The following is a 56,335-nucleotide window of genomic DNA, read 5'->3' on the forward strand; positions in this document are numbered from 1 at the left end:
CCTCTGTTGCACAGGCTCGGACAGTCGCCTTCGATGTGGGGTATGTTGTCTCGCACCCCGCGCCTGCGAAAATACAGCTCGTTTCGGAATCTCTTGCAGCGCTTCATGACGCGCCGGGCAAATCGCTTGCCCTTCGCGAACAGGGAATCGTCTTTCATATGCGGTTTGGATGGTTGTTGTAGAGAGCGTTTATGATATAAGTATATCAAATATATATCCAAATGTCAATGGCATTTTGGAATGTCTTAGAAAAGTCCGGTTTCTTTGTGCGAATAGGGTCTCTTTGCTAGTATGGATTTCGCGATGAAGACCTATATTCCTACGATCGGTCTCGAGATCCACGCGGAGCTCAAGACCGCGACCAAGATGTTCTGCGACTCCAAGAACGACCCGTTCAACAGCGCCCCGAATGCGAACGTCTGTCCGATCTGTATGGGACATCCGGGCACGCTTCCGGTCATAAACAAGAAGGCGGTCGAGCACGTCCTCCGTGTCGGAGTCGCATTGGGCGCAGAGCTCGCGGACTTCACCGAATTCGACCGCAAGAACTATTTCTATCCCGATATCCCGAAGGGCTATCAGCTTTCCCAATATAAATATCCGCTCGTGAAGGGCGGCAGGCTCGGCGACGTAGAGATAACCCGCGTGCACCTGGAAGAAGACACCGCGTCGTCGGTCCATGACAGCGAGAACGGGCAGAGCGACTACTCGCTCGTGGATTTCAATCGCGCGGGCGTGCCTTTGATGGAGCTTGTCACCGAGCCGGTCATCCATTCTGCTGAAGAGGCGGGAGATTTCGGCCGCGAGCTCCAGCTTTTGCTTCGCACGCTCGGCGTATCCGAAGCGAACATGGAAAAAGGAGAGATGCGCGTCGAGGCGAACATCTCTATCGCCACGGAAGAAGACACCGCCGCGCGAAAATTCGGCACGAAAGTTGAAGTGAAGAACCTCAATTCGTTCAAAGCCGCCGAAAAAGCGATCGCGTACGAAGTCGCGCGACACATCGAGGTCATCGAATCGGGAGGCAAGATCGAGCAGGAGACCCGCGGCTGGGACGACAATAAAGGCAAGACGTTCAGCCAGCGCAAGAAAGAGGACTCTCACGACTATCGCTATTTCCCGGATCCTGACCTGCCGAAGCTCAAGATATCGGAGATACCTGAATTTTCCCTGAAGAATCTCCGCGACACTATGCCCGAGCTGCCGTGGGAGAAGCGCGAGCGCTATGCGGCGATCGGTCTGAAGCCTACTGATATACATATATATGTGTCGTCGCCTCTCGTCGGGTCTTTCTTCGAAGCCTCTACCGTCGGTTTCGGTAAGAAAGAGGCCATTTTGACGGCCTCCAACTATATTTCCACCGATATCCTGGGCCTTATAAAGAAGAAATACGGCGAAGGTCGGGAAGAGCGAATCTCTACACTGCCGTTCGGCCCTAAAGAGTTCGCGAAACTCGTAGCTATGATCGATTCCAAGTCCGTTTCCTCGCGCGGAGCGAAAGACATCCTCGCCATCATGTTCGAAAAGGGCGGAGAGCCCGAGGCGATCGCCGCCGAAAATAATCTCGGCCAGAAATCCGACGAAGGCGCGGTAAAAAAGATCGCCGAGGAAGTGATCGCTGAAAATCCGGCTGTGGCGGAAGATTTCAAGAAGGGCAAGCAGGCATCGCTGCAGTTCCTCATCGGACAGGGTATGAAAAAATCGAAAGGATCCGCGAATCCGGAAGTCTTGAAGAGCGCTCTCGCGTCGCTTCTCTCGTAATATCGTCTTCAAATCTCATGACAAGCTTTTTCATCACCATAGCGGTCGCCGTCGCGGCGATCGTCGGAGGTGTCGCACTGCGCGGGCATCCGTCGGAAAAGATCTCTTCGGCTACGACGACCGCAACGAGCACGCATGCAACCGCGCTCTCCGACGAAAGATATCCCCATGCAGAAGTGACGATAGGAGGGAAAGCGTTCGATGCTCTCGTCGCGGACACGGAGGAGCTCAAGGATCTCGGTCTCGGCGACCGAAAAGGCCTCGAAAAAGACCAGGCAATGCTGTTTCCGTTCGACGAGCCTTCGTATCTCGGATTTTGGATGAAAGACATGCTCTTTTCGATAGACATGTTGTGGCTCGATGCCGATCTTCGCGTCGTCTCGTTCGAGTCGAACGTCTCTCCGAAGACGTATCCGAAAGCTTTCTTTCCTCCGAAGCCTGCGCAGTATGTGATCGAGCTCTCTGCCGGCGCTTTGTCAGAGCTTGGTGTAAAAGCCGGAGATAAAATAAATCTCTCGGCGCATCGGTAATCTGTTTCCCGTCGGGAAATGCCGAAAGTCTCTTCATTTTTTCTTGATTTTTATTTTTCTCGTTCGGCTCCCTTCCGGATTTCAAAAAGACGCCCGAGGACGGATCTTAAAATCGCACATATTTAAGCGCTTTTACGAGCGTCCTTAAAATCTTGTTTTGACAGAGGGCGCCTGCCGTTCTCTAAGTTCTATTCCACAACTTTTCGCCTATCGGCTCGTGTAAAATAAATCAGCGTTAAATTTTTTATCAGCCATCCCTCAACCATTATCAACTTCCGCGTCATGAACATCTTCATCACCAAGAGAGACGGCACGAAGCATCTCTTCAACGCAGACAAGATCAACCGTTCGATCGAGCGCGCCGCTACAGGTCTCTCCGATCCGATATCGATGGTGACCCAGATCGCGACTGATACGCGCCTCACCATGTATGATGGCATGACTACCGAGGAATTGGACAAAGCCACTATCAACGCGGCCATCCAGAACATCCAGTACGACACCGATTTCGACAAAGTAGCGACTCGTCTCTTGCTCAAGACCGTATATAAGAAGGTCTTAGGCGACTATGACACCGAAAACGCATCTGAATTGATGGAAAAGCACCGCTCCGGCTTTCCGGAGTACGTGAAAAAAGGCGTGGCGGAGAATCGCCTCCACCCTGACATGATCGCGAAGTACGATCTCGAGAAGCTTGCCGCCGCTCTCGACATGTCGCGCGACGATCTCTTCCTCTATTCGGGCCTCGACGGTCTCATGAACCGCTACTCGATCAGGAATCTCAAGCAGGAGCCGACCGAGACCCCGCAGTATCTCTTCATGCGCATCGGCATGGGTCTTGCTTATAACGAGGAGAACCCGACCGAATGGGCGATCAAGTTCTATGACAAGATGTCGAAGCACGAATTCATCGCCGGCGGTTCGACGAACGTTGCCGCGGGCACGAATCGCCCTTCGCTCGCGAATTGCTTCCTCCTCGAGATCCACGACGATATGTCGCATATCGCGAAGTCGGTCGCCGATGTCATGCTCCTCTCGAAAGGCTCCGGCGGCATCGGCGCGTCGATCACCAAGCTCCGCGCGTCGGGCTCGCCGCTCAAATCCAATTTCGGCGGAGCGTCTACCGGCCCGACGCCGTTCGCCAAGATCATTGATACCGCCATCCGCGCTATCCAGCGCGGCGGTAAGAAAAAGGGCGCTCTCTGTTTCTATATGGAGAACTGGCACCTCGATTTCCCTGATTTCATAGACTGGAAGCACAATGCCGGCGACGACTATCTCCGTATGAGGACGGCCAATACGGCGGCTTTCTTGAGCGACGAATTCATGAAGCGCGTCATTTCGGGCCAGGACTGGTATATGTTTGACCCTGCCGACGCCCCTGAATTGAACGAGCTCTACGGCGCGGCTTTCTCGGCTAAATATAAAGAATATTGCGCAAAAGCCGAGAGGGGAGAGCTCCGCATCTGGAAGAAGGTTCCTGCATCCGAGCAGTGGCGCCAGATACTGACATCTCTTCAGTCTACGTCGCACCCATGGATCACGTGGAAGGACCCTATCAACCTCCGCGCTTTGAATAACAACACCGGCACGATCCATATGTCGAACCTCTGCACGGAGATCTGCCTCCCGCAGGACAAAGACAACGTCGCCGTCTGTAACCTCATCTCCGTCAACCTCGCCGTTCACGTATCGAATAAGGAAGTCAATTGGGCGAAGCTCGAAGACTCTGTCCGCCTCGCCGTTCGCCAGCTCGACAACCTCATAGACATCAACAAGCTTCCGATCCCTGAAGCCGTCCGATCGGACAAAGAGAACCGCGCCATCGGCCTCGGCGTCATGGGTCTCGCCGACGTATTCGAGAAGCTTGGCCTCTCGTACGATTCCGAGCACGCATGGGATTTCGCCGACCGCATATTCGAATTCGTCTCATACATGGCTATAGACGAATCGACGAACCTTGCCCAAACGCGCGGCGCGTACAACAATTTCGCCGGCTCGCGATGGGCGCAGGGCATGGTGCCCGTGGACACTATTAGGGCTCTCGAAGAGGACCGCGGCCGACCGGTGACCGTGTCGAAAGAATCTCGACACAAGGGCCTCAACTGGGACCTCCTCCGACAGAAAGTTAAGCGCGGTATGCGAAACGCGACCCTCATGGCCGTCGCTCCGAATGCGAACATCGGCCTCGTCGCTGGCACGACGCCCGGCATGGACCCTCGCTTCGCGCAGGTATTCTCGCGCAATAAGATATCGGGCAAGTACATGGATATCAACCATAACCTCGTGAAGGACCTCAAGAACATGGGCATATGGGAGAAGGTCCGCAGCCAGATCATCGAAAGCCAGGGCGACATCGCCAACATCGACGGCATCCCGCAGCACATCAAAGACGTATATAAGACTTCGTTCACCACGTCGCCGCTCGCATTCATCGAAGTCGCCGCTCGCGCGCAGAAGTGGATAGACCAGGCTATCTCGCGAAACATGTATCTCGAGACCCGCGACGTTGAAGAGACGATGAAGATATATACCGCCGCATGGGAGAAGGGAGTGAAGACCACCTATTATCTCCATATGAAGCCGCGCCATACGGCAGAGCAATCCACGGTCCGCGTGAATAAGGCCGAAGTCATGGGCAAGAAAGGCTTTGCCGCCGTCGCCTCGACGCTCTCGTCTACCGTTGCCGACAAGAAAGCCCCGTTCGAGGCCCCTCTCCAGAAATCTCTCGAAATAGTCGAGCCGGCCCCCCTTCGCACGGCAGAGCCTGTCGTCGTCATGGCTCCGCCTGCCCCGAAGGCGGCGGTGTCGTGGAGCCTTCCGAAGGCAGAGCCAGCTGCTCCGATGGCCGCTCCGGTATCGTTCGCCGCTCCGAAGCAGGTCTCGTTCGCGGCCGCTCCCGTAGCTCCGGCTCCGGCCGCCAGGGCCGAGAAGGCGGCAGAGGCCGTTTCTGCGCCCGAAACGCCCCGCGCCGCGGCCCAAGGCTACCGATCTCTCTCCGACCTTGCGGCTGCCATGCCGGCCGCTCAAGGCGAGGAGGGCTCTTCCGCAAAGGCCGCGCTGTCCTTCAAGATCGTGAATGGCCGCAGAATCTTTGCTCCTTCCGATCCTTCGGAAGAGAATCTCTGCGACAGCTGCCAGTAGCCGGTCCGTAAAAGCCCTTTTCCAAACGCACGCGGTTTCTTTGCTAAGAAATTGCTCGTGTTCGTGCCAGTCGCGCTCGCATGGCGTTTGGAAAAGGGCTTTTGCTTCCCTTACGAGGAGTCCTGGTTTATTATTAGGCCCGTCAATTAGATTCCCTTAATCACTTACCATCATGGCACTTATCGGAAAAGCATCGCCGGAGGACGTGAACCTGCATCCGCTCCGCTACAAATGGGCGTACGACCTCTATAACCAGGCAGTCCGTAACACCTGGTTCCCGCACGAGATAGCTCTTAAGGAAGACCTCGACGACTGGGCGAAGATGACCGAAGACGAGAGGCATGCAGTCAAATTCCTCATGGCGTTCTTCAACCCTGCGGAACTGATCGTGAATCGCTCGATCGCTCTCGGCATCTATCCCTACCTCAAGTCTCCTGAATGCCATCTTTATCTGGCAAAGCAGATGTGGGAGGAGGCGAACCACTGCGTGGCGTTCGAGTACGTGCTCGAAACGTTCCCGTTCGATAGGGAGAAAATCTACAACGTCCATCTCGAAGTGCCTTCGATGCAGGCGAAAGAAGCCTTCATCACCAAGTATATGAAGCGTATGATGGACGAGACGCTCGATATCTCGACGCCTGACGGCAAGAAAGACTTCATCAGGAACCTCGTCGCGACGAATATCGTGATGGAAGGCATCTGGTTCTATTCAGGCTTTATGGTGGCACTGTCATTTAGGCAGAGAAACCAGCTCCGAAACTTCGGCTCTATGATCAACTGGGTCATCCGCGACGAATCGCTGCACCTCAAGTTCGGCATGAACCTCGTGCATCATATCCTCGAAGAGAACGCCGAGCTTTTGACCGAGGAATTCGCGACCGAGATCCGCGACATCATCATCGAAGGCGTGAACCTCGAAGTCAATTACAACAAGGATCTCTTCCCGAACGGCATCCTCGGCCTCAACGCCGACTACGTGAACCAGTACGTCATGTACGTCTGCGACCGGCGCCTCGAAGAGCTCGGCTTGCCGAAGTATTACAACGCTACGAACCCTGCCAAGTGGATGGCGACGTCGACCGACGTATTCGAGCTCGTGAACTTCTTCGAAGCTCAGAACACGAACTACGAAGTGGACTCGGGGCACAAGAAATAGGGCGGAGCTCGATACGAGCAAAAGAAAAATCCCGCCTGTAGGCGGGATTTTCCATGCTGCTGTACCTATAAGCCGAATTCTGTTGTCGACGGCCATTTATCTGGGACCGATGTCGCCATCGGCCTCAAGCGGCTCTCCGGTCTTGCGACCGGCGCGGCCTTGCACATAGGTAAGAATTTTGCCGTTTCACCCCGGCCAGTCTATTCGACCGGCCGGACTCGTCTCTGTTCGCATCTCTAGGATTACTCCCGGCGGGCGTTACCCGCTACCGTGCTCCGCCTTGCGACGGATGTGTTCGGACTTTCCTCTAGGATGCCTAAGCCCCCTAGCGGCCGTCCGGTACAGGCCAACAAATTATACACTGATTATGCCCAAAAGCCAAGCCCTGTAAGCGTTGTAGGGCAGAAAGCGATTTTATATAATGAACCTCGCATCAAAGGCTTTTCGGCCGTTTTGCCGGCATTATCCGATCATTTTCATTGAGACAAAGACTATGACACCGACCGCTTCATCGAAGCTCGACAGGGTAGCGTTCTACGCGCTTCAGGCGACGCTTTTCTTCGCTCCGCTCTTCTTTATCCCCTCGATCTCCGTCCCTCTCCAAACTGGCAAATCGGCGGTCATCCTTTTCGGCATAACGGCGGCGCTCGTCGTCTGGCTCATCGCTCGATTGAAAGACGGATCGTTCTCGTGGCCGAAGACCTGGCTCTATGCCGGCGCGGGCATCCTCGGCCTCGTCTACACGGTCTCGGCTCTCGCATCGGCTAATCAGGCGTCGTCGCTTGCCGGCACATCGTTCGAGCTCGGCACTCTCGCATTCTTCCTGCCGTCCCTTTTCCTCTTCGTCCTCATCTCTCTGGTCACGAAGTCGGAAAAGCAGGTCTTCTATTCGTATATGACGCTCTTCGTAGCGTTTCTCGTCGCCGGGCTGTTCCATGCCGTCCGCTTCATCGGCGGCGCCGATGTTCTCTCGTTCGGTGTCTTCACCGACGTTACGGCGAACTTCATAGGCAAGTGGAACGATGTCGGCATATTCTTCGGCCTCGGCGCCGTCCTTTCGCTCATAACGCTTGAAAGGACGGCGCTCTCGCGCCTGCTTAAGATCCTGGTCTATGCCGTCTTCGTGCTCTCGCTCGTCATGCTCGTCGTGGTCAACTTCTCGCCGGTCTGGGTCGCTCTCGCGGCGCTCTCACTCGTGTTCTTCATATACGAGCTTTCTTACGGTAAGCGATCTGACGGCGCCTCGCGGGGCAATATCGGCGCGCGCATCCCGTATCACGCTCTTATCACGCTCGTCATCGCGGTCATATTCATCTTCTTCGGCGGCAGGATAAGTTCGCTCATCGCGAATACCCTCGGCACGTCGCAGGTAGAAGTGCGTCCGTCGTGGTCGGCGACCTTGGATATCACCGAATCTGCTCTCAAAGATAATCCCGTCCTCGGCACCGGCCCCAATCGATTCGCTTCGGAATGGCTCATGAACAAGCCTGTCGGCATCAACGGCACGCTCTTCTGGAACACCGATTTCAACTACGGCATCGGATTCATACCGAGCCTGGCGACGACGACCGGCATACTCGGCATCCTCGCAGCGCTCTTCTTCGTCGGCCTCTTCGTCTGGACGGCGATAAAAGCGCTCCTCAAAGAAGGAACCTCTCCGTTCTCGCGCTATCTCGTCCTCTCGTCCTTGTTCGCGAGCGCGTATCTTTGGGTCTTCTCGGTCACGTACGTGCCTTCGAACGCCCTCTGGATATTGACCCTCGGCATGTCGGGCCTCTTCGTCGCGGCGCTCCGGGAAGACAAGGCTCTCGCGTCGAGCCACTTCTCGATCATCGGCAGGCCGGCCGCATCCTTTGTATCAGTGCTCGTCTCGGTACTCGCCCTCATCGGCGCCGTGTCGTTCGGCTACTTCGTCGCCGTCAAGAGCCTCTCGAGCGTTTATTACCAGAAGGGGGTCGTCGCCCTTAACGCCTCGGGCGACCTCGACAAAGGCGAGGCTGATATATTGAACGCGATCTCGCTCTCTCCGGCGCCTCTTTATTACCAGTCCGTCTCCGAGATCTATCTTGCCCGGCTCAACAACCTCTTCAACGATACCAAGATAAGCCAGACCGAAGCGCAGTCGAAATTCCAGAGCCTCCTCGGCACCGCTATCCAGGCGGCGCAGGCGGCGGTCGCGGCTGATCCTACGGATTATAGGAATTATATGACGCTCGGCCGCGTATTCGAGGCGGTCGTACCGCTCAACATCGAAGGCGCGTACGACAATGCTAAAAAGGCATATGAGCAGGCGCTCGCTCTCAATCCGCAGAGTCCCGAGGTGTATCTCGTTATGGCCCGCCTCGAAGTCGCTAAGAAAGACAACGACGCTGCAAAAGCGGATATCGACGAGGCGCTGAAGCTCAAGAACGACTACGCCGACGCGATATACCTCCTCTCGCAGATCCAGATCTCGGAGAACGACGTGGACGAAGCGATCAAGTCCGTTTCAGCGGTCGCCACGCTCTCGCCGTCGGATCCGGGCATATTCTTCCAGCTCGGCCTTCTCTACTACAGCAAGAGGGATTATCAGAACTCGACCCTCGCGCTCGAGCGCGCGGTGGCCTTGAATCCGCAGTACGCGAATGCGAAGTACTTCCTCGGTCTCTCTTACTATCTGACCGGCGCCAAAGACAAGTCGCTCCAAGAGTTCCAGGACCTCGCCGCATCGAATCCTGACAGCCAGGAAGTGAAGAGCGCGATCGCCGCCCTTGAAGCGGGCAAGTCGCCGGTTCCTGCGTCGAACGCGGTCAATCAGCCGAATCTGCCGGTTAAGCAGTAGGGAATAATAGGCCGGTATGGTCAAAAGGATACTTTCATTCGTCGGTCGCGAGATAAGCGGTCTCCATGAGGCCGCTTATCTGCTTGCCATATCGTCTGCCGCGTCCCTGGTATTCGCGCTCGTCCGCGACAGGCTCCTGGCACATATACTCGGCGCTTCGCCCGCGCTTGATGTGTACTATGCGGCGTTCCGCGTGCCGGATTTCATCTTCGTCGCCGTCGCCTCGCTCGTCTCGACGTCCATATTGGTGCCGTTCCTGATCGAAAGCAGGGAAAAGGAAGCGGGAGGCGCGGCAGGGGAATTGAAGACATCTATCCAGAGCCTTTTCTCGGCGTTCTTCGTCCTGATCTTTGCGGTATGTGCCGCGGCGTTCTTCCTGATGCCGTGGCTCGATCGGATGCTTTTCCCGAAGCTCTTCGGCGAAGGGCTGGGGGATACGCTCGTGACGACGTCGAGGCTCTTGCTCCTCTCGCCCGTGCTCCTGGGCTTCTCCTCGTTCTTCGCGTCGATCACCCAGATGCAGAACAGGTTCATGGTCTATGCGGTCTCGTATCCGCTCTATAACATAGGCATCATCGCCGGCATCGTATTCTTTTTACCGCATATGGGCGTCGCGGGGCTCGCATTGGGCGTCATCCTGGGCGCATTGTTCCTGTCTTTGACACAGATACCGCTTGTCATCAAAGACGGGCTTTTCCCGCGATTGTCGGTGCGATTCGACTGGTCCAAAGTCCGCCGCGTGGCCGCACTGTCCGTGCCGAGAACGATAACGCTCTCGTCCCAGCAGCTTACGAACCTCGGTTTAGTCTCGCTCGCGTCGTTTCTGGGAGCCGGTTCGATCTCTATCTTTAACCTGGCATTGAACCTGCAGTCGGTGCCTCTTTCCATCATCGGGGCGAGCTATTCATCCGCCGCATTCCCGGTATTGGCGAAACTAATGGCGCAGAAAGAGAGGGAGGCGTTCTTGGGCAAGATGATATCGGCGGCCAAGCACGTCATATTCTGGTCCATGCCGATCACGGTATTGTTCGTCGTCCTGCGCGCGCAGATCGTCCGTGTGGTTCTTGGATCGGGCGAATTCAGTTGGTCGGATACGAGGCTCACCGCCGCAGCATTGGCATTGTTCGTCATATCATCGTTCGGGCAGAGCCTCATGCTCCTGTTCGTGAGGTCGTTCTATGCCGAAGGCAAGACCGCTAAGCCGCTTCTGATCAATATGATAGCGACTGCGGCGACCATAGGCATGGCATTCGGCTTGATAAAGCTGTATCATGCGGCGCCGTCGTTCGCGCTCTTCGTCCAAGCCCTCCTCCGTACCGACGGCGCCGCCGACTCCGCTGTCCTGATGCTTCCGCTCGCGTTCACGCTCGGCGCACTCCTCAATCTCTGGCTCCACTGGCGATCATTTGCGCGGGAATTCCCCGGCTTCACGCGGCCCGTCATGACGACCGCCTGGCATTCCGTCGGCGCGTCCGTCGTCGGCGGATATGCGGCATACCTGTCGCTCGGTCTCTTTGACGATATATTCGGGCTCACCACGCTCTTCGGCGTATTCATGCAGGGTTTCTGCGCCGGGCTCATCGGCATCGTCGCTATCGTCATCGTCCTCAAAGCCATGAAGTCGCCCGAAATGAAAGACATCCACGAAGCGATCGCGCACAAAGTGTGGAAAGTAGACAAGGCGAGCCTGGATCAGTTGCCGTCATAGTATTCCACATACCTCGTCGGGGTCGCTGTCTGGCCCTGCTGGGCCAGCGCTCCCGCTCGGCCCGTCGGCCTGTGCGAGACCCCTCCAAGGCATGTGGAATACCATGAAGCCAAAAAAACCCGCAGAGCGCTTGCGCGATGCGGGTTTGGAGGGTCTCGGGACCTAAATGATCCCGTCTTTCTCTGCGCGAGCCTTATCCCTCGACGTGACTTTCACCATCGCGAGGTAGAAGGGGATCATCGCAAAGAGCGAGAGGCTGAACGAGAGGTTTTCAGGGAGGACAAGGCTTAGAAACGTGTGAGCCGCCATTGACGCACCGTAACCAGTAAGCATTGCCGTGAAAACCGCCATTGCCTGACGCTTGATGTAGATGTTCTTTTTGTAAGAGTTCATGAGTATCTGTCTATATTATACACCTAAAATAGCCATATTGTCAAGTCCAGGAACGGCCTCAAATAAGGATAAAATTGGTCAAAACCCGCGAACTATGATATTTTGGCCTCACTGGGCCGCAGGCCTCTATCGACACTCTCGCTATGGACATCTCCCGCATCCGAAATTTCTCCATAATCGCGCATATAGACCACGGCAAATCCACGCTTGCCGACCGTCTGCTTGAGATCACAGGCACCATCGAGAAGCGTAAGATGCAGGAGCAGGTGCTCGATTCGATGGAGCTCGAGCGCGAGCGCGGCATCACCATCAAGATGCAGCCGGTGCGCATGCGCCACGTCGTAGACGGTGTCGAATACGTCATGAACCTCATCGATACGCCGGGGCATATCGACTTTTCATATGAAGTCTCTCGCGCTCTGAAGGCTGTCGAGGGTTCGATCCTCCTTGTCGACGCGACACAAGGCGTTCAGGCGCAGACGCTCACGACCCTGAACATGGCGCGCGAATCAGGTCTCGTCATCGTGCCTGTAGTGTCCAAGATCGATTCGCCGCTCGCGCGCGCGGACGACGTGAAGCTCGAGATCGCGCAGCTTTTGGACATACCTCTCGATTCCATCCTCGGCGTGTCAGGAAAGACGGGCGAAGGCGTACCGGAGCTTTTAAAGGAGCTTATAAAGCGCGTTCCTGCCCCGAAGACGGAGATCGGCGCGCGCGGCGGAGAGACGGGCGCTGAAAACGCCCCGAAAGATTTTCGCTCCCTCGTCTTCGATTTTCAGTATTCGAACCATCGCGGCGTGACGGTCTATACCCGTGTCATGGACGGCTCGGTGAAGAAGGGCGATACCCTTCGCTTCCGCATCGCGAACGAGACGTTCATAGCGAACGAAGTGGGCATCTTCTCGCCTGACGAGACTCCGCGCGACTCGCTTTCCGCGGGAGAGATCGGATATATCGTCACGGGCGTCAAAGAGCCGGGCATCGCATCGGTCGGCGACACGATTACGCTCGATAAAAGCGCATTGCCGCCGCTCGCGGGATATATGAGGCCATCGCCGGTCGTATGGGCGTCTATATATCCTGAAAGCCAGGACGATCTGACGCTCCTGCGCCAATCGCTTGGCAGGCTGTCGCTGTCGGATTCGGCATTCACGTACGAAGAAGAGTCGTCGGGCACGCTCGGCCGCGGCTTCAGGTGCGGATTCCTCGGCATGTTGCATCTCGAGATCATCACCGAGCGATTGCGCCGCGAATTCAACTTGACCCTTGTCGTCACGACGCCGTCGATCACGTATGAAGTGACGCTCAAGAGCGGCAAAAAGACCATTATATATTCGCCGCCGCTCTTCCCGGATGAAGGCGAGATCGCGCGCATAGAGGAGCCATGGGTGGAGCTCAAGATCATAACGCCGAACCAATACATCGGCGCCTTGACGCAGATCATATTCGAGCATGAAGGCACTGCCGACAGCATGGATACATGGGGCGGAGCATCGATGGAAAGGACCGCGATCACGGTTTCTATGCCTTTGCGCGAGCTCATGCGCAATTTCTTTGACACCGTTAAATCGGTGACTGCGGGATATGCGTCTATTTCATACGAGCAAAAGGGAATGAAAGTCGCCGATGTTCAGCGTCTCGATATTTTGATCGGCGAGGAGGTCATCCCAGCATTCACGCGCATCGTCGCGGCGAATAAGGCATACGAGCAGGCCGAAATGGCCGTCGAGAAGCTCGAGCAGATCCTGCCGAAGCAGATGTTCGTGACCAAGATCCAAGGCAAGGCCGGCGGACGCATCCTCGCGTCGCGCCAGAAGGCGGCTTTGAAGAAGACTGTTACCGCGCATCTGTCGGGCGGCGACATCTCGCGAAAGAAGAAGCTTTGGAACATCCAGAAAGAGGGTAAAAAGCGCATGCTCGAGCGCGGCCAAGGCGACATAAACATCCCGCAGGAGGTGTTCGTGAAGATGATGCGGATGGGGGAATAGGTTTGACGGGTTTTCAAATAAGGGTAGTATCAGGTTCGAAACTAAACCTGTTCTTACTATGGAAACTAATATGCACCACACGCTCGCGGCGCTCGAAGCGCGCCGGCAGTATCATGAAAAGCGCATCAACCTCATCAGTGCCGCGCTCTTGTTTTTGACGGAGCGGGGCTCGATCTCGCAGGACGGCAGGATCGTCTTTCAACTGTACCGTCAGCAGTCGAGCCCCGAAGGCGCGGCAAGGAGATGGGAAGGCAACGACTTCCTTGAGACGCTCAGGCGCGCTCTCGCCGAAGTGGAATCGGAGAGGCGGGGTCCGAGCAGAATCTTCCGCTTTGAGCTCTTCATCCAGGTCGACGACTTCCGGGTCGCCATCGATCCGAAAGACGCTCGGGCCCTTATTCGGGAGATCGCTCCGGAAATGCCCGTTGAGAAGCGGTTCGACTTCACTCTCGATTCCCGCATCTCCGACGAGGTCGGTCCGATGGTGTTCGGTCCCGGCGACCATCCGCCGTCGGTGTGGTACGACTGGGAAGAGATCCCTCATCCCGCGGCTGCCAGTCATTGGAAGAGCTGATCTAATAAATATGCCCCGCGCACGTACGTGCGCGGGGCATTTCATTCCTCGCTAACGGTATAGAGAAGGGATGTAGAGGAGGATCATCGATACGACGATGAGGACCGCGATGGCCCCCCAGACGATGTTCAGGATCTTCCTATGCTTCGGGTTAAGTAACATGCTATAAAGTATACCATGAGGGAATTCCAGGAACGCCGCCGGATAAAAAGGCTCCTCCATTCGCGCTATGCGATCGCCGCTCTCGCGATCATGTGCCTCTTTCTGGGTCGAGGGGTCTGGAACGTGTATGCCAAATATGAAAAAAGTCGCGACATATCGGCGCGCATGGAGACCGAGCTCTCGGCTCTCCAGACCCGCGAGGACAGCCTGAACGGCCAGATAGTCGCATTGGGCACTCCTGAAGGCAAAGAACGGGAGATACGCGACCGATTCGGCGTCGTGAGGGCGGGGGAAAAGATGGTCGTGCTCGTGGACGAGGCTTCGAATACGGATCAGACGGCGGCCGTGGCGGAGATAAGCTGGTGGGAGAAGCTCCTAAGCCTTTTCAGATAGTTTTAATGGTATAATGGGCATTATGAAAAAAGTAGAGATATATTCGACCCCGGTCTGCACGTACTGCGCCGCCGCAAAAGATTTCTTCAAGAAGAACAACGTAGAGTATACGGAATATAACGTGGCATCCGACCAGGCCAAGAGGGCAGAGATGCTCGAAAAGTCAGGCCAGATGGGCGTGCCGGTCATCGACGTAGGCGGCGACATCGTCGTCGGATATGACGAGAAAGTGCTCAAAGAGCTTCTCTCGATAGCGTAAGACGGATCGGCCGCGCGACCTTTGGTCGCGCGGCTTTTCGTATGCTATAGTCATTTTTGCCGCCTTCGTAGTTCAATGGATAGAATAGCTCACTCCTAACGAGTAGATCCAGGTTCGATTCCTGGCGAGGGCACAATAGCCTTGTTTTCGAGCCTTTTTTCAGTATACTAGTCCCATGACCCCTGAAGAGCGAGACCTCCTCCAAAAGACCTACGAGCTTGCACGGGAGAGCTCCGAAATACTTCGAAAGATACAGCGTTCGCAGAGGACCGCCGCGATAGCCAAGTTCATGTACTGGGCGGCCATCATCGCATTGTCTTTCGGAGCGTATTACCTCATACAGCCGTATGTCGAGACGCTCAAGGGTTCATTGAACGATATCACGGGAAACAGCGAAGTCGTATCCAGTTTCGGTCAGTTCTAAAAGTCGGTCAAATAAGCTTGGATAGCTCAGTTGGTAGAGCACTTCCCTGAAGAGGAAGGGGTCCCCAGTTCGAACCTGGGTCCAAGCACCAAAAGCACCCTATGTTTATCGAGCGCAACATCTGCAATCCCGAAGCACGAACCGGATGGATCGAGGTCATCGCAGGCTGCATGTTCTCGGGAAAGACCGAAGAGCTCATCAGGAGGCTCAATAGGAGCGCTATCGCTCGCCAGAAGGTGGCCATATTCAAGCCCAAGGTAGACAACAGATATCATGCGGACAACGTCGTATCCCACGACAGGCGCGTCATCGAATCGGTTGCCGTCGCATCCGCCCGCGATATACCGCCGCTCGTCGAAGGCATCGAAGTCGTCGGCATAGACGAAGCGCAATTCTTCAACGAATCGATCATAGACGTCGCGAACGAGCTTGCCAATTCGGGGAAGCGCGTCGTCATCGCCGGTCTCGATATGGATTACACTGGCAAGCCGTTCGGCCCCATGCCGTATCTTCTCGCCATCGCCGAATTCGTGACCAAGGTGAACGCTATTTGCGCGAGGACGGGCGAGATCGCTTCGTATACGTTCCGCCATCCCGGCGAAGACACGGCCCAGGTGCTCTTAGGCGAGAAGGACGTATACGAAGCCCGCGGCCGCCGCGCCTTCTACGAAGGCATGGAGAGCAGAGACACATATGCCGCGGCTCCAAAAAAGAAAGCCGCGATCAAAGGCAAGAAGGCTGCCAAGGCGAAGAAAAGATAGGATAAAGAGCATAAATATATACAAAAATCACCCCGCCAGGCCTTGGGGTGATTTTTGTATATATTTATGTTCGCTATACTGACTTCACTCGCAACTTATTCTGCTTCGATTTGTCTACTTTTGGTAACTTAATCGTGAGCAACCCGTGGCGCTCGATGGCTTCCGCTTCTTCCACCTCGATCTCCTCCGGAAGCATGATCGTTCGCGAGAAAGAGCCCCAATAGAGCTCTTTATGGAAATAGTCATGATCATGGACTTCCGCCGATTCCTCGCGCTTGCCTTTGATGGTAACCATATCGCGGGTGATGTTGATGTCGAGGTCTTCGGGGCGGACGCCCGCGACCATCGTCTTCAAAACGATCTCCTCGGGGGTTTGATACACGTCGACCGTGAGCTGGCCTTCTTCTTCGGACTCATCCAAAATGCCGCGGGCGTCGGCATCCGCTTCTTCAATAGCCTCGTCTTCCTCTAGTTTGACGGTGCCGGTGAGCCTTTCGAAGAACGATTTTTTTGATGGTTGCATGCTATTTAATTATGGAGCTTCTTCGCTTTTTCAAAGAGGAGGAGTATGCCGAGAGCGGCCGCCCATACGCATCCGAAAACGAAGAATGTCTTGCTTCCGTTGTCGTATATTATAAACAGGTTGAAGACCGCGTGCAATCCGATGGCGAGCGCCAGGCCGAGCATCCGCCATATATTCTGCGCGGCGCGGCTCTTATAGAATTCGCGGGCCATGGAATAGCCCAGGATCGCCGAGCAGACGACGTGGAGGAGGCTCGCTCCCACAAAGCGCATATTGCCCGTGACGAGGCTGCGCATCGTATCGCCGTCCACGAGCGGATTCAGTATGAAGAGCGCGTTCTCGAGCGCCGCGAAGCCGAGCGCGACCGTGATCATGTATTCCAGCGCGTCTATCGGCTCGTCGAAATCGCGGGTGCGAAGGGCGAAAAGCCACGCTGCGGAGAGCTTGAGGCACTCTTCGACGACGGCCCAGAGGAAGAAGGTCTGCGGCGCGAAGCCGTAGTGTTCGGCGATAGCCTTTTCAGGGAAATAGGCGAAGGGAACCATGGCCATGCCGCCGAGGAAGGCCGTCAGGATGCGGCTTCGAGGCTCGGGGTGGAGCTTGTCTTCCTGGGCCCAGAACCACAGCCATACCAGAGCGGGCAATATGCCGCCCAAAGCGGCATACGAGAAGCTCGGCAATGTGTTCATTATATCGGCCATGTTTCGATGATGAGGGGCTTCTTGTTGGCGATCGGCATGTCGGACCAGATCTCTTCGGTCACGAACGGCGTGAACGGATGGAGCGCGCGGAGCGAGCCGGCGAGGATATGGAGCAAGAGCTGCTTGCGCGACGCCTTGTCCGCGTCCGAGCCTTCAGCGAGGATCTTCTTCGAAGTCTCGATGATTATGTCCGCGAATTCATGCCAGATATAGGCATAGAGCTTCTCTGCGACGAGATAGAATTTGAGCTCGTCCATCTCTTTCGTCGCTTCCTTCAATATCTCGCGGAACTCCTCGACGATCTTCTTGTCATCGGCGCTCCACGCGGAGAATCCGGCGTCGAGCCTTTCGTCCCCGGTCGACGAGAGCACGAAGCGGGCGATATTCCAGAGCTTGTTGGCGAAGTTCTTGTAGGCGCGGATCTTGTCTTCGGACATCTTGGTATCGCTGCCCGGGCCGATGCCGACGATAAGCGACATGCGCACGGCGTCGGTGCCGTATTTTGCTCCCATATCGAGAGGGTCGATGATGTTGCCGAGGGATTTCGACATCTTCTGGCCCTTCGCATCGCGCACGAGGCCGTGAAGGTAGACGGTCTTGAACGGAATATCTCCCACGAGATATGTAGACATCAATATCATGCGCGCTACCCAGAAGAATATGATGTCGTAGCCGGTCTCGAGGACGTCGGTCGGATGGTATGCCTTCAGGTCAGGGGTGTTTTCAGGCCAGCCGAGGGCCGAGAAAGTCCACAGGCCCGACGAGAACCAGGTATCGAGCGTGTCCTCGTCCTGTTTCCAGCCTTCGCCCGGCGAAGCGAGCGATACCTGCATCGCGCCGTCCTTGTACCAGACGGGGATGCGGTGGCCGAACCATATCTGGCGCGATATGCACCAGTCGCGGAGATTCGATATCCAGTTCACGTATACTTTCTGGAATCGATCGGGGACAAAGGCGATATTCTTGTCAGCCTCGAGCATGAGCTCCTTGAGCGACTTGTTACCCCTGGCAGGGATCTTCTTGTTCACGTCGACGAACCATTGCAATTTCGGCAATGGCTCGATGATACCGCCCGTTCGTTCGGCGGTCGCCATATTCTGAGGGATCGTCTCCGTCTTTTCGAGCAAGCCTTGCGTCGCGAGCCATTCGACGACCGCCGCGCGGGCATCGAGGACTTTCTTGTCCTTCAAGAGCGCCGAATCGGCGGTCATCTTCGCGAATTCGTTTATGACCGGTATGACGGGGAGCTTGTGCCTCTGGGCGATCTCCCAGTCTATGTGGCTATGCGCAGGAGTGACGCCGACGGCGCCGGTACCGAATTGCGGATCGACCGCATCGTCGCCGACGATCTTGATATGGATCTTCGCTCCGGCGAATTCGGCGTCGTATTCCTTGCCTATGAACTGCTTGTACCGCGCGTCTTCAGGATGGACGGCGACGCCCGTATCGCCGACCTTGGTCTCCGGGCGGGTCGTGGCGATGGAGATAGGGAAGTCTTTGGAGTATTTGAACGTATAGAGCTGTCCGGCGCCTTCTTTGTAGTCGATCTCGTCGTCGGAGATCGTCGTCTGGCCCTTCGGATCCCAGTTCACGATGCGATAGCCCTGATATATCAGGGCGTCTCCGTGCATGCGCTTGAACGCCTCAAAGACCGCCTCGCCGCGCTTTTCGTCGAGCGTGTATGCTTCGCGCGACCAGTCTACGGAAGCGCCCATCTTCTTGATCTGGTTCGTAATGGTGTCATGGCTTTCCTGCGCGAACTGATTTACGCGCTTGACAAGCTCTTCGCGGCCGAGGTCCTGGCGGCGCTTGCCTTCTTTTTTATATATCTCGGTCTCGACTTTGGATTGAGTGGCGATCGCTGCGTGGTCGGTGCCCGGAAGCCAGAGCGTCTTGAATCCCTTCATGCGCTTGTAGCGGACGAGGATGTCCTGTATGACGAGCATCTCGGCGTGGCCGATATGGAGCGTGCCGGTCACGTTCGGCGGCGGCAGGACGATGGAGAAAGGCGTCGCGTGGCGCGGAGGAAGCTTGTCGGGATTGAAGTAGCCTGAATCTACCCAGGCCTTGTATACGGCATCTTCCGTAGCTGCAGGGTTATAGGGCTTCAGGAATTTGGCCGGTATGTTCGCAGGAGGATAAGGCTGCGGGAAGGGCTGCTTTGGCTCCATAAGTATAGAAAATCATAGCAAATAAGGCCTAAAATGAAAATTGCCTGAGCGCGTTGCTTTTATATCCGCGGGCCGAGAGGGAGAGTGCCGACGGCTTTAAGAGGCACGCCGGCGTCTGTAGCTTTATTCCGATTGAAATATCCTGCCAGGGCGATCATAAGGGCGTTGTCTGTCGAATGATCGATGCGGGGCAAGAGGAGCTTGATCGAGCATTCCTGCGCGAGCGTCTCGAGCGCCGTCCGGATATGCCCATTCGCTATGACGCCACCGCCGATGACGAGCGTGCCCGGCGCATAGCCTTCAATGGCTTTTCGCATCTTGGCTATGACGATGTCGGTAACGGAGTCTTCGATCTCGCGGGCATATGCGCGGACGAGATCGGGGGTCAGCTCTTTTTCTTTCTTCGCTGCGTATAGAACGGCGGTCTTCAGTCCCGAGAATGAGAAATCCAACGAATCGGAATCAAGCATCGGTCTGGGTAGGGGGGTCGCAAGCTTTATGCCTTGCGCGCGAGCCTCCGCGGCGAGCGCGCCGATTCTCGGTCCGCCCGGGTACGGCAGCTTCAGGACGCGCGCGGTCTTGTCGAAGCATTCGCCGATCGCGTCATCGAGCGTCTCGCCGATGATTTTGTACGAGCCGGCCTTCTCCATGAGAACTATCTGCGTGTGGCCGCCGGAGATAAGGAGCGAGAGGGCAGGATATGCGATATTTTCTCCGAGAAGCTTGAAATGCGCGCTCGCGTCGCCTGTATTCTCAATAAGAGCCGCGAGGATATGTCCCTCCATATGGTTGCAGGGCACGATCGGTACGTTCCACAGCATCGAAAGTGCCCGCGCGAAATTGATGCCGACCCAAAGCGCGGGCTCAAGTCCAGGACCGATAGTCACCGCGATGCGGTCTATGTCAGGGCGGGCGATGGACGGCACGGATCTCTTGAACGCTTCGAGAAGCTCCGTCTCGCGCGACAATATTTCCCCGACCGCGGCGGGGATTTTCTGCTCTTTTGTCGTCGCTGCCGCGTTCGAAATCATTCCCGCCTGTTCGAGCGTCTTCATCAGAATAGGGATCAGGTTTATCTGATGCTCGCGCTTCGCGAGCGTAGGGAAGACGCCGCCATAGGCAGCATGGACGTCTATCTGCGAATGGACGGTGTTGCCCAGCACATGCGCCGTGCCTTTCGCTTCGTCGAAACGGACGACCGACACTGCCGTCTCGTCGCACGAAGTCTCGATGCCGAGTACCGTCAGGGTTTTCATGGTGCGCGGTATAGGACTTGAACCTATGACCCTCTCAACGTCAATGAGATGCTCTACCAACTGAGCTAACCGCGCTTATATTCAGGCTGTAAGGCCTACTTTACACGAAATCGAGGCTTTTTCAACCTATTTTGCTGCAGGCGGGTCCTTCGGCCTGTCGAACAGGTCGGCGGCCTTCTTGATGACGAAATAGACGACGAGAGCGAGGATAAGGAAATTGACCGCGAGCGATATGAAATTGCCGTATTTGATGACCGAGCCGTCTATCGTGACTGAAAGATTGGCGAGATCGCTGAATTGACCGAATATGAGGCCGATCGTCGGATTTATGATGTCGACGACGAGAGAATTGACCAGGTCGGACATCGCTTTACCCAAAATAAAACCGACGGCGAAACCGATGACGCCCTGGGTCCTCACGAAATGTATGAAACCTCTGAATTGTTCGCGGATGATATTCATATGTCGATGATATTGGCGGGCTACTCGGGTATGGTACCCACACCTCGAGGCTTTGTAAGGGTATTTTAGCACGTTTGAGCCGACCCATTTGAGGTTTGTGGGTCGGGGTCTATATTTCCGAAGTTGGCACAATTTGGCACACGAAAAGGCACTGTTTCAAACAAGCGTTCCAAAGGCACTTTGGGGTATGCCCCGCTAGGAGCCATAAGGGTATTTTGAGGATATTGGAACAGCACACTGTTCCGAGGGACTGTGCCAATTTGATTTGAGAGAAAAAACATAGAATTGACACAGCGTATTGGACCGCTACAATTAGGATAACTTGAGCGATCAAGTGCCGTTCATTCCAAGACAAATACGTACTTGAGAGAATTCGATACGCTCTGCTTCTGTCTTGTCGGCGCATCAAGACCTCCGCACCCAACGTTGCAACTGGGGTGGAAGCGGACGCACGATTTCTCTCGCCATCTTCTGATGGACAGGTACTTCTCTCATACCTTCGAAGCCGTTGCAGAATCCGCACTGTCAAAATAGCGGAAGTTAAATAAACGAATAGGAGGGGTTGAAGATTTCACTGGGGTAACAAATGACTAACGCTTTTTTGCGCGTCTTTGTTATTCAAGTGAAGCACTCGACCCTTTGAATACCAAAAGACCAGCACTTTGCGTGCTGGTCTTTTGTTTTGGATGCGGATTATTAAGTTAATCAACACGCATCCATGTCCAAACAGACACCACTGGTGTGGCGCACCGAAAAACGCCGAGTAAACGATCTTCTACCCTACGAGAAGAATCCGAGAAAGATAACGGATAAGCAGATGGAAGACCTCAAAGAGAGCTTGAAGAAGTTCAACCTTGCGGAGATTCCTGCGATTAACCTAGACGGCAAGATAGTCGCTGGCCATCAGCGCATCAAAGCCCTTCAGCTCCTTGGTCGAGGAGAGGAAGAAATAGAAATCAGAATCCCTAACAGAAAGCTCTCTGCTTCAGAATTCAAGGAATACCTTCTCACCTCAAATCGCTCGGGCGGATCATGGGATTGGGAAATCCTTGCGAGCGACTTCGATATCGACACCCTGCTCGCTTCGGGATTCGACTCGACCGACCTGACCAACATCTTTGACGATTCACTCGAAGTGACCGACGACAACTTCGACGAAGAAAAAGAGTTGGAGAAAATCAAAGAAACCGATATCAAATTCGGCGACTACTTCGCTCTTGGTCGTCACCGATTGCTCTGTGGTAACTCGATGGATCAGAATATGGTCAAGTTCCTCATGAATGGCAACGAAGCGGACTTGATCAACACCGACCCTCCGTACAACATCGGCCTCTCATATGACAAAGGTGTCGGCAACAAGGCGAAGTATGGCGGCACAACTGATGACAACAAATCCGATGCCGAGTACCGAACCTTCCTGAAGACCCTTATCGAAAATGCCCTCGCCGTCTCAAAGAAGGACTGTCACGTCTTCTTCTGGAACGACGAGACGCACGTATACATCCTCCAAGAGCTGTACAAGGAGCTTGGCATCGACTCCAAGCGCCTTTGCCTGTGGATCAAAGACAACGCAAATCCGACACCTGGAATCGCCTTTAACAAAGTGACCGAGTACTGCGTGTACGGCACTCGCGGCAAACCCTATCTCTCCGACAAGGTAAAGAACTTGAATGAGATCCTCAACAAGGAAACAACTAGTGGCAACCGACTGACCGAGGATATTCTCGACCTCCTGAATATCTGGCTTGTTAAGCGTTTGCCATCACAGGAATACGCTCACCCTACGCAGAAGCCTCCGACACTTCACGAAAAGGCATTGAGGCGATGCTCTCGCCCAGGAGACATAGTCCTCGATCTCACTGGCGGATCAGGAAGCATTCTCTCTGCCTGCGAACAGCTCAAACGAACGGCCTATGTTGTCGAGATGGAGCCGATCTTCTGCCAATTGATTATTAACAGATTTAAGCAAATAGCACCCCATGAAAAAGTCACCAAACTTAATTAAGGCTGGAGATATCTTTCGACTTGGAGATCACGTTATCGCTTGTGGCGATTCGAGAGACAAGGAATTTGTAGCGAGAGTCATCGGCAAGCACAAAATCAAAGCCGTCATTTCCGATCCTCCATATGGAGTGGCAGTTGCCGAGAGCAAACAAAACTTCAAAGCATTGCTTAAAGACAAGAAGATCGAGAATGATCATCTGCAAAGCGACGAGGAATATAAAAAGTTCACTGAAGATTGGCTTGGTGCTGTGACTCCGCATCTCGAAAGGAAGAACGCCATCTACATCTTCAATTCAGACAAGATGATCTTTGCATTGCGTGACGGAATGAAATCAATCGGATGCAAATTCGCACAGCTCATCGTCTGGGTGAAGACTCAGGCGGTTGTCGGACGAATGGATTATGCACCGATGCATGAACTCATCGCATATGGGTGGTACGGAACGCACGAATTTCTGAAGTCGAAAGACAAATCAGTCATCGTGCATCCTAAGCCAACTAAAAGCCCCCTTCATCCCACGACAAAGCCTGTGCCGCTCATCAGGCATTTGATTCTCAACAGCACTCGCATTGGCGATGTTGTCTATGACTGTTTCCTCGGCTCGGGAACGTGCCTTCTTGCGTGCGAACAGACGAAAAGAATCTGCATTGGAATCGAGCTTGATGCCGAATATGTGCAGACAGCCATACATCGCTGGGAAAAATTATCAGGACTAACCGCAATAAAGATATGAAAAGAACATCAACCATTCGCAGAAATACTGCCGAGAAGAAAGTACTTCTCGAACAGCTTAGAAAAATACCTATCGTGCAAATTGCCTGCGAGCGAGCAGACATCGGGCGCACCACGTACTACCGATGGCGACGCGAGGATGAGAAGTTCAAGAAATTGGCAGACGAAGCGATGCAGGATGGCGAGGAGATGATCAACGACTTGAGCGAATCGCAACTGATTACCCTCATCAAGGAAAAGAACTTCTCTGCGATTCAGCTCTGGCTAAGGCAACACCATCCGAAGTACCGGACAAAGGTCGAACTTACTGCAAAGATCGAGGACGAGTCTCTCACTCCCGAAGAAGAAAACCTCGTTAGAAAAGCCTTAGGAATAGACGACCATGCATAATCACGACACAGAGGTTTCGCTTGAGAAGATCGATGAGATCGTACAAAACCGACAGATCAGGCGAGCGATCACCAGAGCCTGCCATCACTGGTTCTTCCACATCTACTTCTCGCATTACATCAAGTACAAGACCGCAAGATTTCATAAGGAACTGTTCGAGTTGACCGAAGATACGACTCACAAGACAACCGTCATCGAGGCGTTCCGAGGATCGGGCAAGACCACGATCATGGGAACTTCCTACGCCATCTGGTCTATTCTCGGATGCCAGCAGAAGAAATTCGTGCTCATCATCGCCAAGACCGAAAGTCAGGCAAGACAGTATTTGGCAAACATAAAGCTCGAACTTGAAAACAACCGATTGCTTCGGTTGGACTTGGGACCATTCGAAGAACCGAACGACGAATGGCGAGCAGTTTCTATCGTGATCCCAAAGTACGGTGCGAGAATCACAGTGGCCTCGATAGACAACTCGATTCGAGGTATCAAGCACGGAGCGCATCGTCCTGATCTCATCATCGCAGACGACCTTGAGGACTTGGATATCGTAAAGACCCAAGAAAGCCGTGACAAGATATTTAACTGGCTCATGGGTGACATCATTCCTCTCGGAGACAAGGATACGAGGATGATCGTTATAGGTACTAAACTCCATAACGACTCCGTCATTGCACGATTGAAGAAAGCTATTATCGAAGGACGAATGGATGGCATCGCAAAGTCATTTCCGTTCCTCCAAGAAGATGGGACCGCAACATGGCATGAGAAGTATTCGACTCAGGCAGACATAGACACGCTTCGAAAGTCCGTGCCAAGCTCGCAGGCATGGGAGCGAGAGTATATGCTCCGCATCATCGTCGATGACGATCAAGTCATACGACCCGAGTGGATTCGTTACTATGACTCGCTTCCGTCTGATGCATACCGATTCGCGGCGACTGGCATTGACCCCGCAATCAGCGAGAAAGAAACGGCGGATTACACCTCGATGGTTTCAGGAAAGATATATGGCAGGAAGAAAAACCTAAAGATTTATATTCTGCCGAATCCTGTGAACGAGCGGATGGATTTCCCGAAGACCATCGAGCGTATCAAGTCACTTTCTCGATTGCTTGGAAACGCACACGTATGGATTGAGAACGTGGGATACCAGAAGTCGATCATAGATCATCTACGTTCAGAGAACTTTCCTGCAAAGGAATATAAGTCTCATGGATCAGACAAAAGGGCGAGACTCTCATTGGTGTCCCATCTTGTGCAGTCAGGCACGGTACTCTTCCCGAGAGTCGGCGCAGAGAAACTGATATCCCAGCTCATAGGTTTTGGAACGGAAAAGCACGACGACCTTTCCGATGCTTTCTGTATCCTTGTTTCAAGCGTCATAGATCAGGAATCGAGCGTGCCGAAGGGATATCACCGACTGTTCAGCGAGGCGGTCATAGATGCAAGCTGTAGGGGCGATGCCGCATTTGCGGGAGAGAAGCGACTCGGTATTTCTATTGCCAATGCGTATCGGCCATATTCAGCCATAGTGTTGCGGAGCGATACTACAGCAAAGGTGCTTCATCACGGCTTTATTGATCCTGTCTCATTGGCAAAGAAAACGATAGAGCTTGCGAAGGCATACGAGATACCAATTTCTGATGAGAACATATTTGTTGATAAGACAGGAGAAGGACAGGAACTGTGCAGACTACTCCGTCAATTCGCACAGGGACAGTTCGAGATTAGAAAATATGAGACAAGACAGAGATACGGCATTGAGATGAGCGAACCTCCGCAATTCGAGAATAATCTGTTTAGCGATAATTGGGCGCGGGCATATTCAAAGCTTGTGGGCTGGATCGAGAAAGGCGGCGCATTGCTTGGCAACCACGATTTCGACGATCTTCTTTACATCTGCTACGCAGATCAGAGTGGAAAGAGAAAACTAATCGAACGAGAAGTGCTTGCAAGCGAAGGGATCGATACTTCGATACCCGATGCGCTTGCACTTACGATTGCAAAAGACAAACGAGTGATTAGCAGGCCAAATGAAGATGATTACTGGGAGGAGGATTCACCGCAGTATCCAACGATCGGGATATAAATTTATATTCTTAGGTGCTTACCTAACTGAAATTGATCAAAAAGTTATACATTCCCATACCGCACACTCCCTGCAAAGGCTCTCCAGCTTTCGGAGTTCCAATGTCAATCGTTTCTTCTCCTGTCTGCGGAAGAATCTTCTGGTAGCCAATTGAGCGAATCGCAAGTGAGGCCGAACAGTCATAGGTGCCGTTGGTCTTCACGATGAGCTTTGTCGGGATATTGGCTTTGGCCGTAGAGATTTTTGGAGAATAACCCGCCTTCGCATCAATCGTGATGTACTGAACACCATCTCGTATCTCAACGTTTTGGGCCGCTTGCGTAGAGGCAGTTGTATTAGCCTCCTTCGACTTTGATCCACCGAGAAAAACGATGCCGAGACCGACGACAAGGGCGAATGTGATAATGATGGAAGCGGTTTTGTTCATAAAGTAATTATATTAAAAATTAGATGTTGAATAAAGGACGGATGATGCCCAATCCCGCAAGACCAGCGAGAAGTGCAAAGATACCGAGACCAATCACGACGATGCCTGCTGACTTAAAGAACAGCGGTGCATGTTTCGAATGAGCGAAAGACACTGAGCCGAAGGAAAGGAGCGCAAGCATCGGCAGGGTTCCAAGGGCGAACGACAGCATAATCAAAAGTCCCGACATAAACGATCCGCTAGAGAGCGCGGCGACCTGCATTGCTTGGGTGAATCCACATGGCAGGAAGAATGTGCCGATGCCGATAAGGATAGGAGCGAAGGTCGAGTGCTCCACTTTCCTGAAGTAAGCAAATATACCAGTCGGCAATGAGACTTTATTTTTCTTGATGATGCCTACAAGATTGAGTCCGAGCAATATCATCACGGTTGATGCGATGAGTCCGAGAATCGCTGAAAACGTAAAGCTCACTCCGATTGCCTGACCGACAAGACCGAGCACACCTCCGAGAATTGCGAATCCGAAAAGTCGTCCACCGTGGAAGAGAACAAATTGTTTCTTGCTTGTTTTGGTACTTTCGTCCTGTGCGACTTTCGCCGAAAGAGAAAGGATCAGACCACCGACCACGGCGAGGCAACTTGATATCGATGCGATGAGTCCGATGACGAAACTTGTAGCCGGAGTTGTTGTACCGCCGATGCCGAGATTCAAGATGCCTGATTTTTGCAGAATGAAAAACAAGATCAGAAATGCTAGTCCAATTGGTATCGCTTTCCAAATCACATCGTCCTGTTTTTTCTCAGCTACCTTTTTCTCTACCGAGAGCATGTAGCCGTTCTTTTTGATCTTCTCTGTAAGCTCTTTTGCCATCAGTTCAGGGTTTTGATCGCTATCGGTCTCGATGGTGACTGTCTCTTTTTTGAGATCAACTACCGACTTCTTGATGAAATCCTCCTCGCCCAAAATATCCTCAATAAGAATCTTGCATGAGGCGCAATGGGTACCGGAAACGTGGAATGTAAGTGTCTTCATAGAATTATAATTTTGCATTCTTAAGTCTTAGCGAGTTTGCCACGACCGTAACACTCTCAAACGCCATTATTGCTCCTGCGATCGCAGGACTCAGTGTCCATCCGTAAAACGGGAACAAGATACCTGCCGCGACCGGAATACCGACCGAATTGTAGCCGAACGACCAGATGAGATTCTGCCAGACTGTTCGGTTTGTTTTCTTTGCGAGGTTTACCGCCTCCGCGACCTTTCCGATATCCCCGTTGAGTAGCACAATGTCAGAGCTTTCAATTGCGATGTCCGATCCGTCGCTCATCGAAATTGCTACATCCGCCTGTGCGAGCGCAGGTGAATCGTTCACGCCATCGCCGATCATTGCCACCTTAAGGCCCTTGGCTTGCAGATCTTTAATAATCTTGAGCTTATCCTCGGGCTTTACCTCTGCGAACACTTCGTCGATACCAAGCTCTTTTGCAACCGATTCACCGGTCTTTTTATTGTCGCCGGTAGCCATAATGATTTTGAGACCAAGCGATTTTAACTTTGCAATCTCCTGTGCCGCCGTAGACTTTATGGTGTCGTGAATTTTAATAAGCGAGAGTACGTTCTCTGAATCGGAAAGGTATAGCTCCCGTCCGTTCTTGAACCGATCCTCATGGAAGTCATCTCTGATTTTTTGCTCTGAACGTCCTATAATCTCCGAAATATATCCAATTGAACCCAAGTAATATGTATTGCCGTCAAATTCTGCGGTTACGCCTTTGCCAGGCACCTCTTGGATATTCTTCATTTCGACCTTTTTTGCCTTAGATTCTCCGAGCCACACCGCTACACTTTGTGATACCGGATGCCTCGATGATTTAGTCATGGAGTACGCAATAGATTGTTTGAATCTCTTATCTTCTTCATCGCACACATGATTTTTATCCTGACAAAAAATCCCTTCGATCGACAGCTTGTTTTCCGTAAGTGTGCCAGTCTTGTCGAACACGATTGCTTGCACCTTTGCTAATTTTTCAAGACTCTCCGCATTCTTGATAAGAATACCTCGGCGAGCTCCTGTACCCACACCAGTGATGATTGCTGTTGGCGTTGCAAGACCAAGTGAGCATGGACAAGCAATGACAAGGACCGCCATTGTCGAAGAGATCGCCAGTGCGAGCGCCTTGGCAAATCCGAACGTGCCAGGAGCGAATATGAGCCATGAGGCGAAGGTGATGACCGCGAGGACGATCACGACATACACGAATACACCCGAGATCTTATCCGCAATTCGCTCAATCGGAGCCTTGGAATTTTGTGCACCCTCAACAATCTGGATGATATGTGCGAGGGCGGTATCCTTGCTATCCTTCTCTACCTTAATTTTGATTATTCCTTGAAAGTTTTGCGTTCCAGCAAACACCATGTCGCCTGACATCTTATCGACAGGCACGGACTCTCCGGTCAGATTCGATTCATCAATACTAGTGTTTCCGCTTATAATCCGGCCGTCGATAGGCACTCGTTCATTGGGCTTGATAATAACGATATCGCCGATCTCGACTTTTTCAATCGGTACCTCAACTTCCTTGCCGTCACGTTCTACCAAAGCAGACTTGCTTGAAAGCTCCGCGAGTTTTTGGAGCGCCTCATTTGTCTTTCTTTTTGCCCGAGCTTCGAGGAACTGGCCGAGTGCGATAAGACCGATGACGATAATGACTACATCATAAAAGTTTGAACTTACATCTAAAAAAGCAGACAAAGGTTTTTCAAAAGCCGTGACAGCAAAGGAATATATAAAGGCAACAATGGTGGAAATCCCGACAAGAGTATCCATGCTTGCCACACCCGTCTTTAGGAAAATCCATGTGGCGCGGATATATCTACGCCCGATGCCAAAGAGTACGAATGAGGCGAAGATCGGCATAAGGTGATGGAATCCTTCATAAATCGTTTCTGACATCTCCGGTACTACGCCATTCTTTGCAAGCACATCCCAAATCATCATTACGAACGAGAAGATGACCATTGGAATGATGAACTTCATTTCAAAAGCCATTTTCTTTTCATCACCGCCATGATTCATGCGAGCATGATCCATAGGCGACATGTTCATTTCAGCTGCCGATTTTGTAGTATCTTCAAACGAATATCCAAATGGGGTAATTGCGGAGTTTAATTCATTAAGACCCACTTCTTTATCCTTAAAAACAACCTTGGCTTTCTCGCTAGAAAGTCCGACAGAGACTGATTCTACACCGGAAACTTTAGCCACTTTGCTTTGAATGAGTGAGACACAGCTCGCGCAGTGCATTCCTTTTACTTTGTAAATATTTTCTGCCATATATTTATTTTCGTTTGAGCTTATATACCCTGATAATTTCTTCCTTTGCTTTTTTAGTCTGACCAGAGTGCATCTGATGATGTACACAGTGATCCAGATGGTTTTCGAGGAGCATGTCTTCGACGTTGGACAGACCCTGCTTGACTGCCGATGTTTGGGTAATCACATCAATACAGTAGGTATCGTTTTCAACCATTTTCTGAAGTCCTCTAACCTGACCTTCTAAAAGTTTGAGACGGCGGACTACTTTCGCCTTATTTTTGTCATCCATGTATTTCATACTGAAAGTATATACCCCCTAGGGGGTATTGTAAAGCGAAGTTACCAACAGTCTGGACTCATTTAAGGATCAGCGTCATCCATTAGTGTGTGAAAGATGACGATATCGAAGCAATCATAGATGCGGCAAAGCATTTCAAGTACCACGAGCCGAGTGGCACTACGCCCTTTAACCGCATCTCAAAGCTCCCTGAATCAAAGCGTCATATGAAAATGGCGATCAAAGAAAGGATCAGGCTATTGGTCGCTTCGTACATCTCTCTAGCTTCTTTCATCGACGATGACCTCGTCGATTTTCTTGAATACGGAGACACCAAGAATCACAAGAGAAAAGTGATTCGAATATATAACAAAGTTTTTAGAGAGTTTGAAAAGTTGAGAAAAGAGATCAGTCAGTTTGATCCTTTTGAGGTTCCGAAGGAGTAGATCGCTTCTTTCTTTTCGGACGATTCGCTTTCATCTGCTCTCGGCGCAAGCGTCTAGCCTCGTCCTTCTTCTTTTGCTCTTCTTCGCGTGCCTTCATTTCTTCTGGAGGAACGATACGCAAATGATTCATGATCTTGTAGCCCTTGAGATGCTCGAATGGATCGATAAATTTATACCACTCCTCCATGTGATAGTAATCTTTGCCATCTTTGCCTCTCGTCTTCACTGACTGTGATTTCAGCATATCTTTCGGTGGCAAGAAGTCTTTGTTGTCCTCAATGAGGAACAGTTCGGTATGTACTCCTTTGCCGTATTGGCTCACTGTGCGAGATTTCACGATTCCTTCCTTGACCCATTTGCGGAGCGCAGGAGAGGTGACGTTGAAATAATGATCAAAATCGTATCTGGTGTACCAACTATCCTTTTCTTTTGCCAGCGATGCAGGAATTTCTCCGTCATCAATAGCTTTCTGACAAACAAGGCACTTGATACCGTATTCGTCATACCAATTATCGCCCTCTTTGGTGTGGTCTCCACAAATGAAGCAACCGTAACCAACACCTTCGAGATGGAATCCTTTCGGGTTTTCTTTGAGCTTCTCGTCCCTGCGTTTCTGTTCCTCCTCAAACTCCTTGCCTAGCCGTGCTAGTTGCTCCATTCTGTATTTTTCATCGCTATATTCGGCACCTTCTTCGGCGCTCATACAGAAGCGGTCTCGGTCTTTGGCGAAGTCAGGATCAAAGTCGTCGTCTTTCTTTGAATGCCATTCGTATTCTTCTTTTTCGACATAACCACACTTCGGACACGTGAGAGTAGTGACCAATTTCTTTCCATCGTCATCCATCTTCTTATCGAGTTCGGTACTGCAATGGAGACAAAAAGTTGGCTTCACTCTCCATTCCTCGCCATCGGAGAAAAAGGCGCGGCGAGGGAGGCATTTGTTCGGACAATCAAACATGAAAAAGACTCGATCGCCTTTCTTGTCGTCCGATTGAAGATCCTTGAAGGTTACCGTCAGCCGATTACGACATGTGAGGCAACGAATGTCTTCGGGAGGCTGGGCGTTTTCCAAAAGCTCGTCTCGTTTCTTGTCCCGATCCATCCATTCGCGGATCGTCTCGCTTTTCTTAAGGTACCTTTCGCCCATAGTGCCACGCAGGTATAACTTCTTTGCCCAAGCCTCGACTCTTTGAGCCTCTTCCTTGTCGAGCTTGCTGTCCTCGGGAAGTGGTGTTGGCTTATCGCAGATCTTCTCTATGCGACGGCAATCCTCTACGGTGCCTCGGTCATAGAGGTCGATATAGTATTGATGACTTTTGAGATGTTTCGTCATTTATCCACATTTTATCAATTCTAATAATAGATTTCACTTTGTTTCTCTTTCTTTTGTAGGTTAATTTCGTTAACCACTTTCGGTTAACCTAGTTCACCAGTTTTGGTTAACTTTCTTTACTAGGTGGATAAGTTTTCCACAGGTTGCCCTAATACTAGGTTTCTCTTTGTTTCCTTTATTTTGTGTGTCTACGTAGTAGACCGATATCGGTCTACTTTCTAGACCACTTTTGGTCTACTAGCTAGACTAGTCTGAAATTTAGACTACTTTTTCCACAGCCAGTTACCAACTTCGAGGGAGTATGGGACGCTCTGGACTCCTAGGGCGAGTTGCGTCATTCCTTGTGTTTGTATGACAAAAATACAAACATTAGAGCCATTAGGGACTGCGGCCAAAGTAGCAAGCCCCATAAGGGTGAAATACTGCCTTTATGCAAGAAAGTCGTCAGAGTCAGAGGAAAGACAGGTTTTGAGCATCGACAGCCAGATCAAGGAAATGCTCCAACTGGCTGAAAGAGAGGGGCTTGAGATCGTGAACATGAAGCGTGAATCGCACTCGGCTAAGGAGACTGGGCAACGACCAGTCTTCAACGAAATCGTGGATGAGATCAAGCAAGGCAAGTTCAATGGGATTTTGACGTGGGCACCTGACCGTATCTCAAGAAACGCAGGCGACCTCGGAAAGATCGTGGACTTGATGGATGCGGGAAAGCTCCATGAGATACGCACTTTCGGGCAGAGCTTCCGTAACAATCCGAACGAGAAGTTTCTCCTGATGATTCTCGGGTCACAAGCGAAGCTCGAAAACGATAATCGAGGCATCAATGTGAAGCGAGGGTTGCGAACGCGAGTGGAGATGGGATTGTGGCCAGGAATGGCACCGCTCGGATATTTGAATCAAAAGTTGATGGACAAGAAATGTCGGATAGTAATTGATCCCGAACGCGCACCGATCGTAAAGCAGATGTTCGAGAAAGTGGCATTTGATCTCTGGTCTGGTCGCAAGGTATACAACTGGCTCCGATTCGAGCTTAATTTCCACACCAGAGGAAATAGACCACTAACACTCTCTGGTGTGTACCGAATGCTTCAAATGCCGATTTATTACGGACCCTTTGAGTATCCGAAGAATAGCGGCAACTGGTATCAAGGAACGCATGAGCCATTGATCACCGAAGAATTATTCAAGAAAGTGCAGGAACAACTGAAGCGAGACAAAATCGTGCGCGAGAACAGAGAGTTTGCCTTCACCAAACTCTTCACTTGCGGCATGTGCGGATCGGGCATCACGGCGCAGGAAAAGTACAAGGAACTCAAGGACGGCACGAATGCGAAATACGTCTACTACTCCTGCTCGAAAGCGAGAGACAGGAACTGCAAGAACAAATACATTCGTGAGGAAGAATTGATTGAGGAATTGTTTAAGATCATCGACAAGCTGAACATGAATGAACTCGGAATGCGGATGAAGCTCGAAGAAGAAATAAAGCGATTCAATCGATTGCAGAGACTTGCAACTAAGGGCAAACCAAAGATGCAGATCGATGAGGACGATATTGCCACGCGCGAGTATGCGAAATACGTCCTGCGCGAGGGTACGCCGTTAGAGAAGCGAGGGCTGATGGGGCACCTGAGATCGAGGCTTGTGCTAAATGACAAGAAAATTAGCCTGATTGAAGAATAAAAATATAAAAAGAATGAGCCTCCGCAAAAAATTTCGCGGAGGCTCAAGTATTCAAGAGGGACAAGCCCTCAAGGGATCAAGAATCACTTCCTGGCAGCCGACAACCCGAGGTTGTCGTGGCGGTGGTCATCCCAGTAGTAGTTGACGAAGAGCCCGCCGGAATCGAAGAGGCCGACGTAGACACGGCTACCGCCCGAGCCGAGACTGGAAGTCCGAACGTAAACGCCTTCGAAGAGTCGGACACCACGGACCTCGAAATAGGTCGTGATGAACCAACACATCTCGGCGGCGTTCGGCACCTTCTCGAGCGCGGAGAGAAGCTTGTTCTGCTCGTTCCACGTCTTGCTGGTCGAGCTCGAAACAGGCGTCTTCTTGATCAGGAGCCAGCCGAAGGACGTCTTGTCCTCGCGGGCGAACTTCTGGTCGGCATACCACCCACCCGTCTTCAAGTGGAAGTGGGCAGGCTGAATCTCCCGAACGTTGAGCGTGGACATCGCAGTGGGCGGCGCAGGCATGACGGCGTAGCCGTTTTCCTTGCACCACGTGAGCACGTCCTCCGACGGCAGACTTTCGGCCAGTGCCGTGATCTGCTCGGCGGTGTAAACGATTGCTCTGCGAGCTTTCATGACTTCTTCCGGCGTGATGAAATCCGCGCCGAGGATGGATTGCGCCAAACCGTAGTCGGGCGCTTTTGCCGAGAAGCGACGGATTCCTTCAGCGAGATACTCGGCGAAGCCGGGATGCTCGTTCAGGATCTGTGCGCTTTCGTCCTTGAGTCCCGCCTTGTTGTATTGGGCGCGGAACGTTTCGGTAGCTCTCTGTCCTTTCGGACTGTCTGCGGTTACCAGTGCAGACGTGTTCAATGATTTTTTCATCGACATCATCTCCATTTTGCTGATTTACCGAGAACGCTCGGAACGACTTGCCTCTGATTGAGACGAGTTTTCTAAGCCCTGAATTAAGGCTCAAAAAGCTCGTCTCAACAGTGATTCTCTATCAAAGAACTACCTAGCTAGTATAGCAAAGAAATGGCTATTTGTCAATGGTTTTGGCGATCTGTCAATCTCTGCGCTATACTATCAGCATCTTGCTAATGTAGCTTGGATTACGGTTCAAGCTCGCGAGATATCTCACCTTGAGATATCGCCAGAGTACCAGTGGTTTACGGATCACGGTAGAGCGCGATTAAGGATAGAGAGAACTTCTTGTTCGCTTCTAGAGGAGATACTTTGAAAGAAGTTGCTCCCGAATAAAATTCAGAGATGGGAGGATATAGACCTGCAAAGGTAGTAAACCTCGATTCTCGGTGACACAGATGGGAGCGGGCAATATCTCGACTCGGACGGTAACCGTGTCAACGTCGGCAACTTCGATTCCGACGGGCTCAACGTCAACAACTACTGGGATGACAACCGCAACGACAACATCGGGTTGTCGGCTGCCAGGCAGTCATAGCTCTATCCAAGGAAACTTCCGCCAAAAAGCGGAAGTTTCTGTTAACGATCCTTCGTTGACTTTATCCACCCTCCGAGCATTCTCCCTATTTCGTCGAGATTGGCTTCGATGATGATATATTTCTTAGCATCAATCGCTTTGACGTCTTTCATCAGGCGAATGCAGACTCGCAGGAAATTAAGTTTAACGCTCGTCTTCTCCAAAGTCGGTAACTTCTCGGACTTGGACTGCTGACTTGCGAAAATAATACCTTCCAGTACATCAATAAGAAGGCTTTCGCACTTTTGCCAGAGCGTATAGCGGTCTTGCTTGGGTACAGTAAGACGAAGATTATAGAAATCTTTGTAGAGGTCATAACTTTTCTTGAAAATCGGTATGTCTAAGTCATTCATATATGAAAATTTATAAGGATTTATATTGGTCGATAATTTCTCCCCAATCTCTATTCAGAGCTTGGGAAGTATTTAAGTCCGACAAAAGGAATAAACCTGACGTTTCCGAGTTTGAACTCCACATCGAGCAGAATATTTTTGATCTGTACCGCGATCTGAAGAATGAGACGTATCGACACGGGCCATATAAAGGATTCTGGATACACGATCCGAAGATCAGGCGCATACATAAGGCGGTTGTCCGAGATCGGGTGCTCCATCACGCGACCTTTTCGGTGCTGAACAAAATATTTGAGCCGACTTTTATCAATGACTCGTATTCGTGCCGTATCGGCAAAGGCACTCACAAAGGCGTGGAGAAAGTTGCTGATATGCTTCGTACAGCGAGCAAGAATAATACCCGCCAATGCTATGCACTCAAATGCGATGTGAGGAAATTCTTTGACTCTGTTGACCACCAAGTGTTGAAAGACATCCTTGGTAGGAAAATCAAGGATCAAAAGACTATTTCTCTTCTGAAAGAGGTTATTGAGAGCTACGAGAAAAGCGGCACTTGCGAGAGAGAGAGAGAGAGAGAGAGTAAAACGCTGCCGCTTTTTACTACAAATACCAACAAAGGGGTGCCCATCGGCAACCTGACTTCGCAGATTTTCGCCAATATTTACATGAATGAGTTTGACCAGTTCGTTAAGCATGGGCTTCGGGTGAAAAATTACGCGCGTTACACCGACGATTTTATGATTATATCAGAGGACAAAGAATATCTCGAAAATTTACTGCCAAAATTGCAAGACTTTTTGAGAGAAAAACTGAAACTCGAACTGCATCCGAACAAGATATCTGTTCGTAAATTTCACGAAGGCATAGACTTCCTCGGGTATGTCATATTCCCGCATTATAAGCTCCTTAGAGCGAAAACCAAAAAGAGGGTTCTGAGAAATGTACGCAAGAAGATGGCTTGCTACCAAAAAGGATTAATTCCTGAAAATCACTTACATCAAAGCATGCAGTCATATCTTGGCGTTTTGTCTCACGCGAATACCTACGAGCTGACGGAGAATTTGAAGAATCAGTATTGGTTTTGGATGAAAGAGTAAACTACTTTTAGGCAAAGTGAGCTGTGAGCTTTGTCACATAATCTGCGTATTCTGAAAATATCTGAAGGTTCGCGTACACAACCTTTGCATCAAGTTTCTTTCCAGTAGGATGACCAGCGTCGTTTCGGTTGAGACGGATGAAATTGAAAATACCATCAAGATAAGTTTCCCAATTATCCTGAAGTTCTTTGGGTAGAGATCGAACATCGTTTACAAACTCCTTTTTGAATTCCTTGTACTGGGTTGAAATGAATTTTTCCTTGGTGTTCTTTTCCAATCTAGCTTTTCTCGTGGCGTCTGTGATCGAATCTATATATGCCTCAATAAGGGAGAGCATGAGATTCTCAGATGCCACACCAAGAGTGATAGTTGCAGAGAGAAGGTGGCGACGATGATATGCGGCGATCGCCTCGCCAATGTAGGCTAACGTGACATCATCAAGGGTAGGAACCTTTGTCTTTAATGCTTTAACGTATCCTTCAGGATCATACGGTAGCCAATTTTCCTCTTTGAATGCATGTTTGCCTAATTCAGTGACAGTAAGCCAAGGATATCCGCTATTAAAGTCGCCAGCTGTGCCAGGATAGATGTATCCGACATTTATCAACTCCTGAACTATCTCTCGGGCGACTGAGTGAATCTTGGCAACTTCCCAATGAGGACCATTGCCGTGAGGGAACAAAGCATACACTTGTCCCATCTGATGCTGTTGCATCTGATTAGGATTTGTTTCAGCCCAAACAACCTGACTCTTGAAATGCTCAAATATTTTATTTTTGATTTCTTCTCGAGTCATTTATTGTGAAAGTATAGCAACCTACTAGCTTTGTGGGTCACAGCTCAAACCAGAGCATGTGGGTCATCAAAACTAACAGGTTGTCAATGCGGAGAGGGGGAGATTCGAACTCCCGATGAGGTTTCCCCCATACCGCATTTCGAGTGCGGCGCATTCGACCACTCTGCCACCTCTCCGTGGTCTCCGAAGCCTCGATATCCTAGCATTTTTTGCCAAAATAGCAAAAAAAAGCTATATTTGAAGCCTACCGCGGCCCTATCGTCTAATGGTTAGGACAGGAGCTTTTCAAGCTCTAAATCGGGGTTCGATTCCCCGTAGGGTCACAACGTTCCGCAGGTTATAATAGATGCATGAGAAAATTTAGCTTTTTCATGCTCTTTACGACGAGTCTGTTTTTTGGCGTTTCCGTCATTCCTGTCCAGGCGACTACATGCCTCGACCTCCCGTACGACCTTGCCCAGGGCGACAGAGATGCCGCGACGGGCGGCCGCGTGACGCTTTTGCAGAATTATCTGTATTCCGTCGGATATCTTTCAGCGACGCCGAACGGTAACTTCGGCCCGGCGACGTATGCCGCGGTCAAGCAATTCCAGTCTGTCTCAGGCATATCGATGACGGGCAACGTCGGACCCCTGACCCGCGTGGCGCTCAAGATTAAGACTTGTGCCTCTGCGCCGACGGCCCCTGCGACGCCGAGCGTTCCGACCTCGCCATCCGCTCCGTCTCAAACTCAACCTAATATCAGCGTAACCCTGCCGGCGTCAGGCGAGACTTTGAAGCTCGGCGCGCAATATACGATCAGGTTCGCGGCGCAGACGTCAGGTCCCTATAACTTGATCCTCGAAGACGCGACGGGTACGCGCTTCGGCTATATCGTTCCGGGAACGTATAGCAAGGAATATGTCTGGACCGTCGGAAGCGTCATAGACGCGTCGCAGCCTTCAGGTCGGACGATCGTCCCGCCGGGCACGTACCGCGTTCATGCCGAAGGCCCGTCCGGTTCAGAGGCTTCCGACAGATTGAGCGGCGTCTTCACTATTTCCACCGACCTTATCGTCACTGATTTCATGCCGAGAACGGCGACGATCGGCTCCGGCGCGTCCATCGCCGTATTCGGAGCAGGGTTCACATCCGCTTCCGCGGTGTCGCTCTACGGATACGGCACCATACCAGCGCTCTATGTCTCTCCTGACGGCAAGATACTCATATTCGAAGCGCCTTCGGCGACGTATCCGGGTTCGCGGCTCATCTCTGTCGTGAATAGCTACGGCTCGTCGAATACATCGGTCGAAAGCAACCAGCTCTCGATGACGCTTATGCGCTAGCGGAAGCGTATAATAAGTGCGTGAGGACTTTTCTTTCAAAAGCGCTCAAAGGAGCGGTCATAGCCGGTTCATTCGCCATAGCTTTGCCTGTATGGGCATACGCGGCGAATATCGTCGTCCTTCCTGAAGCTCCCATCCAGGGCGACCCGATCATGGTATATGTCGAAGGCACGACCACGCTTAAATCCATGGCATTCACCGGTTCGGCGCTTAAACCTTTTATATATAAGAACAGGCCGACGGCGATATATGGATTCGATATAAATAAGAAGGCGGGGGTGTACAAAGTCTCGGCGACCCTGTCCGATGGCACGGTTTTGGAGAAAAATATCCTCGTAGACGAAAGGAAAAAGCCTGTCTTGACCTTCACCATCCCCGCGAAGCTCGGCGGTACGACGACGGCGAGCCAAAAGACGCTCGTAAGCGCGCTGGCGATCGAGAACGCGAGCCTTGTCGGTCTCAAAACCGGCACCAAGGCATACTGGACCGACTCTTTTCAACATCCCGTGCCGAATCCGATCGTGACCGACGGATACGGATATGATCGCGATACGGGCGAAGCGACCGTAACGCACAAAGGCACCGACTTCCGCGCGGCCGAAGGCACGCCCGTCGAAGCGATCAACCGAGGCGTGGTCCGCCGCGTTCAGGAGACTCGCGATTACGGCAAGACCGTCATCGTCGATCATGGGCTCGGCCTCATGAGCTTCTATATGCATCTCTCGAAGATATGGGTGAACGAAGGCGAATTGGTCCAACGCGGCCAGTATGTCGGCCTCTCCGGCCAGACGGGATACGCTCTCGCTCCGCACCTGCATCTGACCATCCGCCAGGACGATATATCCATCGATCCGGCGGTATTCCTGAAGCTATTCGAATAACCCATGGAAAAGCCCGCGACGTGTCGCGGGCTTTTCCAGCTGTTCCAGGCTAGTTCGTATTGCCTTTGTTGACGATCCACCACGTGTCGTTCGCGCTGTCCGCGACGAAGGTGAGGAAAGGATTCATACCGGCATTCTGGTTATATATCTCTTGGAACGATTTCGTTCCCATGTCTATCGTATCGCCGGAAGCGGCGTGGATGACCACGGTGTTGCCGTTGGCGGCTCCATACATCTTGTACGTATACGTCTGACCGTTGCGGAGCGTGGTAGACGGTAGGTAATAATCCATGGTCTCATCCTGCTCGGCAGGATCGATGATGACGAGATGCTCTGCGGCGAGCGACAGGCTCAGATCCGACAGGATCGGGAACTGCGCGCGGGCGACATTCGCTCCGAGGACGAGCAACGCAAAAACCGACAGGCCCCAGATGAGGGCTTTCTTTTTCATATCTATGCTTTTTAAAGTGCTTTTAATAACGAGAGAAGCACCAAGTGAGGCTTTAATCATACGCCAACCGCTATCTCGCGTCGTCGAACGTCTGTTAATAAAATCGGGGAAAAGCTCAGGATAGCTTTGGGATAAGTCGGGGAAAAAGCGTGTATAAACAGGGGACTGGCTGTGGAAACCTATGCCAACTGGCGCTTTTTGCTCATATCCGCGAATACCATGGCCGCGACGGCGATGATGAGGACGTTTTTGATGATGTATTGGCCTTCTATCGTCGGAACGAACATGCTTTGCCACGTCATGCCTTTCAGAAGGAAGAGGGGAAGCGTCGTCACGATGACGTGGGGAACGAGCAGTATGAACGCGTATCTTTCCTTGCGCGGGATGAGGAACAGAAGGCCGATGAGCACTTCGTATGCGCCTAATATCAGATTGAACGTATGGAACGTGATGAACGGCATCGTCTGATGAAGGAGCGCGTCCACCAGAGGATTGGCAGGGGAGTAGCCGAACAATTTCACCGCGCCGAACCATACATAGACGATGAAGAGCGCGATGTGGGCGAAGACGAATGCGCGGTATTCGGTGCTTTTCATATGTATATTGTACCGCGATTACTTGGCGTGGATGTACACGTAGATATCCTCGAGCGCCTTTATGGCGTCCCCTGCGGCGATATTGTTCTGATGATAGAGGCCGTCGGTCGAGTCTCCGGCAGCCCAGACGCCTTCGACGGAGGTCGCCTGCGTCTTTGGATCGACGGCGATGCGTCCGAACGCGTCTATGGCGACGAGGCTCTTCGCGAAATCGGTCGCGGGGATCGAGCCGATCTCGACGAATATGCCGGTGACGGCGAGCTCTTTCTGTTCATTCGAATCCTTGTCTTTGTAGGCGAGGGCCGATACGAATTTATTGCCCTTCACTTCCGAAGGGATCGCGCCCGTAAGCGCGTGCATCTTCGGGTTAGAGAGCACTTTCTTGACCGTCACGGGATCGGCCTTGAATTCGTCGCTTCGGTTGAGGAGCGTCACCGATCTGCAATAGGCGAGGAGCTGCGCGGCGCTTTCGAATGCGGCATTGCCGCCGCCGATGACCGCGACGTCTTGATCCGCGAATATCGGCCCGTCGCAGGATGCGCAATAGGTGATGCCTTTGTGCTCGAACTGGGCCGCGCCGGGGACGTCGAGCTTCCTGCGGGCGCTTCCAGTTGCTATGAGCACCGTCTTAGCTTTGTACGAAGCCGTATCGGTCGTCACCGTGAACGTTCCATCGGCGGTTTTTTCGATGTTCTTGCACGTTTCGCCCGCTTTTATGTCGACGACGTCTGCCGCGTATGCGCGCAGGTGGCCTTCAAGCGCCTTGGCGAAGTCGAGCCCCGATATCTTGACCGTGCCGATCCAATTTTCGATGCCCTCGGACACCGTGGACTGGCTGTTCCAGTCTTTCGTTATGAAAACGGTCTTCAGGCGCTTGCGCGAAGCATACACTCCGGCCGCAACGCCCGCCGGGCCGCCTCCTATAATCACGAGATCGTACATAGTGGAGATATTATAGCAGACCTATTTCGCTTTCTTGCTCTTGAAATCTTTCAGAATCGCTTTGTAACACGATATGCAAAGGTGATATTTACGGACCATATCTTTTTTTGGAGGGGAGAACAGAATACCGCCGAATTCCATGAGTTCCCGACCGCATTCATCGCATTTCGGCTGTATCGCCATAGAAAGATTATATAGCACATATTCTGCATACAAAAAGTACCCCAGGGCCTGGGGTACTTTTTGTATGCAGAATATGTCCTGCTTACTTCTTCCTGCGCAAGAAAGCCGGAACCGCGCCCCAATCGTCGTCATCGTGGCTAATGGTAGGGATAGCCTTATCTTCTTTTTTTGGCTCCTCTTCCTTCTTTGCCGGAGCGATCACGTTATGTATCTGCTTCTTGGCCTCTTCCTTCGCTTCGGCAGGACCGGAAAAGAGGGACTTCGCCTTGATGCCCGGGTGGACAGGGAGCTCGCCGAAGCCGGTAGCGATGACGGTGACTTTGACTTCGCCTTTCTTGATCTTCTCGTCGCGGACGGTACCGAAGATGACCTTGGCGTTCGGGTCTATAGATTCGGTGATGACCTTCGCGGCGTCCTGGATCTCGAACATGGTGAGGTCGTCGCCGCCGGCGATAGAGAAGAGTACGCCTTTCGCACCCGCGATAGAGATGTCGAGGAGAGGGGATGAGATCGCCATCTTAGCGGCGTCCTCGGCGCGCTTGTCGCCCGCTGCCACGCCGATGCCCATGAGAGCCGAACCGGTGTTCTCCATAACGGATCGGACGTCGGCGAAGTCTATATTTATAATGCCGGGGGTGGTGATGAGGTCGGAAATACCTTCTACGGCCTGCTTCAGGACCTCGTCGCACATAGCGAAGGCGTTCTTCGCGGTCGTGTTCTTGTCTACCGTCGCCAAAAGCCTGTCGTTCGGTATGATGATGATGGCGTCGACCTCTTTCTTGAGGTTCTCGAGAGCCGCTTCGGCGACCTTCATGCGCTGGGTGCCTTCGAAGAAGAACGGCTTGGTGACCACGCCGACTGTGAGGGAGCCGAGTTCTTTTGCGGTCTTGGCGACGACGGGAGCCGCGCCTGATCCGGTTCCGCCTCCCATGCCGCAGGCGACGAATACCATGTCCGCGCCTTTCAAGGATTCCTGAAGCTCTTCCTTCGTCTCTTCCACTGCGCGGCGTCCGAGCTCCGGATTCATGCCCGTGCCGAGGCCCTTGGTGAGGTTTTTGCCGATGTGGATCTTCTTTTTCGCGAGAGAGTGATGAAGGTCCTGCGCGTCCGTGTTCACGGCGATGAACTCGACTCCGCGGACCTTGGAGTTGATCATATGGTTGATGGCGTTCTTGCCGGAACCGCCTACGCCGAGGACCTTGATGCGGGCGAACGTCTCTACTTCAGGAACGATGTTGGGCATGGGAATGGTGATGATCTGGCTAAGGTGCGTACATCATATACAAAGGAAAATCAAAATACAACAAAAATCTGTTGCGTAACATGGGGACGATATGGGGAAAGCAAAATGTCAAAAAAGCCTTGCGATACAAGGCTTTTTCCTAAGGAAGGAATTGGGCGAACCAGCCTTTCAACGCCCGCGCGAACGACGCGCCGCCTTTGACGAGCCCCTGGTCCGCGCCCTCGTCGCTTCCGATCCCGAGGATGGTGAGCCCGTATGCGACCGACCATGACGAATCCTTGATCCCGTTCCTTCCGTCTATGCCCAGTTTGGCGATGCGCGACGGGAGCTTGAGGGAAGCTTTGGCCAGGTCTTCGATCGTCGATATCCCGGAGCCCCCTCCGGTGATGATGATGCCCGCGGGAAGGAGCCCATTTCTGTCGATCTTCTTCAGATGCGCTTCAATGAGGTCGAAGATGTCCGAGAGCCGCGCGCCGACGATCTCGTCGAGCTTCTTCTTCGATATCTGAACGTTCGAAAGGGATCCGCGCTTGAGGCTTTCGGCGTCTTCGATCGGAAGCTTCAGGCCGAGCGCGATATCGTTCGTGATATCGTTCGAGCCTATAGGGAAGACCTCGAGAGAGATCGGCAGATTGTTCTCGTAGACGACGATCGAGACGGTCTCGGCGCCGATATTGGCGAGCAAGCAGCCCGCGACTTTCTGGTTCTTGGTCAGGGTGACGAGAGCGCCTGCGATAGGCGATGCGACGACGTCGAGGACCTCGATCCCAGCATCCGTTATGGCGTCTATGAGGTCGTCGAGATGCTGGGAGAGGCAGGTCACGAAAAGCACTTTGGCCTCCAGCTTGCTGCCCTTCATGCCCATAGGGCGGCCGAATACCGGCTTGCCGTCGATCTTATAGGAAAGGGGAACGGTGTGGATGATGCGGCGGTTGACCGTCTGCGATGCGGGTATGTTCCGCTCCGCGGCAGACGAAGCCTTGTCTATGTCTACCTGCGATACCTCGGCGTCGCCCCTGGAGATGGCGACCGATCCTACGGATGCGACGCTTTGGAGGCTGATGCCGCCGATCGAAATGAACGCTTTTTTGATGCGCACGCCGGCTGCCTTTTCCGCCTGGGCGACGGCATGGAGGACCGACTTGGTGACGTCGCGCGAATTGACGATATAGCCGTGGCGGAGGCCTTTCGATTCGGCGAATCCGGTACCGACGATGCGCGGCAGCTTGTCGCCCTCGTCCGGATCGGATTCGGAGACGACCACCTTGACCTGATAGGTGCCTATATCTATGCCTGCGGCGATGTGTTTGCGCATGAGTAGAGACGTATGCGCGACCGGCAGTTGCCGGGGCTAGACCCCGAATTCCTTTCGAAATCGCGCTTCCGTTCTCTCCATTGTAGCGCCATGGTCCAATCCTTTCAAATGGCAGAGTGCGTGGATAAAGAGATAGGCGATCATATTAGACGGCTCCCGGTCGAATTGCGGCGCCTGGCGTCCGGCCTCGAGGGGGTTGATGAATACCTCGCCCGAATCAGGGCCAAGCTCGAATGACAGCACGTTCGGTATATAGTCTTTGTTCTTGGTCCTGATGCTGATCTGGCGTGATTCCTCGTCGCCGACGAAGGCGAGGGAGAGGTCATAGTCAGGGCCCAATACGGCGTCTTTCATATCGGCAAAAGGCACGCGGGGGAGCGTGCCTTTCGTCTTGTTTATGATGGAGAGCTTTGATGCCATCTCTATCGCTTGCCCTTGCCTCGAGGAAGGTCGGGATTGATCTTGCCGAGCTTGATCTGCTCCGCGCGGTCTTCGCGGCGCTTGATGCCTTCGAGGGTCTTCATCTTTCGCTTGTACGATGAGAGGGTGCGCTCGTGATAGCGGATGCCGCGGACGCGAGGGAGGACGCCCGAACCCTGGACGCGCTTCGTGAAGCGCCTCAAGAGGCCCAATGGGTTCTCTGTGCCGTTCCTTACGATTTCTACGTTGGTTGCCATAGACGGATAGCCTATCACAGGGCCCTAAAAAGCTCAAGTTTAGGGCCTCTGAGGCCTATACCTTGTATTTTTTGAGCTTCGCCGGGGCATCTCCGATGAGGACGGTGTCCTGCGAGCGGGTGGCCGAATCGCGGACGATGACGCTGCCTTCCATAGCTTCCTTTTTGCCCATGATGACGACGGCAGGGGCCTGGGTCTTTTCGGCGATGCCGACCTGGCCGGCCATCTTGTCCTTGGCGAGGGACTGGATGACGGGGATGCCCGCTTGGCGGAGCGTTTCGATCAGGCGGAGGCTCTTCAGTTTCGCTTCGAAGCCTAGCTGCATGAAGCAGATCTGCGGAGCGAGCAGTTTCGCTATCTTCGACGGCTTCAATATCTCGCCCTTCGCCGGCTTGCCGACGAAGGCCAGGGAAACGCCGACGGCAGGAAGGTCTTTCTTGTGGCCGAGCCGCTTGGCGAGCGTGTCATAGCGGATGCCGATGGCGAGGGGGTGCGCCTTCGGGTCGCTCTTGCGGATCTCGAACACCGTTTCGCTGCAGAAATCGCGATTGGCGACCAGGGCATTCGTGATAGCGTAGGGGATCTCGAGCGTTTCGAGGTATTCCAAGACTTCCTTGAAATGTTGACGTGAGCGCTCCGAGAGGAAATTGATGGATTTAGGGCAGTCTTCGGTCAGGCGGCGGCAGGCCTCGTGATCGCAGCCGAGGAGGCTGAATACGTCCTTTTTCATCACGTCGCGGCATTTCTGCGGCAGGTTCGCCATGTTCTTGCGATAGTATGCGGTGATCTCGCGGGTGAATCGGGCGAGCGATTCCTTGTCGCCGATAGAGTTTATCTCGACGTGAAGGTCGGTTTCGCCGCGCTCCTTGAATGCGGCGAGCGCCGCCTGAATCAAGAGCGCCTCGGCGATCGATTTATTCGCGCCGACGATCTCAAGGCCGTAATGAGACTCCTTCGGATTGGCCTTGCGACGGTCGCCTACGAACGGTTTTTTATAGAAGAACATGACCGGCTGGGGCAGGGTCCACATCTTCTCCCGCTCATAGAGCCTGATGAGGGCGATCTTCTCCTCGAGGCGCACCGCCGCGCCTTCTTCGTGGTTGTCGTGGTCTACGACGATCTCGGCCTCGCTGATCTTCTTGGCCTCGGCGCTGTCTTCGGGATTGATATGAGGCAGGGCGAGGGGGGTGAAGCCGTAAAAGAGGGCGACTTCGCCGATCTTATCTATACCCTCATACGAGACGTATTTCGGATGGGACAATGCGGGGCGCTTGGTCTTGCGCGCAGGCTTCTTAGGGGTCGAAACGGTGCTCATACGGGTATGATTTGAATATTAATACGGACGGCTACTCCTGCGCCTTCTCGAGCGTGTCGAACATGGTCGAGCTCGCCGCCTCGCCCGGCCACAGGCCGATCTTCGAGAACGGGAGCAGCCTCACGAACGGCCTGCCGATGAGGTCGCTCTTCGGCAGAGGACCCCATACGCGGGAGTCCGAGCTGACGAGTCTGTTGTCGCCCATGACGAAATACTCGTCGGGACCGAGGGTCTCCGTCAGATTGCCGAACGTGCGCGAATGTATATACGGCTCGTTCAATCGCACACCCTGCGGATTTTCCTTGTTCATGACCGTGACGGAGTCGCTTTTGACGACGATGGTTTCCCCCGGGAGGCCGATGAGCCTCTTTATGAAATATTTGGACGGATCCTGCGGATAGCGGAATATGAGGACGTCGCCGCGCGAAGGCTCGTGGAAGTGGTAGGATATCTCGTCCACGATCAGATATTCGCCGTTCGCGAACGTAGCGTCCATCGAGTCTCCGTTCACGACGAACGGCTGAGCGACCCACATGCGGACCGGGACGACGATGACGAGGGCGAAGAGGGCGTAATAGAGGAGCTCTTTCCAAAACGAGCCTTGCTTTTGAGGTCGGGCTTGCTCGTTTTCAGGTTGCATCGAGAGAGAAGATTAATTGGGTTGATGTAGTTTAGTACGAAGACGGCTATGGACACAATGGCATATCGCATGTTGTGGACATGACCGCGGCCTTCCGTGGCATATAATGGGCGCATGATAATCATCGGACTCGGAAATCCCGGCGCTGAATACGAAGGCACGCGGCACAATGCAGGCCGCGAGGCGGTCATGGCATTCGCCAAGAAGACGGGCATGGGCGAATTCGAAATGGACAAGAAAGCCCAGGCTCTGGTCCTGACGGGCAGCGTGGACGGCAAGGCGGGCAAGGGCAAGGCGACGCTCGTCCTCCCGGAGACCTTCATGAACAAATCCGGCGCATCAGCCGGCAGATTCGCCAAGGGCGCGAAGAAAATGAAGGACTCGCAGGGCAAGGCGATCAAGGCTTTCCCTGAAATGATCATCGTTCACGACGATCTCGACATTCCTTTAGGCAAAGCGAAGATGTCCTGGGACAAAAGCGCCGGCGGCCACAAGGGCGTCGCGTCCGTCCTGAAAGCGCTCGGCACCGAAGCCGTGTTCCGCATCAGGATCGGCATCACTCCCGCCAAAGCGTCGGGCGCATTGAAGAAGCCCGATCATGAGACGATCATAGACAATTTCATCGTCGCCGGATTCAAAGAGAAGGAAGCGGGCGAACTGAAGAAGGTCATAAAGAAAGTCGTCGACTGTCTCGAGCTCGCCGTCACGGATTCTCCGGAGCGGGCCATGAGCGAATATAACGCCGAGTTCAATAGATAGCCGAAGGCGTTCCCTCCAAATAAAATGGCGTCTGTCCTTGCTAGACAGACGCCGGTTTTGGTGTCAGGTGCTTAGGGGTGTCGCACCAGGCAACAGGGCTCAGTTCGGGGGTAAAAAAGAGCCTTATTTCAGCTTTCCTTCTAATCATACACCTTAATGATCTATAAGTCAAGTAAGATGCAGACCCCGTACTTTTAATACGCCGGAGATAGAGATTTACATTCAGGCCAGCAAGAGCATATAAAAACACCCCAGACCCCGGGGTGTTTTTATATGCTCTTGCTGGCTAAGCCCTCTACTTCTTCTCTCCGGCGTACGAGAGCGTCATCTTCTGATTCGCCGCGTCGAACAAGGTTATCTTGAACGGATATACCTTGCCGAGCTCGAGGTTGGCGCGGAGCTTCTCCTCGGATTCGAATTCAGAGACATGGACGAGGCCCGCAACGCCTTCTTCGATCGAAGCGAGCGCGCCGTGGCGGTTGAACTTGATCACGATGCCTTTGACGACCATATCCTTCTTGTACTTCTTGCCGGCCTCTGCCCATGGGTTCGGCTTGAGGGCCTTGATCGAGAGCGACACTTTGCCGTCCTTGACCTCGATGACCTTCACGCGGACCTTGTCGCCGACCTTGAAGCGAGTCTTCGGATCTTCGACGAGAGCCCAGTCGATCTCCGAGATGTGGACGAGGCCTTCGAGCCCTTCGTCGATCTTGACGAAGACGCCGAAGTCGACCATGCCGGTGACCTTGCCTTCGATCTCGTCGCCGACCTTGAATTTAGCGACCGCTACCGCCTTGTCCTTGCCTTCGACGGAGTTCTTCTCCGAGAAGATGAGCTTGCCCTCCTTAGGGAATGCGCCGATGATCGAAACGGCGATCTTAGTGCCGACGAGCTTCTTCAATTCCTCGAGAATGCGGTCCTTGTCGCCGTCCTGTACGCGAGGATAGTGCTCGGGCTTGAGCTGGGACGCAGGGAGGAAGCCCTGGATGCCCTGCCATTCGATGATGAGGCCGCCCTTGTTCGCTTCCTTGATAGGGAGCTCGAGGATGGTCTTCGCAACGATGGCCTGCTCCGCCTCGGTCCAGATCAAAGCCTGGCGAGCCTCCTTGAGGGAGAGCTCGACGTAGCCTTCCTTGTTCGAAGCGTCGACGACTTTGGCCGATACCTTGTCGCCGATGTTGATCTTCTTGATGACGTCGCGCGCGAGGATGTATTCGCGGCCGTAGATAATACCGGTACCGAACGGAGGGAGGTCTACGAAGACGCCCTTCTTGTCGATAGCGATGACGGAACCCTCCACGAGGTCTCCGACGTTAGGAGGAGTAGCCGAAGCGGCGAGCATCTTGCCCATTGCCGTCTCCGACTTCTTCTTTGCCTCGGCCTCTGCTGCGAGAACGGCCTCGGTCTTTTTGGTTGTTTCTTTTGCCATGAATGAAAAAGGCCTGAAATGTCTCTCCGCGCAGTTACTCGTAGCTTTGCCCTGACGGGCGCCTGCGGAAAGGGTTAATTTCGAGGTATTTTCTTGTAAATACTGATCGAAACGTAGGTTTCGGCCAGCTCGGACATACTATCAAAAGACGGAATAAAGTAAAGAAACGCGCGCCCTAGAAACAAATCGCGAAATACTCTATACTCTCCGCATGGTAATAACGTATCAAGGCGGCGCGTCCGTAAAGGTCCAGTTCGGCGATATCACGCTCGCGGTCAATCCCGTATCCAAGGACTCGAAGAAGCTCAAGCCGTCCAAATTCGGCTCTGACATCGCCCTCGTCTCCATAAACGACGTCGACTGGAACGGCGTCGACACGGTCTCGTTCGGCGAAAAGAAAGCGTTCGCCATCAGCGGTCCGGGCGAATATGAAATAAAGGGCGTATTCATCAAGGGCTTCAAGTCCGATTCGAAATACGGCGGGGAAGACAGGATCAACGCTATATATACGGTCAACCTCGAGAATATGAATCTCTGCTTCCTCGGCGCCCACGGGGGCAAAGATCTTCCGGATGAAGCGTCGGAGGCTCTCGACGACGTTGATATCCTCTTCGTCGCCCTCGGCGCCGACGGCGTCATGTCGCCGGCCGACGCGTATAAGCTCGCGGTGAACATCGGTCCGAAGCTCATCATTCCACTCTCATTCGGCAACAGCGCGGCGCTCAAGACTTTCCTCAAAGAAGCGGGCGAAGAATCCGTTAAGCCGCAGGATAAGCTCACGCTCAAGAAAAAAGATCTCGAAGGAAAGGAAGCCGACGTCGTCCTCCTCGAACCGGCGGCATAGTCAGCGTGAAAATAATAGGGCGGCGCAACGCACATGTTCGAATATTTCGAAAATCTCCGAAAGAAGCCTGAAGCCGAGAGGCGCAAGGCCGTCGTTCTCATATCGCTGGCCATCACGCTCGCGATCGGCCTTATATGGGGCGCCTTTCTCTATATGCGCATCAGCGTCACGGATTTCTCGTTCCCGAGCGACCAGGCGGCGAAAGGCATGCCGGGCTTCGGCCGAATCTTCTCTGATTTCATGAAGAATGCGGGCGTCATTTTCGGCGCCTCGGACGACGCTCAGGCGACCGATACGGGGGTGGCAGAGACGCAGTAAAAATGCTATAATAGACGTAATAAAATCTTGCAGAAGCGCCTTTTATTTTCGCCTTAACCTAACGCTTTAATAACCTTTATGGCCGCAAAAAATCCCGCTGCTACGCCTGATCCGAAACTTCCGCTCGTCGAAAAGGGCATCGTCGGCCGCTCGATCGTGACGGAGATGCGCGAGTCGTACCTCGACTATGCGATGTCCGTCATTACGAGCCGCGCGCTTCCTGACGTGCGCGACGGCCTCAAGCCCGTCCATCGCCGCATCCTCTATGCGATGAACGAGATCGGTCTCACCGCATCCGCCAAGACGCGAAAGTCCGCGACCGTGGTCGGCGAAGTGCTCGGTAAATACCACCCGCACGGCGACGCGGCGGTATACGAATCGATGGTCAAGATGGCGCAGGACTTCTCGATGCGCTATCCCCTCATCATCGGCCAGGGCAACTTCGGCTCGATAGACGGCGACGGCGCTGCGGCGATGCGCTATACCGAGGCGAAGATGTCGCGCATGGCGGCAGAGCTCCTTAAGGACCTCGAAAAGGAGACCGTCGAATTCCGTCCGAACTATGACAACACTAAAAAAGAGCCTGCGGTCCTTCCGGCGGCCGTCCCTAATCTCTTATTGAATGGTACGCTTGGCATCGCCGTCGGCATGGCGACGAATATCCCTCCGCATAATCTGGGCGAAGTGATCGACGCGACCACGCACCTCATCGAGAACAAAGACGCGACGACCGAAGACCTGCTTAATTTCATAAAAGGCCCCGACTTCCCGACGGGCGGCAACATTTTCAGCGAAAAAGACATCCAGCACGCCTATGCCACCGGCAAGGGCGGCATCCTGGCGCGCGGCGACGCCGAGATCGTCGAGAACAAGGCTGGCCAGTTCCAGATCGTCATCACGTCCATCCCATACCGCGTCGTCAAAGCCGATCTCATCATGGCGATCGCAGACCTGGTTCGCGACAAGAAGATCGAGGGCATCAAGGGCCTCCGCGACGAATCGGCGAAGGATATCCGCGTCGTCATAGACCTCAAGCAGGGGGCTCACCCGCAGAAGGTCCTCAACTTCCTCTATAAGCACACCCAGCTCGAGGATACGTTCCATCTGAACATCGTCGCGCTCGTGAAGGGCCGCCCGGAGACGCTCGGCCTCAAATCGATCCTCGAGAATTTCATCGAGCATCGCATAGAGGTCGTGAAGCGCCGCACGGCATACGACCTCCGCATCGCGGAAGCGCGCGAGCATATCCTGCTTGGCCTTAAGAAAGCGCTCGACCATATAGACGAGATCATCAAGCTCATCAGGAAGTCCAAGGACGTCGAAGAAGCCAAGGCGGGCCTCATGAAGACGTTCAAGTTCAGCGACCTCCAGGCGCAGGCCATCCTCGACATGCGCCTCCAGAAGCTCGCCGGCCTCGAGCGCAAGAAGGTCGAGGACGAATTGACCGCCGTCCAGGCTCTCATAAAAGAATTGAAGGACCTCTTGGCTTCGCCGAAGAAGATCCTCGCTGTCATCAAGAAAGAGCTTACCGATATCAAGGAAAAGTACGGCGACGAGCGCCGCACCAAGGTCGTGAAGCACGGAGCGAAGGTCATCTCCGACGAGGATCTCATTCCGGACGTCGAGAACGTCCTCGTCCTGACCCAGGGCGGATACGTGAAGCGCACGATCCCTGACGAATATCGCAAACAGAAGCGCGGCGGCGTCGGCGTCATAGACCTCGATACCAAAGAAGAGGACTTCGTGACGAACCTCGTCACGGCCAATACGCATGCCGATATCCTGTTCTTTACCGATAAAGGCAAGGCGTATCAGATAAAGATGTACGAGCTCCCGGAGGGAAGGCGCGCTACGAAGGGCAAGGCTCTCGTGAACTTCCTTTCGCTTGCCGACAACGAGAAGGTCACGTCCATACTGCCGATGCCGAAAGAATCCAAGCAGGGCGGCCTGTCGCTCATGATGGTCACTAAGGACGGCACGGCGAAGAAGGTAAAAGCAGAAAGCTTCCACGACGTGCGCCGATCGGGCCTCATCGCTATCACGCTCGAATCGGGTGACGCCCTTATGTCCGTATCGTTCGTATCCAAGGGCGACGAGATGTCCATCGTCACCGCCGAAGGCCAGTCCATCAGGTTCAGGGAATCCGACATCCGCGAAATGGGACGATCCGCGATGGGCGTGCGCGGCATATCGTTGGGTAAAGGAGACGCCGTCATCAGCGCCGACGTCATAAAGTCGGGCGCGAAATCCACCCGCCTCATGGTTATCTCGAAGAACGGCTACGGCAAGACGACCGAAGCGTCCGAATACAAGACCCAGAAGCGCGGCGGCTCCGGCATCCTTACTATGAACGTCACCGACAAGACCGGTCCCGTCATATCCGCCAAGGTCATCACCGAAGAGGACAGCGAGCTCGTCGCTATGTCAAAGAAATCGCAGGTCGTTCGCGTGTCGCTCGCCGAGATACCCGTCCTCGGCCGTTCTACGCAGGGCGTGCGTGTTATGAAATTGCGCGAAGGGGATAGCCTTGCTTCGGTAGTGTGCCTATAATAGGTGCATGTTCTCCGACCCTCGGCACAATATCGAACAATTAGGCCTTTCTGACGGCGCGATCGTCGCCGATTTCGGCGCGGGCTCCGGCTTCTATGCGGTAGAAGCCGGGAAAGCCGTCGCTCCGAGCGGCACGGTATACGCCGTCGATATACAAAGAGAGCTTCTCGAGCGCCTGAAAAAAGAAGCGCAACGTCTCGGCGCTAAAAACATAGAGATCATCGCAGGCAATATCGAAAAACTGGGCGGCTCTAAAATAAGGGAGGGAACGTGCGACGCTGTCATCGCTTCGAACGTGCTTTTCATGGTCGAGAACCGCAAGAACCTGATTCTCGAAGCGAAGCGAGTCCTCAAGCCGAACGGCAGGCTCCTCGTCATAGATTGGGCCGCCTCTTTTTCCCAGATGGGCCCGCACGGCGATCATGTCATATATAAAGATGATGCCATGAATCTCGGCTTGTCCGCAGGCCTCGAATTCGAGCGCGAGATCCGCGCCGGAGCGCACCACTATGGTATAATTTTCCGCAAAAGGCAATGAGATCAATGTCCCGATTTCAGCTGATTTTCACCGGCATCCTCGTCATCCTCGGTATTGGCGGCGTGGTTGCTTTTGCCGTATCTAAAAACAACTCTTCGCAGGGTCCGGCAGCCGTCGTCATGTGGGGATCGCTCGGCCAGGATGCCGTCCAAGCGTTCTTGAACAAGGTTGCTCCCGACCATCAGGACACGCTTAACGTCAGCTATGTATACAAGAGCCCCGCGACGTTCGAGTCGGATCTCGTGGCCGCTCTTGCCCGCGGCGCCGGTCCCGACATGGTGCTCCTTCCGCAGGACCTGATACTGAAGCAGAACGATAAATTCTATGTCATCCCGTTCGACAGCTATTCCGAGCGCACCTTTAAGGATTCGTTCATCCAGGAAGGCGAGCTCTTCCTGAACAAAGACGGCATCGTCGGCCTTCCGTTCTCGATAGACCCTCTCGTCATGTATTGGAACCGCGACATGTTCTCCGATGCCGGCGTGTCCCAGCCGCCAGTGTCGTGGGCGCAGTTCTTCGACCTCGCGCCGAAGCTCACGACCAAGGCGTCGAACGGCGTCATAACCCAATCTGCCATCGCCTTCGGCGAGGCGAGGAACGTCACTCATTTCAAGGACGTGCTCTCGCTCCTTTCCATCCAGGCGGGAACGCCGATCGTCGCGTATGACGCGCAAGGGAATCTGGCGAGCGTCTTCAATAGCCGCGGCAAGGGATTGGTCCCTGCCGAGGAAGCGCTTTCCTACTACACCGAATTCTCGAACCCGCTCAAGTCGTCTTATTCGTGGAACCGGTCGCTCGCCAATGACCGCACGTCGTTCATCGCCGGAACGCTCGCCGTATATTTCGGCTCCGCGAGCGAGCTCCGCGGCCTCCGTTCCGCCAATCCTAACCTCAATTTCGACGTCGCCATGGTCCCGCAGACCGAAGGCAAGAAGGCGACGTTCGGGGCGATGAATGCCATCGCCATTTTGAAGTCGTCCAAGAACATCGCCGCTTCGTTCGTCGCCGCGGCGACGCTCACGAGCCAGGCTTTAGATACCGAATGGGCGGCCGCGTCGGGATATCCGCCGGTGCATCGCGCGCTTCTTTCGAAGACGCCGGGCGATGCCTACAACGCCGTCTTCTATCAGAGCGCGCTTGTTTCGAGCGGTTGGCTCGATCCGAACAGGGAAGCGACGACGGAGATCTTCGGTCAATTGATAGAGAACGTCACGTCGGGCAAGCTCCGCGTATCCGAATCGGTCAATCAAGCGACCCAGGAGATAGGGACGCTTCTGCGCGCGAATCAATGATATGAAATCCCTGAACAAAATAGTGCGGGTCATGTCGGCCGCGGCGGCATCGTTCGCTCTCGCTTTCATTTTTACCGCTTCCGCTGCCCATGCCCAGGGAGTCCAGGGCAAAGTCGGCACCGACGACCCGACCAAGAGCGAATTCCAGGTCGTCTCCTGCAATCCGACCTATAACCCTGCGACGGGGAAGCTCGATAACGACTGCGATTTCCAGCAGCTCGTCGCCACGGCGTATCGCATCGTCAAATACATGCTGTTCCTCATCATCCCGGTCGTCGCCCTCATGATCCTCTGGACCGGCTTCAAATACATGACCGCGGGTGGCGACGCCAATGCCGTCGCCGACGCCAAGCGCATGCTGAAGCCGATCGCCGTCGGCGTATTCCTCATATTCGCGGCATGGCTCATCGTCTATACGATACTCGACAAGTTCCTCGCTCCGGCCGTCGGCGATATCCAGAAGTCGAGCATCATAGGAAAATAATAGAATCACATGAAAAAGATCATTTACGCGCTCGCTCTCGTTTCGGTCCTCGTTCCGGCATTGGCGCATGCCCAGCAGCTTCAGCCGGTCGGACAGACGCCGACGCAGACTCTCGGCAATGGATCTGCCGGAGTCGGCCCTGGTTCGCAGAGCGCAGGAAATAATTCTCAATCGCTGGGGGGAAGCGACGCTCCTTCCGGCTTGGCCGCTCTTCCGAATCCTCTTTCCGGGGTGAACAGCATTTCAGACCTCATATACAAAGTGATACAGGTCGTTGTAGACATAAGCTATGTCGTCGTCGCGTTCTTCCTTCTCCTTTCGGGCTTCAAATTCATCACCGCGCAGGGAAGCGACAAGAAGCTCGACGAAGCAAAAAGCACTTTCTTCTATACTATCATCGGCGCAGCGCTCGTCATCGGCGCGCAGGTCATCGTGAGCATCCTCCAGGGCATATTCAACGGATTAAATTCATAGATAAAAAGGCCGGACAGATGATGTCCGGCCTTGAGTTCCATCGAGCTATTTTTTGACCCGGATGGAAAAGCTGTCATTTCTCGAATAGAACGAGACTCCCGTCGCATCGGTCGGCAGCATGAAGCCTCCGCTCACGGGCACTTCGACGTCGATCGTCCTCCAGCCGGTCAGATTAAGACGGGCATAGAGGCCGTATTTCGCTGAAACGCTCACGCGTCCGGCGCGCACCTCGCGCGCCGAGAATTCGCGCGAGAGCTGTCCCGGGGCGAGCTCGTACATGACGTATTCGCTGCCTCTGGACGAAGCCGATCCGACGGCGACGGGCCGCAAGCCGTCTTCGTCATAGAGCGACGAGACCTGCGGGACCTGTTGCGCCGGAGGCCGCGCTTCGACGGCGACCTGGCGCTCTGCGCCATTCGCGACGCTCGCATTCGGAGGCGGAATGCCGGT

At 53.4% G+C, this 56,335-nt stretch carries 55 protein-coding genes, 5 tRNA genes and 1 other RNA gene (2 of these 61 only partly in view); 32 read left to right on the plus strand and 29 right to left on the minus strand.

Annotated elements, in window-relative coordinates; translation table 11 throughout:
* Positions 1-158: the 5' end (the start) of an acyltransferase gene (locus tag VHE10_00760; protein HVU06318.1), read on the minus strand. Its footprint begins 445 nt before the window's first position; 158 of the gene's 603 nt are visible here — the first part of the coding sequence; its start codon is at positions 156-158; the stop codon falls past the left edge of the window.
* A gap of 133 nt (positions 159-291) precedes the next feature.
* Here VHE10_00760 and gatB point away from each other — a divergent pair, with 133 nt between their 5' ends.
* The 4 genes from gatB (at position 292) to VHE10_00780 (ending at position 6,591) form a co-directional block, all read left to right on the plus strand.
* A complete protein-coding gene (gene gatB, locus VHE10_00765) occupies positions 292-1,761 on the plus strand; it encodes an Asp-tRNA(Asn)/Glu-tRNA(Gln) amidotransferase subunit GatB (GenBank protein ID HVU06319.1) in 1,470 nt (489 codons plus the stop codon).
* A gap of 17 nt (positions 1,762-1,778) precedes the next feature.
* Positions 1,779-2,291 carry a DUF192 domain-containing protein gene (locus VHE10_00770; protein HVU06320.1) on the plus strand — a complete coding sequence of 171 codons (513 nt, stop codon included), beginning with the start codon at positions 1,779-1,781 and terminating at the stop codon, positions 2,289-2,291.
* A gap of 282 nt (positions 2,292-2,573) precedes the next feature.
* On the plus strand, positions 2,574-5,435 hold the full coding sequence (locus tag VHE10_00775) for a ribonucleoside-diphosphate reductase subunit alpha (protein ID HVU06321.1): 2,862 nt from the start codon (positions 2,574-2,576) through the stop codon (positions 5,433-5,435).
* Between the two features lie 172 nt (positions 5,436-5,607).
* Positions 5,608-6,591, plus strand: coding sequence for a ribonucleotide-diphosphate reductase subunit beta (locus VHE10_00780; GenBank protein ID HVU06322.1), 984 nt, complete (start codon positions 5,608-5,610; stop codon positions 6,589-6,591).
* 53 nt (positions 6,592-6,644) lie between these two features.
* On the opposite strand, the gene rnpB is transcribed toward VHE10_00780, so the two are convergent.
* Positions 6,645-6,939, minus strand: an RNA gene (rnpB, locus tag VHE10_00785) — RNase P RNA component class A.
* A gap of 145 nt (positions 6,940-7,084) precedes the next feature.
* On the opposite strand from rnpB, the gene VHE10_00790 reads away from it, so the two are divergent.
* On the plus strand, positions 7,085-9,412 hold the full coding sequence (locus VHE10_00790; protein HVU06323.1) for a tetratricopeptide repeat protein: 2,328 nt from the start codon (positions 7,085-7,087) through the stop codon (positions 9,410-9,412).
* Positions 9,413-9,428: 16 nt separating this feature from the next.
* The gene (locus VHE10_00795; protein ID HVU06324.1) at positions 9,429-11,120 is read left to right on the plus strand and encodes a lipid II flippase MurJ; all 1,692 of its coding nucleotides are present in this window, start codon (positions 9,429-9,431) and stop codon (positions 11,118-11,120) included.
* Between the two features lie 162 nt (positions 11,121-11,282).
* On the opposite strand, the gene VHE10_00800 is transcribed toward VHE10_00795, so the two are convergent.
* A complete protein-coding gene (locus VHE10_00800; protein ID HVU06325.1) occupies positions 11,283-11,513 on the minus strand; it encodes a hypothetical protein in 231 nt (76 codons plus the stop codon).
* Positions 11,514-11,656: 143 nt separating this feature from the next.
* On the opposite strand from VHE10_00800, the gene lepA reads away from it, so the two are divergent.
* From lepA to VHE10_00840, 8 genes are all read left to right on the plus strand, one after another.
* A complete protein-coding gene (gene lepA, locus VHE10_00805; protein HVU06326.1) occupies positions 11,657-13,501 on the plus strand; it encodes a translation elongation factor 4 in 1,845 nt (614 codons plus the stop codon).
* 70 nt (positions 13,502-13,571) lie between these two features.
* Positions 13,572-14,075, plus strand: a complete 504-nt coding sequence (locus tag VHE10_00810) for a hypothetical protein (GenBank protein ID HVU06327.1) — start codon at positions 13,572-13,574, stop codon at positions 14,073-14,075.
* 177 nt (positions 14,076-14,252) lie between these two features.
* On the plus strand, positions 14,253-14,630 hold the full coding sequence (locus VHE10_00815) for a septum formation initiator family protein (GenBank protein HVU06328.1): 378 nt from the start codon (positions 14,253-14,255) through the stop codon (positions 14,628-14,630).
* A 22-nt stretch (positions 14,631-14,652) separates the two neighbouring features.
* The gene (locus VHE10_00820) at positions 14,653-14,889 is read left to right on the plus strand and encodes a glutaredoxin domain-containing protein (GenBank protein ID HVU06329.1); all 237 of its coding nucleotides are present in this window, start codon (positions 14,653-14,655) and stop codon (positions 14,887-14,889) included.
* Between the two features lie 61 nt (positions 14,890-14,950).
* Positions 14,951-15,022, plus strand: a tRNA-Arg gene (locus VHE10_00825).
* A gap of 42 nt (positions 15,023-15,064) precedes the next feature.
* Positions 15,065-15,313: a hypothetical protein gene (locus tag VHE10_00830; protein ID HVU06330.1), complete on the plus strand. Its 249-nt coding sequence runs from the start codon at positions 15,065-15,067 to the stop codon at positions 15,311-15,313.
* Positions 15,314-15,328: 15 nt separating this feature from the next.
* Positions 15,329-15,404: transfer RNA gene (locus VHE10_00835), tRNA-Phe, on the plus strand.
* A 10-nt stretch (positions 15,405-15,414) separates the two neighbouring features.
* A complete protein-coding gene (locus VHE10_00840; GenBank protein ID HVU06331.1) occupies positions 15,415-16,074 on the plus strand; it encodes a thymidine kinase in 660 nt (219 codons plus the stop codon).
* A gap of 73 nt (positions 16,075-16,147) precedes the next feature.
* Here VHE10_00840 and VHE10_00845 read toward each other — a convergent pair whose 3' ends face one another.
* From VHE10_00845 to VHE10_00870, 6 genes are all read right to left on the minus strand, one after another.
* The gene (locus VHE10_00845; protein ID HVU06332.1) at positions 16,148-16,597 is read right to left on the minus strand and encodes an Hsp20/alpha crystallin family protein; all 450 of its coding nucleotides are present in this window, start codon (positions 16,595-16,597) and stop codon (positions 16,148-16,150) included.
* Between the two features lie 5 nt (positions 16,598-16,602).
* Entirely contained in the window at positions 16,603-17,298 is a 696-nt protein-coding gene (locus VHE10_00850; protein ID HVU06333.1) for a PrsW family glutamic-type intramembrane protease, read from the minus strand.
* The gene (locus VHE10_00855) at positions 17,286-19,469 is read right to left on the minus strand and encodes a valine--tRNA ligase (GenBank protein ID HVU06334.1); all 2,184 of its coding nucleotides are present in this window, start codon (positions 19,467-19,469) and stop codon (positions 17,286-17,288) included. The genes VHE10_00850 and VHE10_00855 overlap by 13 nt, the downstream gene beginning before the upstream one ends.
* Before the next feature lie 59 nt (positions 19,470-19,528).
* Positions 19,529-20,725 (minus strand): tRNA (adenosine(37)-N6)-threonylcarbamoyltransferase complex transferase subunit TsaD, encoded by a 1,197-nt coding sequence (locus tag VHE10_00860; GenBank protein HVU06335.1) that lies wholly within the window; start codon positions 20,723-20,725, stop codon positions 19,529-19,531.
* Positions 20,725-20,800: transfer RNA gene (locus tag VHE10_00865), tRNA-Val, on the minus strand. Before VHE10_00865 ends, VHE10_00860 begins: the two co-directional genes overlap by 1 nt.
* A gap of 51 nt (positions 20,801-20,851) precedes the next feature.
* A complete protein-coding gene (locus tag VHE10_00870) occupies positions 20,852-21,187 on the minus strand; it encodes an MscL family protein (protein HVU06336.1) in 336 nt (111 codons plus the stop codon).
* Between the two features lie 718 nt (positions 21,188-21,905).
* On the opposite strand from VHE10_00870, the gene VHE10_00875 reads away from it, so the two are divergent.
* Genes VHE10_00875 through VHE10_00890 form a run of 4 tightly spaced genes read left to right on the plus strand, consistent with a single transcriptional unit; the run spans position 21,906 to position 26,403 of the window.
* On the plus strand, positions 21,906-23,192 hold the full coding sequence (locus VHE10_00875) for a DNA modification methylase (GenBank protein ID HVU06337.1): 1,287 nt from the start codon (positions 21,906-21,908) through the stop codon (positions 23,190-23,192).
* Entirely contained in the window at positions 23,167-23,925 is a 759-nt protein-coding gene (locus VHE10_00880; protein ID HVU06338.1) for a site-specific DNA-methyltransferase, read from the plus strand. Before VHE10_00875 ends, VHE10_00880 begins: the two co-directional genes overlap by 26 nt.
* Positions 23,922-24,314: a phBC6A51 family helix-turn-helix protein gene (locus VHE10_00885; GenBank protein HVU06339.1), complete on the plus strand. Its 393-nt coding sequence runs from the start codon at positions 23,922-23,924 to the stop codon at positions 24,312-24,314. The genes VHE10_00880 and VHE10_00885 overlap by 4 nt, the downstream gene beginning before the upstream one ends.
* Positions 24,307-26,403, plus strand: coding sequence for a hypothetical protein (locus VHE10_00890; protein HVU06340.1), 2,097 nt, complete (start codon positions 24,307-24,309; stop codon positions 26,401-26,403). Before VHE10_00885 ends, VHE10_00890 begins: the two co-directional genes overlap by 8 nt.
* 22 nt (positions 26,404-26,425) lie before the next feature.
* Here VHE10_00890 and VHE10_00895 read toward each other — a convergent pair whose 3' ends face one another.
* Genes VHE10_00895 through VHE10_00910 form a run of 4 tightly spaced genes read right to left on the minus strand, consistent with a single transcriptional unit; the run spans position 26,426 to position 30,448 of the window.
* Positions 26,426-26,830, minus strand: a complete 405-nt coding sequence (locus tag VHE10_00895; protein HVU06341.1) for a cupredoxin domain-containing protein — start codon at positions 26,828-26,830, stop codon at positions 26,426-26,428.
* Between the two features lie 19 nt (positions 26,831-26,849).
* Positions 26,850-27,863 carry a sulfite exporter TauE/SafE family protein gene (locus VHE10_00900; protein ID HVU06342.1) on the minus strand — a complete coding sequence of 338 codons (1,014 nt, stop codon included), beginning with the start codon at positions 27,861-27,863 and terminating at the stop codon, positions 26,850-26,852.
* Between the two features lie 4 nt (positions 27,864-27,867).
* Complete coding sequence (locus VHE10_00905; GenBank protein ID HVU06343.1) at positions 27,868-30,168, minus strand: heavy metal translocating P-type ATPase; 2,301 nt, start codon at positions 30,166-30,168, stop codon at positions 27,868-27,870.
* Between the two features lie 4 nt (positions 30,169-30,172).
* Positions 30,173-30,448 (minus strand): metal-sensitive transcriptional regulator, encoded by a 276-nt coding sequence (locus VHE10_00910; GenBank protein HVU06344.1) that lies wholly within the window; start codon positions 30,446-30,448, stop codon positions 30,173-30,175.
* An 89-nt stretch (positions 30,449-30,537) separates the two neighbouring features.
* Here VHE10_00910 and VHE10_00915 point away from each other — a divergent pair, with 89 nt between their 5' ends.
* Positions 30,538-30,873, plus strand: a complete 336-nt coding sequence (locus VHE10_00915) for a hypothetical protein (GenBank protein HVU06345.1) — start codon at positions 30,538-30,540, stop codon at positions 30,871-30,873.
* Here VHE10_00915 and VHE10_00920 read toward each other — a convergent pair.
* The gene (locus tag VHE10_00920; protein HVU06346.1) at positions 30,836-32,206 is read right to left on the minus strand and encodes a hypothetical protein; all 1,371 of its coding nucleotides are present in this window, start codon (positions 32,204-32,206) and stop codon (positions 30,836-30,838) included. The genes VHE10_00915 and VHE10_00920 overlap by 38 nt on opposite strands.
* A 351-nt stretch (positions 32,207-32,557) precedes the next feature.
* On the opposite strand from VHE10_00920, the gene VHE10_00925 reads away from it, so the two are divergent.
* On the plus strand, positions 32,558-33,889 hold the full coding sequence (locus tag VHE10_00925) for a recombinase family protein (protein ID HVU06347.1): 1,332 nt from the start codon (positions 32,558-32,560) through the stop codon (positions 33,887-33,889).
* Between the two features lie 83 nt (positions 33,890-33,972).
* Here the strand turns inward: VHE10_00925 and VHE10_00930 are convergent, their stop codons facing one another.
* On the minus strand, positions 33,973-34,764 hold the full coding sequence (locus tag VHE10_00930; protein HVU06348.1) for a hypothetical protein: 792 nt from the start codon (positions 34,762-34,764) through the stop codon (positions 33,973-33,975).
* Between the two features lie 621 nt (positions 34,765-35,385).
* Positions 35,386-35,736: a diversity-generating retroelement protein Avd gene (avd, locus tag VHE10_00935; protein HVU06349.1), complete on the minus strand. Its 351-nt coding sequence runs from the start codon at positions 35,734-35,736 to the stop codon at positions 35,386-35,388.
* Between the two features lie 2 nt (positions 35,737-35,738).
* Between avd and VHE10_00940 the strand changes: the two genes are divergently transcribed.
* Positions 35,739-36,833 carry a reverse transcriptase domain-containing protein gene (locus tag VHE10_00940; protein ID HVU06350.1) on the plus strand — a complete coding sequence of 365 codons (1,095 nt, stop codon included), beginning with the start codon at positions 35,739-35,741 and terminating at the stop codon, positions 36,831-36,833.
* Between the two features lie 7 nt (positions 36,834-36,840).
* Here the strand turns inward: VHE10_00940 and VHE10_00945 are convergent, their stop codons facing one another.
* Together VHE10_00945 and VHE10_00950 are read right to left on the minus strand one after the other, a co-directional pair.
* Positions 36,841-37,629: a hypothetical protein gene (locus tag VHE10_00945; GenBank protein HVU06351.1), complete on the minus strand. Its 789-nt coding sequence runs from the start codon at positions 37,627-37,629 to the stop codon at positions 36,841-36,843.
* An 89-nt stretch (positions 37,630-37,718) separates the two neighbouring features.
* A tRNA-Ser gene (locus VHE10_00950) sits at positions 37,719-37,805 on the minus strand.
* A gap of 75 nt (positions 37,806-37,880) precedes the next feature.
* On the opposite strand from VHE10_00950, the gene VHE10_00955 reads away from it, so the two are divergent.
* The 3 genes from VHE10_00955 to VHE10_00965 all read left to right on the plus strand — a co-directional run bounded on the left by VHE10_00955 (position 37,881) and on the right by VHE10_00965 (position 39,835).
* Positions 37,881-37,952: transfer RNA gene (locus VHE10_00955), tRNA-Glu, on the plus strand.
* 27 nt (positions 37,953-37,979) lie between these two features.
* Positions 37,980-38,954, plus strand: a complete 975-nt coding sequence (locus VHE10_00960; GenBank protein HVU06352.1) for a peptidoglycan-binding domain-containing protein — start codon at positions 37,980-37,982, stop codon at positions 38,952-38,954.
* Between the two features lie 20 nt (positions 38,955-38,974).
* On the plus strand, positions 38,975-39,835 hold the full coding sequence (locus tag VHE10_00965) for a M23 family metallopeptidase (GenBank protein ID HVU06353.1): 861 nt from the start codon (positions 38,975-38,977) through the stop codon (positions 39,833-39,835).
* Positions 39,836-39,884: 49 nt separating this feature from the next.
* Here VHE10_00965 and VHE10_00970 read toward each other — a convergent pair whose 3' ends face one another.
* From VHE10_00970 to lepB, 9 genes are all read right to left on the minus strand, one after another.
* The gene (locus VHE10_00970) at positions 39,885-40,286 is read right to left on the minus strand and encodes a hypothetical protein (protein ID HVU06354.1); all 402 of its coding nucleotides are present in this window, start codon (positions 40,284-40,286) and stop codon (positions 39,885-39,887) included.
* 179 nt (positions 40,287-40,465) lie between these two features.
* The gene (locus VHE10_00975) at positions 40,466-40,882 is read right to left on the minus strand and encodes a hypothetical protein (GenBank protein ID HVU06355.1); all 417 of its coding nucleotides are present in this window, start codon (positions 40,880-40,882) and stop codon (positions 40,466-40,468) included.
* Between the two features lie 18 nt (positions 40,883-40,900).
* Complete coding sequence (locus VHE10_00980) at positions 40,901-41,824, minus strand: FAD-dependent oxidoreductase (protein HVU06356.1); 924 nt, start codon at positions 41,822-41,824, stop codon at positions 40,901-40,903.
* A gap of 265 nt (positions 41,825-42,089) precedes the next feature.
* Entirely contained in the window at positions 42,090-43,250 is a 1,161-nt protein-coding gene (ftsZ, locus tag VHE10_00985) for a cell division protein FtsZ (GenBank protein HVU06357.1), read from the minus strand.
* A gap of 139 nt (positions 43,251-43,389) precedes the next feature.
* The gene (gene ftsA, locus VHE10_00990; protein HVU06358.1) at positions 43,390-44,565 is read right to left on the minus strand and encodes a cell division protein FtsA; all 1,176 of its coding nucleotides are present in this window, start codon (positions 44,563-44,565) and stop codon (positions 43,390-43,392) included.
* A gap of 36 nt (positions 44,566-44,601) precedes the next feature.
* Positions 44,602-44,985: an rRNA maturation RNase YbeY gene (ybeY, locus tag VHE10_00995; GenBank protein HVU06359.1), complete on the minus strand. Its 384-nt coding sequence runs from the start codon at positions 44,983-44,985 to the stop codon at positions 44,602-44,604.
* A gap of 2 nt (positions 44,986-44,987) precedes the next feature.
* Entirely contained in the window at positions 44,988-45,242 is a 255-nt protein-coding gene (locus VHE10_01000; GenBank protein HVU06360.1) for a hypothetical protein, read from the minus strand.
* Between the two features lie 55 nt (positions 45,243-45,297).
* Positions 45,298-46,557: a His/Gly/Thr/Pro-type tRNA ligase C-terminal domain-containing protein gene (locus VHE10_01005; GenBank protein ID HVU06361.1), complete on the minus strand. Its 1,260-nt coding sequence runs from the start codon at positions 46,555-46,557 to the stop codon at positions 45,298-45,300.
* A gap of 31 nt (positions 46,558-46,588) precedes the next feature.
* The gene (gene lepB / locus VHE10_01010; protein ID HVU06362.1) at positions 46,589-47,197 is read right to left on the minus strand and encodes a signal peptidase I; all 609 of its coding nucleotides are present in this window, start codon (positions 47,195-47,197) and stop codon (positions 46,589-46,591) included.
* Positions 47,198-47,311: 114 nt separating this feature from the next.
* Between lepB and pth the strand changes: the two genes are divergently transcribed.
* Positions 47,312-47,956: an aminoacyl-tRNA hydrolase gene (gene pth, locus VHE10_01015; protein ID HVU06363.1), complete on the plus strand. Its 645-nt coding sequence runs from the start codon at positions 47,312-47,314 to the stop codon at positions 47,954-47,956.
* Positions 47,957-48,251: 295 nt separating this feature from the next.
* Here pth and VHE10_01020 read toward each other — a convergent pair whose 3' ends face one another.
* A complete protein-coding gene (locus tag VHE10_01020) occupies positions 48,252-49,385 on the minus strand; it encodes a S1 RNA-binding domain-containing protein (protein HVU06364.1) in 1,134 nt (377 codons plus the stop codon).
* Between the two features lie 211 nt (positions 49,386-49,596).
* Between VHE10_01020 and VHE10_01025 the strand changes: the two genes are divergently transcribed.
* From VHE10_01025 to VHE10_01055, 7 genes are all read left to right on the plus strand, one after another.
* Positions 49,597-50,229 carry an MBL fold metallo-hydrolase gene (locus VHE10_01025; protein HVU06365.1) on the plus strand — a complete coding sequence of 211 codons (633 nt, stop codon included), beginning with the start codon at positions 49,597-49,599 and terminating at the stop codon, positions 50,227-50,229.
* A gap of 33 nt (positions 50,230-50,262) precedes the next feature.
* Entirely contained in the window at positions 50,263-50,547 is a 285-nt protein-coding gene (locus VHE10_01030; GenBank protein ID HVU06366.1) for a hypothetical protein, read from the plus strand.
* 78 nt (positions 50,548-50,625) lie between these two features.
* Positions 50,626-53,097, plus strand: coding sequence for a DNA gyrase subunit A (gene gyrA, locus VHE10_01035; GenBank protein ID HVU06367.1), 2,472 nt, complete (start codon positions 50,626-50,628; stop codon positions 53,095-53,097).
* Positions 53,098-53,104: 7 nt separating this feature from the next.
* On the plus strand, positions 53,105-53,635 hold the full coding sequence (locus VHE10_01040; protein ID HVU06368.1) for a class I SAM-dependent methyltransferase: 531 nt from the start codon (positions 53,105-53,107) through the stop codon (positions 53,633-53,635).
* A 5-nt stretch (positions 53,636-53,640) separates the two neighbouring features.
* Positions 53,641-54,927: an extracellular solute-binding protein gene (locus VHE10_01045; GenBank protein ID HVU06369.1), complete on the plus strand. Its 1,287-nt coding sequence runs from the start codon at positions 53,641-53,643 to the stop codon at positions 54,925-54,927.
* 1 nt (position 54,928) lies between these two features.
* Entirely contained in the window at positions 54,929-55,411 is a 483-nt protein-coding gene (locus tag VHE10_01050) for a pilin (GenBank protein HVU06370.1), read from the plus strand.
* Between the two features lie 9 nt (positions 55,412-55,420).
* Positions 55,421-55,885, plus strand: coding sequence for a hypothetical protein (locus VHE10_01055; GenBank protein HVU06371.1), 465 nt, complete (start codon positions 55,421-55,423; stop codon positions 55,883-55,885).
* 45 nt (positions 55,886-55,930) lie between these two features.
* On the opposite strand, the gene VHE10_01060 is transcribed toward VHE10_01055, so the two are convergent.
* On the minus strand, positions 55,931-56,335 hold the final stretch of the coding sequence (locus VHE10_01060) for a hypothetical protein (protein HVU06372.1). 510 nt of this gene lie beyond the right edge of the window; only the last 405 of its 915 coding nucleotides appear in the window; its start codon lies beyond the right edge, outside the window — the gene reads right to left on this strand; the stop codon is at positions 55,931-55,933.

Source organism: Candidatus Paceibacterota bacterium (assembly GCA_035546035.1).
In the GTDB taxonomy this organism is placed as follows: domain Bacteria; phylum Patescibacteriota; class Minisyncoccia; order Phycocordibacterales; family UBA6065; genus UBA6065.

What these genes read in the sequence shown, in the direction of transcription:
- gatB (HVU06319.1), top strand. Translation starts at nt 292, where the DNA reads ATGGATTTCGCGATGAAGACCTATATTCCTACGATCGGTCTCGAGATC.
- VHE10_00770 (HVU06320.1), top strand. Translation starts at nt 1,779, where the DNA reads ATGACAAGCTTTTTCATCACCATAGCGGTCGCCGTCGCGGCGATCGTC.
- VHE10_00775 (HVU06321.1), top strand. Translation starts at nt 2,574, where the DNA reads ATGAACATCTTCATCACCAAGAGAGACGGCACGAAGCATCTCTTCAAC.
- VHE10_00780 (HVU06322.1), top strand. Translation starts at nt 5,608, where the DNA reads ATGGCACTTATCGGAAAAGCATCGCCGGAGGACGTGAACCTGCATCCG.
- VHE10_00790 (HVU06323.1), top strand. Translation starts at nt 7,085, where the DNA reads ATGACACCGACCGCTTCATCGAAGCTCGACAGGGTAGCGTTCTACGCG.
- VHE10_00795 (HVU06324.1), top strand. Translation starts at nt 9,429, where the DNA reads ATGGTCAAAAGGATACTTTCATTCGTCGGTCGCGAGATAAGCGGTCTC.
- VHE10_00800 (HVU06325.1), bottom strand. Translation starts at nt 11,513, where the DNA reads ATGAACTCTTACAAAAAGAACATCTACATCAAGCGTCAGGCAATGGCG.
- lepA (HVU06326.1), top strand. Translation starts at nt 11,657, where the DNA reads ATGGACATCTCCCGCATCCGAAATTTCTCCATAATCGCGCATATAGAC.
- VHE10_00810 (HVU06327.1), top strand. Translation starts at nt 13,572, where the DNA reads ATGCACCACACGCTCGCGGCGCTCGAAGCGCGCCGGCAGTATCATGAA.
- VHE10_00815 (HVU06328.1), top strand. Translation starts at nt 14,253, where the DNA reads ATGAGGGAATTCCAGGAACGCCGCCGGATAAAAAGGCTCCTCCATTCG.
- VHE10_00820 (HVU06329.1), top strand. Translation starts at nt 14,653, where the DNA reads ATGAAAAAAGTAGAGATATATTCGACCCCGGTCTGCACGTACTGCGCC.
- VHE10_00830 (HVU06330.1), top strand. Translation starts at nt 15,065, where the DNA reads ATGACCCCTGAAGAGCGAGACCTCCTCCAAAAGACCTACGAGCTTGCA.
- VHE10_00840 (HVU06331.1), top strand. Translation starts at nt 15,415, where the DNA reads ATGTTTATCGAGCGCAACATCTGCAATCCCGAAGCACGAACCGGATGG.
- VHE10_00845 (HVU06332.1), bottom strand. Translation starts at nt 16,597, where the DNA reads ATGCAACCATCAAAAAAATCGTTCTTCGAAAGGCTCACCGGCACCGTC.
- VHE10_00850 (HVU06333.1), bottom strand. Translation starts at nt 17,298, where the DNA reads ATGGCCGATATAATGAACACATTGCCGAGCTTCTCGTATGCCGCTTTG.
- VHE10_00855 (HVU06334.1), bottom strand. Translation starts at nt 19,469, where the DNA reads ATGGAGCCAAAGCAGCCCTTCCCGCAGCCTTATCCTCCTGCGAACATA.
- VHE10_00860 (HVU06335.1), bottom strand. Translation starts at nt 20,725, where the DNA reads ATGAAAACCCTGACGGTACTCGGCATCGAGACTTCGTGCGACGAGACG.
- VHE10_00870 (HVU06336.1), bottom strand. Translation starts at nt 21,187, where the DNA reads ATGAATATCATCCGCGAACAATTCAGAGGTTTCATACATTTCGTGAGG.
- VHE10_00875 (HVU06337.1), top strand. Translation starts at nt 21,906, where the DNA reads ATGTCCAAACAGACACCACTGGTGTGGCGCACCGAAAAACGCCGAGTA.
- VHE10_00880 (HVU06338.1), top strand. Translation starts at nt 23,167, where the DNA reads ATGAAAAAGTCACCAAACTTAATTAAGGCTGGAGATATCTTTCGACTT.
- VHE10_00885 (HVU06339.1), top strand. Translation starts at nt 23,922, where the DNA reads ATGAAAAGAACATCAACCATTCGCAGAAATACTGCCGAGAAGAAAGTA.
- VHE10_00890 (HVU06340.1), top strand. Translation starts at nt 24,307, where the DNA reads ATGCATAATCACGACACAGAGGTTTCGCTTGAGAAGATCGATGAGATC.
- VHE10_00895 (HVU06341.1), bottom strand. Translation starts at nt 26,830, where the DNA reads ATGAACAAAACCGCTTCCATCATTATCACATTCGCCCTTGTCGTCGGT.
- VHE10_00900 (HVU06342.1), bottom strand. Translation starts at nt 27,863, where the DNA reads ATGAAGACACTTACATTCCACGTTTCCGGTACCCATTGCGCCTCATGC.
- VHE10_00905 (HVU06343.1), bottom strand. Translation starts at nt 30,168, where the DNA reads ATGGCAGAAAATATTTACAAAGTAAAAGGAATGCACTGCGCGAGCTGT.
- VHE10_00910 (HVU06344.1), bottom strand. Translation starts at nt 30,448, where the DNA reads ATGAAATACATGGATGACAAAAATAAGGCGAAAGTAGTCCGCCGTCTC.
- VHE10_00920 (HVU06346.1), bottom strand. Translation starts at nt 32,206, where the DNA reads ATGACGAAACATCTCAAAAGTCATCAATACTATATCGACCTCTATGAC.
- VHE10_00925 (HVU06347.1), top strand. Translation starts at nt 32,558, where the DNA reads ATGACAAAAATACAAACATTAGAGCCATTAGGGACTGCGGCCAAAGTA.
- VHE10_00930 (HVU06348.1), bottom strand. Translation starts at nt 34,764, where the DNA reads ATGAAAAAATCATTGAACACGTCTGCACTGGTAACCGCAGACAGTCCG.
- avd (HVU06349.1), bottom strand. Translation starts at nt 35,736, where the DNA reads ATGAATGACTTAGACATACCGATTTTCAAGAAAAGTTATGACCTCTAC.
- VHE10_00940 (HVU06350.1), top strand. Translation starts at nt 35,739, where the DNA reads ATGAAAATTTATAAGGATTTATATTGGTCGATAATTTCTCCCCAATCT.
- VHE10_00945 (HVU06351.1), bottom strand. Translation starts at nt 37,629, where the DNA reads ATGACTCGAGAAGAAATCAAAAATAAAATATTTGAGCATTTCAAGAGT.
- VHE10_00960 (HVU06352.1), top strand. Translation starts at nt 37,980, where the DNA reads ATGAGAAAATTTAGCTTTTTCATGCTCTTTACGACGAGTCTGTTTTTT.
- VHE10_00970 (HVU06354.1), bottom strand. Translation starts at nt 40,286, where the DNA reads ATGAAAAAGAAAGCCCTCATCTGGGGCCTGTCGGTTTTTGCGTTGCTC.
- VHE10_00975 (HVU06355.1), bottom strand. Translation starts at nt 40,882, where the DNA reads ATGAAAAGCACCGAATACCGCGCATTCGTCTTCGCCCACATCGCGCTC.
- VHE10_00980 (HVU06356.1), bottom strand. Translation starts at nt 41,824, where the DNA reads ATGTACGATCTCGTGATTATAGGAGGCGGCCCGGCGGGCGTTGCGGCC.
- ftsZ (HVU06357.1), bottom strand. Translation starts at nt 43,250, where the DNA reads ATGCCCAACATCGTTCCTGAAGTAGAGACGTTCGCCCGCATCAAGGTC.
- ftsA (HVU06358.1), bottom strand. Translation starts at nt 44,565, where the DNA reads ATGCGCAAACACATCGCCGCAGGCATAGATATAGGCACCTATCAGGTC.
- ybeY (HVU06359.1), bottom strand. Translation starts at nt 44,985, where the DNA reads ATGGCATCAAAGCTCTCCATCATAAACAAGACGAAAGGCACGCTCCCC.
- VHE10_01000 (HVU06360.1), bottom strand. Translation starts at nt 45,242, where the DNA reads ATGGCAACCAACGTAGAAATCGTAAGGAACGGCACAGAGAACCCATTG.
- VHE10_01005 (HVU06361.1), bottom strand. Translation starts at nt 46,557, where the DNA reads ATGAGCACCGTTTCGACCCCTAAGAAGCCTGCGCGCAAGACCAAGCGC.
- lepB (HVU06362.1), bottom strand. Translation starts at nt 47,197, where the DNA reads ATGCAACCTGAAAACGAGCAAGCCCGACCTCAAAAGCAAGGCTCGTTT.
- pth (HVU06363.1), top strand. Translation starts at nt 47,312, where the DNA reads ATGATAATCATCGGACTCGGAAATCCCGGCGCTGAATACGAAGGCACG.
- VHE10_01020 (HVU06364.1), bottom strand. Translation starts at nt 49,385, where the DNA reads ATGGCAAAAGAAACAACCAAAAAGACCGAGGCCGTTCTCGCAGCAGAG.
- VHE10_01025 (HVU06365.1), top strand. Translation starts at nt 49,597, where the DNA reads ATGGTAATAACGTATCAAGGCGGCGCGTCCGTAAAGGTCCAGTTCGGC.
- VHE10_01030 (HVU06366.1), top strand. Translation starts at nt 50,263, where the DNA reads ATGTTCGAATATTTCGAAAATCTCCGAAAGAAGCCTGAAGCCGAGAGG.
- gyrA (HVU06367.1), top strand. Translation starts at nt 50,626, where the DNA reads ATGGCCGCAAAAAATCCCGCTGCTACGCCTGATCCGAAACTTCCGCTC.
- VHE10_01040 (HVU06368.1), top strand. Translation starts at nt 53,105, where the DNA reads ATGTTCTCCGACCCTCGGCACAATATCGAACAATTAGGCCTTTCTGAC.
- VHE10_01045 (HVU06369.1), top strand. Translation starts at nt 53,641, where the DNA reads ATGTCCCGATTTCAGCTGATTTTCACCGGCATCCTCGTCATCCTCGGT.
- VHE10_01050 (HVU06370.1), top strand. Translation starts at nt 54,929, where the DNA reads ATGAAATCCCTGAACAAAATAGTGCGGGTCATGTCGGCCGCGGCGGCA.
- VHE10_01055 (HVU06371.1), top strand. Translation starts at nt 55,421, where the DNA reads ATGAAAAAGATCATTTACGCGCTCGCTCTCGTTTCGGTCCTCGTTCCG.